Annotated in this window: 32 protein-coding genes, 1 other RNA gene and 1 pseudogene; 23 read left to right on the plus strand and 11 right to left on the minus strand. The window is 42.2% G+C overall.

Going from position 1 to position 41,325, the window contains the following annotated elements; genetic code table 11:
- Positions 1 to 183: 183 nt before the first annotated feature.
- The 6 genes from ABUE20_RS15730 to ABUE20_RS15755 all read left to right on the plus strand — a co-directional run bounded on the left by ABUE20_RS15730 (position 184) and on the right by ABUE20_RS15755 (position 13,458).
- Positions 184 to 1,134 carry an ABC transporter substrate-binding protein gene (locus tag ABUE20_RS15730; RefSeq protein WP_408620935.1) on the plus strand — a complete coding sequence of 317 codons (951 nt, stop codon included), beginning with the start codon at positions 184 to 186 and terminating at the stop codon, positions 1,132 to 1,134.
- Between the two features lie 505 nt (positions 1,135 to 1,639).
- Positions 1,640 to 3,256, plus strand: a complete 1,617-nt coding sequence (locus ABUE20_RS15735; RefSeq protein WP_408620905.1) for a class I SAM-dependent DNA methyltransferase — start codon at positions 1,640 to 1,642, stop codon at positions 3,254 to 3,256.
- Complete coding sequence (locus ABUE20_RS15740) at positions 3,246 to 4,712, plus strand: restriction endonuclease subunit S (protein WP_408620906.1); 1,467 nt, start codon at positions 3,246 to 3,248, stop codon at positions 4,710 to 4,712. The genes ABUE20_RS15735 and ABUE20_RS15740 overlap by 11 nt, the downstream gene beginning before the upstream one ends.
- Positions 4,713 to 4,794: 82 nt before the next feature.
- The gene (locus tag ABUE20_RS15745) at positions 4,795 to 8,088 is read left to right on the plus strand and encodes a type I restriction endonuclease subunit R (protein ID WP_408620907.1); all 3,294 of its coding nucleotides are present in this window, start codon (positions 4,795 to 4,797) and stop codon (positions 8,086 to 8,088) included.
- On the plus strand, positions 8,085 to 11,405 hold the full coding sequence (locus ABUE20_RS15750) for a DEAD/DEAH box helicase (RefSeq protein ID WP_408620908.1): 3,321 nt from the start codon (positions 8,085 to 8,087) through the stop codon (positions 11,403 to 11,405). Before ABUE20_RS15745 ends, ABUE20_RS15750 begins: the two co-directional genes overlap by 4 nt.
- Before the next feature lie 487 nt (positions 11,406 to 11,892).
- The gene (locus tag ABUE20_RS15755) at positions 11,893 to 13,458 is read left to right on the plus strand and encodes a hypothetical protein (RefSeq protein WP_408620909.1); all 1,566 of its coding nucleotides are present in this window, start codon (positions 11,893 to 11,895) and stop codon (positions 13,456 to 13,458) included.
- 2 nt (positions 13,459 to 13,460) lie between these two features.
- On the opposite strand, the gene ABUE20_RS15760 is transcribed toward ABUE20_RS15755, so the two are convergent.
- Complete coding sequence (locus ABUE20_RS15760) at positions 13,461 to 13,964, minus strand: hypothetical protein (RefSeq protein ID WP_408620910.1); 504 nt, start codon at positions 13,962 to 13,964, stop codon at positions 13,461 to 13,463.
- Positions 13,965 to 14,109: 145 nt separating this feature from the next.
- Between ABUE20_RS15760 and ABUE20_RS15765 the strand changes: the two genes are divergently transcribed.
- Positions 14,110 to 15,159: a hypothetical protein gene (locus tag ABUE20_RS15765; RefSeq protein ID WP_408620911.1), complete on the plus strand. Its 1,050-nt coding sequence runs from the start codon at positions 14,110 to 14,112 to the stop codon at positions 15,157 to 15,159.
- A 229-nt stretch (positions 15,160 to 15,388) separates the two neighbouring features.
- Positions 15,389 to 16,021, plus strand: coding sequence for an inovirus Gp2 family protein (locus ABUE20_RS15770; RefSeq protein ID WP_408620912.1), 633 nt, complete (start codon positions 15,389 to 15,391; stop codon positions 16,019 to 16,021).
- 38 nt (positions 16,022 to 16,059) lie between these two features.
- Here ABUE20_RS15770 and ABUE20_RS15775 read toward each other — a convergent pair whose 3' ends face one another.
- The gene (locus tag ABUE20_RS15775) at positions 16,060 to 17,049 is read right to left on the minus strand and encodes a GTPase family protein (protein WP_408620913.1); all 990 of its coding nucleotides are present in this window, start codon (positions 17,047 to 17,049) and stop codon (positions 16,060 to 16,062) included.
- Between the two features lie 89 nt (positions 17,050 to 17,138).
- On the opposite strand from ABUE20_RS15775, the gene ABUE20_RS15780 reads away from it, so the two are divergent.
- The gene (locus ABUE20_RS15780) at positions 17,139 to 17,348 is read left to right on the plus strand and encodes a helix-turn-helix transcriptional regulator (RefSeq protein ID WP_408620914.1); all 210 of its coding nucleotides are present in this window, start codon (positions 17,139 to 17,141) and stop codon (positions 17,346 to 17,348) included.
- Here ABUE20_RS15780 and ABUE20_RS15785 read toward each other — a convergent pair.
- The 3 genes from ABUE20_RS15785 to radC are packed head-to-tail and all read right to left on the minus strand — an operon-like array spanning position 17,341 to position 18,688.
- Positions 17,341 to 17,763 carry a DUF2787 family protein gene (locus ABUE20_RS15785; RefSeq protein ID WP_408620915.1) on the minus strand — a complete coding sequence of 141 codons (423 nt, stop codon included), beginning with the start codon at positions 17,761 to 17,763 and terminating at the stop codon, positions 17,341 to 17,343. The genes ABUE20_RS15780 and ABUE20_RS15785 overlap by 8 nt on opposite strands.
- A gap of 11 nt (positions 17,764 to 17,774) precedes the next feature.
- On the minus strand, positions 17,775 to 18,221 hold the full coding sequence (locus ABUE20_RS15790) for a DUF2787 family protein (RefSeq protein ID WP_408620916.1): 447 nt from the start codon (positions 18,219 to 18,221) through the stop codon (positions 17,775 to 17,777).
- Complete coding sequence (gene radC / locus ABUE20_RS15795) at positions 18,218 to 18,688, minus strand: RadC family protein (protein ID WP_408620917.1); 471 nt, start codon at positions 18,686 to 18,688, stop codon at positions 18,218 to 18,220. The genes ABUE20_RS15790 and radC overlap by 4 nt, the downstream gene beginning before the upstream one ends.
- Positions 18,689 to 18,839: 151 nt before the next feature.
- Here radC and ABUE20_RS15800 point away from each other — a divergent pair, with 151 nt between their 5' ends.
- The 12 genes from ABUE20_RS15800 (at position 18,840) to ABUE20_RS15855 (ending at position 35,681) form a co-directional block, all read left to right on the plus strand.
- Positions 18,840 to 18,995, plus strand: coding sequence for a hypothetical protein (locus ABUE20_RS15800; RefSeq protein ID WP_408620918.1), 156 nt, complete (start codon positions 18,840 to 18,842; stop codon positions 18,993 to 18,995).
- Between the two features lie 238 nt (positions 18,996 to 19,233).
- Positions 19,234 to 21,348, plus strand: a complete 2,115-nt coding sequence (locus ABUE20_RS15805; RefSeq protein WP_408620919.1) for an ankyrin repeat domain-containing protein — start codon at positions 19,234 to 19,236, stop codon at positions 21,346 to 21,348.
- Positions 21,349 to 21,660: 312 nt separating this feature from the next.
- On the plus strand, positions 21,661 to 21,900 hold the full coding sequence (locus tag ABUE20_RS15810; RefSeq protein ID WP_498038927.1) for an HTH-like domain-containing protein: 240 nt from the start codon (positions 21,661 to 21,663) through the stop codon (positions 21,898 to 21,900).
- A 43-nt stretch (positions 21,901 to 21,943) separates the two neighbouring features.
- Positions 21,944 to 24,394 carry a type I restriction-modification system subunit M gene (locus tag ABUE20_RS15815; RefSeq protein ID WP_408620921.1) on the plus strand — a complete coding sequence of 817 codons (2,451 nt, stop codon included), beginning with the start codon at positions 21,944 to 21,946 and terminating at the stop codon, positions 24,392 to 24,394.
- A complete protein-coding gene (locus tag ABUE20_RS15820; RefSeq protein WP_408620922.1) occupies positions 24,391 to 25,749 on the plus strand; it encodes a restriction endonuclease subunit S in 1,359 nt (452 codons plus the stop codon). The genes ABUE20_RS15815 and ABUE20_RS15820 overlap by 4 nt, the downstream gene beginning before the upstream one ends.
- The gene (locus ABUE20_RS15825; protein ID WP_408620923.1) at positions 25,749 to 27,911 is read left to right on the plus strand and encodes an McrB family protein; all 2,163 of its coding nucleotides are present in this window, start codon (positions 25,749 to 25,751) and stop codon (positions 27,909 to 27,911) included. Before ABUE20_RS15820 ends, ABUE20_RS15825 begins: the two co-directional genes overlap by 1 nt.
- Positions 27,911 to 30,478 (plus strand): DUF2357 domain-containing protein, encoded by a 2,568-nt coding sequence (locus ABUE20_RS15830; RefSeq protein ID WP_408620924.1) that lies wholly within the window; start codon positions 27,911 to 27,913, stop codon positions 30,476 to 30,478. Before ABUE20_RS15825 ends, ABUE20_RS15830 begins: the two co-directional genes overlap by 1 nt.
- A 39-nt stretch (positions 30,479 to 30,517) precedes the next feature.
- The gene (locus tag ABUE20_RS15835) at positions 30,518 to 33,649 is read left to right on the plus strand and encodes a type I restriction endonuclease subunit R (RefSeq protein WP_408620925.1); all 3,132 of its coding nucleotides are present in this window, start codon (positions 30,518 to 30,520) and stop codon (positions 33,647 to 33,649) included.
- Positions 33,649 to 34,380, plus strand: coding sequence for a M48 family metallopeptidase (locus ABUE20_RS15840; RefSeq protein ID WP_408620926.1), 732 nt, complete (start codon positions 33,649 to 33,651; stop codon positions 34,378 to 34,380). The genes ABUE20_RS15835 and ABUE20_RS15840 overlap by 1 nt, the downstream gene beginning before the upstream one ends.
- 58 nt (positions 34,381 to 34,438) lie before the next feature.
- Complete coding sequence (locus tag ABUE20_RS15845; RefSeq protein ID WP_408620927.1) at positions 34,439 to 35,152, plus strand: zeta toxin family protein; 714 nt, start codon at positions 34,439 to 34,441, stop codon at positions 35,150 to 35,152.
- 13 nt (positions 35,153 to 35,165) lie between these two features.
- Entirely contained in the window at positions 35,166 to 35,330 is a 165-nt protein-coding gene (locus tag ABUE20_RS15850) for a hypothetical protein (protein ID WP_408620928.1), read from the plus strand.
- A gap of 117 nt (positions 35,331 to 35,447) precedes the next feature.
- A complete protein-coding gene (locus tag ABUE20_RS15855) occupies positions 35,448 to 35,681 on the plus strand; it encodes a helix-turn-helix transcriptional regulator (protein WP_408620929.1) in 234 nt (77 codons plus the stop codon).
- Here the strand turns inward: ABUE20_RS15855 and ABUE20_RS15860 are convergent.
- The 5 genes and pseudogenes from ABUE20_RS15860 to smpB all read right to left on the minus strand — a co-directional run bounded on the left by ABUE20_RS15860 (position 35,676) and on the right by smpB (position 39,755).
- Positions 35,676 to 36,653 (minus strand): annotated as a pseudogene (locus tag ABUE20_RS15860) (IS481 family transposase). The gene ABUE20_RS15855 and the pseudogene ABUE20_RS15860 sit on opposite strands and share 6 nt — an antisense overlap.
- Positions 36,654 to 36,754: 101 nt before the next feature.
- A complete protein-coding gene (locus ABUE20_RS15865) occupies positions 36,755 to 37,996 on the minus strand; it encodes an integrase domain-containing protein (protein ID WP_408620930.1) in 1,242 nt (413 codons plus the stop codon).
- A 189-nt stretch (positions 37,997 to 38,185) separates the two neighbouring features.
- Positions 38,186 to 38,552: a transfer-messenger RNA gene (gene ssrA, locus ABUE20_RS15870) on the minus strand.
- 65 nt (positions 38,553 to 38,617) lie between these two features.
- Positions 38,618 to 38,761, minus strand: a complete 144-nt coding sequence (locus ABUE20_RS15875; RefSeq protein ID WP_408620931.1) for a hypothetical protein — start codon at positions 38,759 to 38,761, stop codon at positions 38,618 to 38,620.
- A gap of 511 nt (positions 38,762 to 39,272) precedes the next feature.
- Positions 39,273 to 39,755, minus strand: a complete 483-nt coding sequence (gene smpB / locus ABUE20_RS15880) for an SsrA-binding protein SmpB (RefSeq protein ID WP_408620936.1) — start codon at positions 39,753 to 39,755, stop codon at positions 39,273 to 39,275.
- Positions 39,756 to 39,858: 103 nt separating this feature from the next.
- Here smpB and ABUE20_RS15885 point away from each other — a divergent pair, with 103 nt between their 5' ends.
- Together ABUE20_RS15885 and ABUE20_RS15890 are read left to right on the plus strand one after the other, a co-directional pair.
- Positions 39,859 to 40,287 carry an SRPBCC family protein gene (locus tag ABUE20_RS15885; RefSeq protein ID WP_408620932.1) on the plus strand — a complete coding sequence of 143 codons (429 nt, stop codon included), beginning with the start codon at positions 39,859 to 39,861 and terminating at the stop codon, positions 40,285 to 40,287.
- 2 nt (positions 40,288 to 40,289) lie between these two features.
- Positions 40,290 to 40,583 (plus strand): RnfH family protein, encoded by a 294-nt coding sequence (locus ABUE20_RS15890; protein WP_408620933.1) that lies wholly within the window; start codon positions 40,290 to 40,292, stop codon positions 40,581 to 40,583.
- Positions 40,584 to 40,617: 34 nt separating this feature from the next.
- Here ABUE20_RS15890 and ABUE20_RS15895 read toward each other — a convergent pair whose 3' ends face one another.
- A complete protein-coding gene (locus ABUE20_RS15895; RefSeq protein WP_408620937.1) occupies positions 40,618 to 41,004 on the minus strand; it encodes an outer membrane protein assembly factor BamE in 387 nt (128 codons plus the stop codon).
- Positions 41,005 to 41,325: the final 321 nt, after the last annotated feature.

Consider the following 41,325-nt stretch of genomic DNA (forward strand, 5'->3'; position numbering starts at 1 on the left):
TACCTTTTGTACACTATTACTAATTGCGCTGATTTACGCAAAGCTATATCAAATCATTATAGCTCAACTCAATAATCTAATATATTGTAGGAATTATCTTACAATATTTTTGAATTAATTGTCCTTTTATTCTTTCACGAGTACCGAGTGTTTATCGGCCTCAATTGTAAAATAAAAGGAGTTATTATGTTATTTCCTCGAACTGGTTTTGCAAAGCTAGCCGCCGTTTTATTACTGGGGGCTAATATTTCTGCGATTAATGTCGCTCATGCAGAAGATACCTACGCAATGGTTCAGATTAATCAACAAGCTCTATTTTTTAATCTGATGAACAAAGGGGCCGCGAGTGCTGCCAAAGAGACAGGACACAAATTGGTCATTTACAATGCCAACAACAAACCTGTTCAACAAAATAATGCCATTGAAAATTACATCGAGCAGGGCGTAAAAGGCATCCTGATCGATGCCATTGATGTAAATGGTGTGATGCCCGCCATTGAAGAAGCTCATAAAGCCCATATCCCGGTTGTTGCGATTGACGGAACCTTGCCTAAAGGCCCACAAATTACCCAAATTGGTGTGAATAATTATAAAGGTGGCACCATTATTGGCGACGCCTTTGTGGATTATGTGACGTCTCATATGGGTGGCAAATCTAAATTGGGTATCGTTGGGGCATTAAACTCAGCCGTACAGATTAAACGTCAAAAAGGTTTTGAAGATACGATTAAAGCTCAGCCTGGCATTAAAGTTGTTGGCGTAGTGGATGGCGCGAACGTTCAAGACAAAGCGATGACCGCCGCAGAAAACCTGTTAATGGCGAATCCTGATTTAACAACAATCTACGCAACGGGTGAACCAGCCTTATTAGGTGCGATTGCAGCAGTAGAAAGCCAAGGCCGAGAAAAACAGGTCAAAGTCTTTGGTTGGGATCTTTCGGCAGAGGCCGTTTCAGGAATTGACGCCGGTTATGTGATTGGTGTGCTTCAGCAAGATCCTGAACAGATGGGCCGAGAAGGGGTGAAAACACTCAATGCCTATTTGGCAGGGAAAAAAGTGCCAGCACATATCAATGTTCCTCCCACAGTCGTCACCCAAGCTAATGTTGACTCATTCCGGTCACTGTTTAATTAATCTGCGTAATAAACCTAATGTTTTTAACAACCGCCTGGATGGGCGGTTGTTTGATGGCTGATTCGGTGGCTATTTATATTGTAAATTTAAGACAGGGTATTGATGGACTAAACCATGATATTCAGCAATGAACATCGTTTGTGGAGAATTACTACCCGGCACAACGTTTGCTTTGTCTATATCAAGCTCAGATAGCTGCAAAAACAATCACAAAAGATCACTTTAGAGATGTAAATATACGCGCAGGGTTGTTTGAAATTGCCTGTAAATGGGATTCGCAAAACATCTTGCATGATTTGTTTACTGAATTAAGAAAACATGCGCTTTAAGGGCGTATTTGACCAAGGGCTCGCTCGTTTAGGGCCTTTTCGTTTTGACGGCTGTACTTTTGTGTTTCTTATCACTTCCTGGCGAAGCTTTTTCTTAACGTACGCATTTTCATATATAATCGACCGCAATATCGTACGGTAAAGCGTGCGCCTCATTGAAAAAAGAATTCAAATACATGGCAAAAGTACCTACAAAGAAAAAAAACACCAAAGGTTTTGAAGAAACCCTATGGGATACCGCCAACCAACTGCGCGGGAGCGTCGAATCCTCCGAATATAAACATGTTGTTCTGAGTTTAGTTTTTCTTAAATTTATCAGCGATAAATTTGAAACCAAGCGCGAGCAATTATTGAATACCACTGGGATGGAAGCCTTTGTCGATATGCCGGAGTTTTACCAGCAAGACAACATCTTCTTCCTGCCGGAAGTGGCGCGTTGGTCGTATGTGAAAGTGCGTGCCAAACAAGACGACATCGCCGTGGTGATTGATACCGCACTGGCGACCATCGAAAAGAGCAACGCGAGCCTGAAAGGTGCGCTGCCGGATAACTACTTCTCGCGTATGAACCTTGAAGTTAAACGCCTTGCCTCCTTGATTGATACCGTGGAAAACATCAACACACTGGCAGATGAGTGCGGCGAACACTTGAGTTCCGAAGATTTGATTGGTCGCGTATACGAATACTTCCTGGGTCGCTTTGCGGCGAACGAAGGCAAAGGCGGCGGCGAATTCTATACGCCAAAATCTGTGGTGACTTTGCTGGCAGACATGCTCGAACCGTATCAAGGCAAAGTGTACGACCCATGCTGTGGTTCTGGCGGTATGTTTGTGCAGAGTTTGAAATTTGTGCAAAGCCACCAAGGCAAAAGTAAAGACATCGCAATTTACGGCCAAGAGCTCACCAGCACCACTTACAAGCTGGCGAAAATGAACTTAGCCATTCGCGGCTTAACCGGCAACTTAGGCGAACGCCCGGCGGATACCTTCCACGATGATCAGCACCAAGATTTAAAAGCCGATTACATCATGGCAAACCCGCCGTTTAACCTGAAAAACTGGCGTAACGATGCCGAGCTCACCGATGATGCGCGCTTTGCGGGCTTTACCACGCCACCGACTGGCAACGCCAACTACGCGTGGATTTTGCACATGCTGTCGAAGCTCGGCGAAGCGGGCACCGCCGGTTTTGTATTGGCGAACGGTTCTATGAGTTCCAACACCAGTGGCGAAGGCGACATCCGCGCCAAGCTGGTTAATGACGATCGCATTGAATGTATGATTGCGCTGCCGGGGCAACTGTTCTTTACCACGCAAATTCCTGTGTGTTTGTGGTTTATGTCGAAGAGCAAAGCCGCCAACCCGAAATTTGGTTATCGCGACCGTACGGGCGAAACCCTGTTTATCGATGCCCGTGACATGGGCACTATGGTTAGCCGCGTCAATAAAGAGCTGACGGCGGAAGACATCGCGAAAATCGCCGATACCTTCCACGCATGGCGCAGTGATGACGCGGAAAGACAACGTCGCCTAGAAGCGAAAGCCATCAGCATCGCGCAATATGAAGACCAAGCAGGTTTCTGCAAAGTGGCAACCATTGCCGAGATTGCGGCGAACGATTTTGTCCTCACACCGGGGCGTTATGTGGGCGCAGCGGATTTAGAAGACGATGGCATTCCGTTTGAAACCAAAATGACCGAGCTAACCCAAACTTTATATCGCCAATTGGATGAAGCCGAAGCGCTGGATAAAGCGATTCGTGCCAATATGGAGGCATTGGGTTATGGGGAATGAAAAAAAAGTAATTGGTGATGTTGTAGAATTGGTTAGGGGCAATACATATAAGAGTGCGTTACTTGACCATCCAGGACCGTTTTTGTTGGGATTAGCATCTATTGAGCGTAATGGAGGATTTAGAAGCGATAAGTTACGAACTTACGGTGGTCCTTCTGCCGACAAACACTTGGTGTATCCAGGAGATATGTATGTTTCATTGAAGGATATTACTCAGCAAGCTTTTTTACTTGGTTCAATTGCCCGTGTCCCTGATGATATTGATGTGGGAAGAATGACACAGGATACAGTAAAACTTGTATTCAAAGATTCCGATTATCCTAAAGATTTATTTTATTGGAGCCTGAGAACCCCTCAATATAAGGATTATTGTAAAGGTAGAGCTCTTGGAACAACTAACTTATCTCTTAGTCGTGATGATTTTCTAGCGTTTGAGTTACCAGAAGATAATGAAACACGGAGAGAGATAGTTAGCTTTCTAGAAAATAATGAAAAAAAAATCACCCTGAACCGCCAAATCAACCAAACCCTAGAACAAATGGCGCAGACGCTATTTAAATCGTGGTTTGTGGATTTTGACCCGGTGATTGATAACGCACTGGATGCGGGCTTTTTTGATCAAGGAAAGGCCATTCCCGATGAACTGCAAGCGCGCGCCGAGCAGCGTCAAGCACTACGCCATACAGTAAATGAGGCAAATAAGGCAAACCAAACGCATAGCACTCGCACCAACCCAGCGGCTGGCGATGCGTTAGCGTCACCTTATCAACCGCTACCGGATGACATCCGCCAACTGTTCCCCAATGAATTTGAGGAAAGTGAGTTAGGTTGGGTGCCGAAGGGGTGGGCATTTAAGTCAGTCTCTGAAGCTATACAAGTAAATCCTAAGGTTAAGTTAACTAAAGGTGATGAAGCTAAATTTGTAGATATGAAAGCGTTACCTACTTCAGGGTATTCAATTGAAGACGTATCAACGAAGGCTTTTTCTGGTGGGGCTAAATTTGCTCTGAATGACGTATTACTCGCTCGAATTACCCCTTGTCTACAGAACGGAAAAACAGGCTTCGTAGATTTCCTAGAAAATGATGAGGTGGGTTTTGGTTCGACAGAATTTATCGTATTACGAGCAACAGATTCTATTTCTCATACATATATCGCTTGTTTAGCTCGTGATGAAAAGTTCAGGCAGCATGCTATGCAAAGTATGGTTGGATCTTCAGGCAGGCAGCGTGTTCAGAATAGTTGTTTTGATGATTATTATTTAGCAGTGCCTTCGTGTGATGTCCTTAATAAGTTTAATGAAATGACACAGCCTTCATTTGATAAGTTCAAGATTAATACAAATGAAAATGTAGCTCTTGAGAAACTCCGCGATGCCTTGCTACCCAAACTCATCTCCGGCGAATTACGCTTGGATGACGTGGAATCCACCATCGCAGAAACAACCACCGCATAACCCATCGGCAGCCTGAGCCTTCTCGGCTGCCTTTTTGTTTTGCACTGTGCTAAACCAAGAAGAACAATAAGAACAGGACGTTATGACTACCACGTTTAATGAAGCTCGATTAGAACAAGCCATCATCGCCATGCTAGGGCAACATCAACGAGTCTCTGGTACGACGGTGTATCCGCACGTTATTGGCAGCGAGATCCCGCGCGCGAGTAAAGAAGAGGTGTTAATCCTTGATGATGTGCGTGCTTATCTCGCCAAGCGCTATCACGCCGATGGCATTACCGATGCGGAAATCGACACCATTATTCGCCAACTGCAAACCCTGCCTGCCAGTGATTTGTATCAGAGCAATAAAACCTTCTGCCAGTGGTTAAGTAACGGCTTCCTGTTTAAGCGCGACGATCGCAACCAAAAAGATCTCTATATTGAACTGTTCGATACCCAAGGGTTAGCGCAGCAGCTTAATGACATGTTTGTGGCAGGCGATGCCACCATTGCCGATGATCGCAACCAGTACCGCTTGGTCAATCAGCTGGAGATTGTCGGTAACGAAAATCAAACCCGTATTCCCGATGTCATTTTGTACGTCAACGGCTTGCCGCTGGTGGTGTTTGAATTGAAATCAGCCGTGCGTGAAGAAGCGGCAACCACCCATGATGCGTGGGTGCAACTGACTAACCGTTATCGCCACGATATTCCCAAACTGTTTGTTTATAACGCTTTATGCGTGATTAGCGATGGCGTGAATAACAAAATGGGCAACCTGTTTGCCCCGTATGAGTTCTTCTATTCATGGCGCAAAATCACAGGTTCCGAATCCAACGAGAAGCAAGGCATCGATTCACTGGATGCCATGGTGCAGGGGCTGTTTCATCCCACCCGTTTATTGGATGTGATCAAAAACTTCATATTCTTCCCCGATACCAGTAAAAAAGAGCAAAAGGTTTGCTGCCGTTATCCGCAGTATTACGCCGCTCGTAAGCTCTATTACAACATCAAAAAAGAACGCAAAATATTGGATGCTGGCGGTAAGTTGCTCCCAGTTAAATATGGCGGCAGCGGTAAAGGCGGCACCTACTTTGGTGCAACGGGTTGTGGCAAAAGTTTTACCATGCAGTTTTTGGCGCGCTTGTTGATGAAAAGCGTCGATTTTGAAAGCCCTACGATTGTGCTGATCACCGACCGTACCGATCTCGATGATCAGCTGTCGAAACAGTTTTGCAATGCCACCACTTATATTGGCGACGAGCTGATTGAACCGGTCACCAGCCGTCAGGATTTGCGCGATAAACTCGCCGGGCGTGCCAGTGGCGGCGTGTTCCTCACCACCATTCATAAGTTCACCGAAGACATTCAGCTGTTAACCAACCGCAGTAACGTGGTGTGTATTTCCGATGAAGCGCACCGCAGCCAAATCAATCTGGATCTGAAAATCACCATTGACCAAGACAGCGGCAAAGTGAAAAAGACCTATGGTTTTGCTAAGTATCTGCATGACTCCCTACCGAACGCGACCTATGTGGGTTTTACCGGCACCCCTATTGATGCCACGCTGGATGTGTTTGGTGATCCGGTGGATAGCTACACCATGAAGGAATCAGTCAATGATGAAATCACGGTGAAGATTGTCTACGAAGGGCGCGCTGCCAAGGTGATGCTGGATAACAGCAAGCTGGAAGAAATTGAAAAATACTATCAAGAGTGTGAGCGCTTAGGTGCCAGCGAACATCAGATTGAAGAGAGCAAAAAAGCCACGGCAAATATGAATTCAATTTTGGGCGACCCGGACCGAATTGAACGACTGGCCGAAGATTTTGTCGCGCATTATGAAAAGCGGGTGGAAGAAGGCTCGACCATTAAAGGCAAGGCGATGTTTGTCTGTGCCAGCCGCGAGATTGCCTACGCTTTCTATCAAGATGTGCGCACTCTGCGCCCCCTTTGGTTTATAGAAAAAGGGTTTGAAGAAAAGCTCGCCATTGATGGTGTAGAACTCACCGATAAAGACAAAGATGAACTGCTGTCATTGCCGATGGTGAACATGGTGATGACCCGTGGCAAAGATGATCCGAAGGCCATGTATGACCTGCTTGGCACCAAAGAGTATCGCAAAGAGCTGGATAAGCAGTTCAAAAATCCGAAGTCGAATTTCAAAATCGCCATTGTGGTGGATATGTGGCTGACCGGCTTTGATGTGCCGGAGCTGGATACCATCTATATCGATAAGCCCTTGCAAAAGCACAACCTGATCCAAACCATCTCACGGGTGAACCGTAAGTTTGAAGGCAAAGACAAAGGCTTGGTGGTGGATTATATCGGCATTAAATCGCGCATGAATCAGGCGCTGGCGATGTATTCCAAAGCGGATGAATCGAATATTGAGGATATTCGCCAATCGCTGGTGGAAGTGCGGAACCATTTGCACCTGTTGGCGCAGATGTTCCACAACTTTGATAGTCGCGATTATTTTTCAGAGAACCCAGTTAATCAATTAGCTTGTTTGAATCGCGCTGCGGAATTTGTGCTGCAAACCAAAAAGCTCGAACTGCGCTTTATGGGCTTGGTGAAACGCCTAAAAGCCGCCTATGACGTGTGTGTGGGCAGTGAAGAGATTAAACAAACCGAACGTGAGCAGATCCATTTTTATATCGCTGTTCGTTCCATTGTGTACAAGTTGACCAAAGGCGATGCCCCAGATACAGCGCAAATGAACGCACGGGTGCGCGAAATGATTGCCGAAGCGATTCGTGCCGATGGCGTCGAGGAAATCTTTGCCCTTGGGGAAGACAAGGCGGACACCATCGACATCTTTGATGATGAGTACATGGACCGCATCAGCAAAATCAAACTGCCCAACACCAAAATGCAGTTGCTGCAAAAGATGCTGCAAAGAGCCATCAGTGAGTTTAAAAAGGTCAACCAACTCAAAGGGATCGACTTCTCGAAACGCTTCCAAGCGCTGGTGGAAATGTATAACGAGCGAAAAGAAAACGATGCGTTGAACGGCGAAGAGTTCGATACCTTCAGCCAAGAAATGACCGACATGATCTACAACATCCGCAAGGAGATGATGTCATTTGAAGAGATTGGTATTGATATGGAAGAGAAAGCCTTTCTCGATATTCTTGAGCACATGTGCGTGAAATATCAGTTTACCTACGATCACGACAAGATGTTGGAACTCGCGAAACAAATGAAAGTGGTGGTGGACGACACCGCCCAGTACCCAGACTGGAGCAACCGCGACGACATCAAAGCCAAACTCAAAGTGGATTTGATCCTGCTACTCCACAAATTCGGCTTCCCGCCGATCGCCAACGATGACGTGTATAAAAGCGTGTTAGAGCAGGCGGTGAACTATAAGAAGAATATGAACCAATGAATGTAGAAGAAAAACAGCAAGCCCTCAATATTCTGGAATATTGGCATAAAATAGAATTTTTTAACTCGGCGGATTTGGGCGATATTACGCACGTTGGCAATGGTGGAATTCATTATGATTTAGATGAGATCGTCGGGAATCCTGATTGTCTCCCTTGGATCAACCGTAACCATATTCGACGGGCTGGTAAAAAGTATACGCCAAATAAGTATTACACATATAAGGTTTATTTGGGGCTATTTCATCGTTCAGAAATTTTCGAAGCCGGTCATCGTTATTTTTCCAAATTCGATGAGTTGAACCCTGAATTTGCTGAACGGAAAAATGATTCTGGATTTACATGCTCAATGATCTTGTATGTGGATGTGACTGGACAGGTAGTGCTTGATGAAACTGAAATATCGACAGCTCCTTGGGCAATCGGTAAAGTTCAACAGGGATCTTTAGCTTCGATTAAACTGGATGATTTTGATAAAGATTGTGAAAAATTAAACAAGCGTTTTGGGGAAATCCATCACGTTGCTGCAAGCCTTAAAGAAGAGCATCAATATCCTCCGGTTCTGACGACTTACGAGTTAGTCGAATTTTTAAAAGCATTAGGTGAGTTGATTCAGTTTCAGCCATCCTCTGAACAAGATATCCCTTCAGTAATCATTGAACTCGGAGAAAAAAAATATACAAACGGACAAGTTAAGCCTCAGCTACCCGATTTTTCATCTGTTGCGTTGCCGGATTTTTCAACCATTGAACGGCGATTGAATGCTCCGATTAAGGAAGATAAACGTTCACAAGAACAAGAACAAAGTGAACAGAGTTCTCCTGCCCAATCGATGTCCATTTTAAATAGCTTTTATATTCGTGATCTTGAATTAGCGATTGCATATATCAAGAGCGATAGATTAAACCCAGAATCAGCTTTGGCTTATTATATTGGCCATGAAAAGGGCAGGCATGACGACTTGTTGAGTGTTGGTGGTCAGGCATTACTGAGAAAGCATTTAGTGCTTGAAATGACACCTGCAGGCCGTTGGCCCGGGGAAGATACCCATTACATGAGTTTGATGCAACAGTTTGCGATTAATACCTTATACCAAGAATTGGAAGAGCAGGGCATCTATTCCGTAAATGGTCCTCCGGGAACCGGAAAGACCACGATGTTGCGAGATATTATTGCCAACAACTTGGTTGATAGGGCCAGGATTCTTGCGAATTTTTTAGCCCTGGAACAGTCAGTAGCCGGAAGTGTGGGTGTTAAAATCGGTGATCAAGTCGTTATGCTACCTAAGCTGAATCCGGCGCTTTGCGGGTTCGAAATGGTGGTTGTTTCAAGTAACAATACGGCGGTTGAGAATATCACTAAGGAGTTACCACAGATAAAATCTTTGGGCAGTAAATATCAGGCCTCTGAGTATTTTAAATCTGCAGCGCAAAAGCTTGCCGCTGAACACAAATTTGATGTTCCGAAAAATAAACGTCCGATCCTGTATCCACTATCAAAGGATAACGATTGCTGGGGGCTTATGGCGGCAGCAATAGGTAATCAGACAAATAGAAATATAGTAAATGAAAAGCTGTTTTTCAAGGCCAGCAAGGATATGCAGGTTGAACCGGGTGCGGAAAATTATCAAAAGCTGTTGGATGCTATCAAACAGTTGAAAAGAGAATCGCCTAATCAATCGACAGATTTTAAAACTGCACAACAAGAGTTTAAACAAGCTGAAAGTGCGCTGACTTGTTGCATGAATGAACTCGAAAAATTGAGATCATTAGAAGCCAAGAAAAAGTTATTGGCTGATTATCAAAGTAAACAAGACTTGCTTGAGTTGCGCTGTTTGAGATTAAAGAGCTTTGTGACCAAGCTGAGAAGCAATTTATTGCCTATTTGGTTGTTTATGCTGCCATCTTTTTGGAAAGTGCGCGCACTATTAAAAAAAATGACTTTGCGTTTGGATAGCTATACAGATAAATATGCGTTGCATAAAAGGAAAGTAGAGCAATTTAGTTTTGATTTGAATAGCGAAATTAACGCTTGTTCGACTCTCATCGAACGCTATAAGGATGCCTGTTTTGATGACGGTAGCGCAGATCTAGAGCAGGACGACATTCAACGTAAAGCATTTGTACATTGTCAAGAGTTAAACACGAAAAGAGCAAACCTCACGATCAAGGCGTTGGAGCTTCATCAGGCTTGGCTGGTTTCTATAAATGAGCGATATAAATTAGGTAGTAATGTGCTGTATCACATGTCCAAGGCGTTAGGAAATTCTATTTCTGATCGTGATGGTGCGAAGGCATTTTGGCAGTGGTTATTTATGTTTATACCGGTCGTGTCATCTACATTTGCTTCTGTTGCCAGACAGTTTTCTTCGTTTAATAGCAGTGAGATTGGCTGGTTGTTTATTGACGAGGCAGGTCAGGCTTCGCCACAACAGGCTGTTGGTGCGTTGTTAAGAGCAAAACGAGCTGTTGTTGTGGGTGACCCATTACAGATTGAACCTGTTTTTACTATTCCCCCTGAATTTGTCGAGGGGTTTGCACAAGAGCTATTTGAGGGGAATGATTGGATGACTTGGGCACCGACGGTAACCTCTGTGCAAAGATTAGCGGATCGAGTAAATCCGTATGGAACATACGAAATAGCTGATAATGAATGGCTAGGAAGTCCGCTACGAGTACATCGCCGTTGTGATGATCCGATGTTTAGTATTGCAAATAACATTGCTTACAACGGAAAGATGTTTCATGGCAGCAAATCTCCTGAAGGGAAAGCGAATCCCGTGTGGGGCAAGAGCGCTTGGATTGATATCTCTGGAGAGGTTGACGGTAAACATTACGTACCTGAGCAAGGTCGATATGTTGCCGAAATGGTTTATCAGTACTTTATCGAAACAGATAGATTACCTGATGTTTATATTATTTCACCATTTAGAAAAGTGGCTTATCGAGTCAAAAATGAATTATTTGTTTATCTGGAAAGACAAGGAATTGCGTTTCTTGATGTAAAAAATTGGATAAAAGGCCGAGTTGGGACGGTTCATACGTTTCAGGGGAAAGAAGAAAAATCAGTGATATTTGTACTTGGTTTATCTGATAGTTCTAAGGGTGCGGCTCTTTGGGCTTCGAGTAAAGCGAATATTCTCAATGTCGCGGTGACCCGAGCCAAGAAGAATGTCTACATTGTTGGTTCGAAGAAAATTTGGGCGGGTTTAAGGTTTTTTAGCGAAGCGGATAGTTTACTTAGTGATAAAACAAAGAATGTTGTCAATGATAGTGAACCGGTTATTTCGGGTGAAGGGATACTGACGCAACAAATATGATCGAATAAGAAACATAGTGTCTGTTCTTGGAAATAAAAAAGGCCGATAACCTAAGTTATCGGCCTTTTCCAATCGATTGGTGGAGCTGGGGTCATCTGAAATTAGTTTATAATATATTGATTTATAATAAACTATGTTGATTTGAATTTTATTTGGAATGCATCTTGGCATACAAAAAAGAGTAGCTATCTATGGACGTTGGTGGACAATAAACCTAATTTAAAACTTGTTGCCAAAACGCAGGTAGAGCAGGTTTGTTTAAAAACTTAATCTTATTGTTGAAGTCATTGCATAGTGTAATGGCATTATAATAGTCTAAATAAGAGGTAGTTATGTCTAAAAGTAGTTCAAATCGTGGTCCATCAAGTCATCCTGGTCCTGGTGGAAATTGGCCTTCTACTACTGGTAATAAATCTGGCGGTGGTCGCGGTAATGGTCCTGTAAAAGGAAAATAGAGGATAAAGGGCCGATAGGCCCTTTTAGATTTATGGATAAAAACGCATATCGATTTCCAACACTTGGCGAGCTAATGAATGCATTCGTTAAGGCTTCAGGTTTAATGGCGAGAAAAAATTCAAAGTCAAAAGTTTTTGATGAAAGCCAAAAGAAAGCAATGCAAATGAAGCTGAAACGGTTAGCTGACGAAACGTCAAAATTAGATGACCAGTTAGAAGATGTAAAGACAATTTTAGCTGAACTCTTATATGAGGTAATACCTGAACCAAGATTTATTTATGCCATCATTGCATCAATTGATGATGTATTAGTTCAGTACAAAGATCTAATCCGTAATGAAGGAACATATTCACACTATCTCGATAGTATTCGATGGATGATTTATTCTCGAGGTATTGAAAGAATAATTACATCCATAGTAAAAAATGGCCTTTCTTATAATCTATTAAAAATTAATTTAATATTTCCAAGTGATATTGATTGGTGGTTACCTACATTCGAAGGAGAAAAAATAGATTGGCCTATAAAGAAAGCGTGGCAATGGATTTATGATTACGTTGGTCTTTCTCAACGGCAGTTTCATTTATCATCTAAACCTAATTTTAAAGAAGAGAGAAACCTTGAAAATGCTCAACGGTGGGTTACAGATAAGCAATTCCCATCTACAAATGCTATGATTGATTGTCTAGATGATGCTTTAATTGAAATTAATACTAAAAATAGTATTAGTAATTCAGAGATAATATCCTTTAAGATTATTATTTTTTTATCAAGAGTAAGTACCTATGCATTCAAATTGCTTAATGATACTTATGGTTATATTTTCTCTGAATGCATATCACGTTGTTTATTAGAGCAGTTTTCGACTTTAAAAGAAGAGATTGGATATATTTTCTTAGCTTGTGGCTCTATTAATTATAACTATAAAGATATAGTAAAAAGAGATGCGTTAATATTTGATTATGTTAGTTTTTATTGGTCTGAGAGAAGTCGTAAGTTATTAGAATCTATACGGTTATACGATGATAAAATAAAGGAAGTTTTTAAAGGAAAAAAAGAAGTAAAACATGCTTTTGATAGCAGTAATATATCTAAGCATATACCTCTATTTGAAATTAATGCATTAATTAGGAATCATGAGGATAGATTTAATTTTAAACCTTCAATGATATATGTGAAGTTATTATTGGAAGGTCTAAAGTTGAAGCGAAAACCTAAATCAATAGATGAAATAATCAAATACGAAAATAATGTTAATTTAAATGGATTTAAGAATGTCTTGGCATGGGTAGTTCAATGGAGTTATGCAAATTATTTTTATAATAAAAATGATTATAACAAATCTTATTTTTATTATAAAAAAGCATTTTATCTATCCAAGTATAGCGTGGGGCATGATCAGTATTTATTAGTTAATCAGTATATAGAAATATGTGCAAAAAATAAAAAATATAGAGAGTTTAAGAAAGGTTTAGCATGGGCTAAGTATCTGAATATTCCTATTAGATGGTTACGAAATATGGATAATCCAGAGTCAGAAGAAAATGTTAAATTTCTATATTCATGGTTTATGATTTGTAATTATTGTAAATTTTGATGTCATTTTTTATTTAATTTATCAATGCTTTTTAATGTTTCATTTAAATTTTTTACTGCATTTAGTTTTTCATTGCATTCATTTAAAATATTGAAGTTTTCTAGATAATTCGTACCTTTGTTTTTTAGCTGGTAGCAATGTTTAATTAATTGATAAAGAAAATCTTTTTGATAAAAATCACCTGATAAATCATTCAACATATCTCCAAAATCATTATTCATTACATATGAGAATGAACGCTTATAACTCATAAACTGGCTTTTTGATCTAGCTCTTTTTTTCCTCCATGCATTATTCATTCTAATTATTTTTAGTTTTCCTGAGTCTGATGAATTTAAATGTTTAAGATAGTCTTTAAAACCTGATTCTGTAATTACAAATTCATTTGTCTTATCATTTTTTTTAAAATGCTTAGAAATGATTTTATTATTAACGCTACTATTTTTATTTATATATTTTTGTATCCACTGTCTACATTCTTTATTTTTAAAATTAAAATCTTTCATAGTGTAAATATTATATGTCATATTTAATTTTATTAGTTTAACCATGTCCCGTGACGTAGTCTTGTGACTATGTCACATTTTTTTGTAAAATATGGTATATAATAGGGTTTAAAACGATAATTAATTAGCAAGGAATGATGTTTAGATGTTGATACCTAGTGTCTACTTTTGGAAAGATGGACTGACCGCAGAGGCTAAAATGCTATTTATCTACATGGTTTCTGAGGTGGATTCGGATAAAGTTTACAAAACTTCAGTATTAGATATGGCGAATAAATATGGAGCAACTGTTGCAATGATAGAGCGATCTATTAAGGTATTAATTGCTCTTGAATTAATAGAGAGAGTTGATTCTACTGGTAGGATAAAGTCTGGTAGACCAATATCAACATATCGAATCAATGAAGATATGGTGATGGAATATCTGAAGGTTAAGCCTGGTAAACCATACTTTAAACAATTTAAAAATTATATTGATAAAGAGATATTAAATAATCAACATATGTCCTTAGCTAATAAGCTTCTATCTTTAATCCTTTTCATGCATTCAGATTTAGGTGGTCGAGTTAAAGAACTTGATTCAAAAACAATAAAAAAATTAACTGGATTCTCTAGAGAAAGGCTAAGAACTCAAATTAAAAAACTACATCAATTGGATTTTATTCGTCATCAAATTAATGGGGTTTCTATTCCAGGTAGTGGTCTGTTTAATTCAATCTATTTTTTAAAATATGATTTTATCAAAAGTCGTGTGATTTCATCTTTTCCAGTTGATTTTAATTATATATATCGATTAATTAAAGAAAATATTGATAGTATATATCATTGTAGAAATGAATTTAAAAAATACATTTCTAACCGATATAAAGATCGAAATGATATATATGATTATATTCAATTTGTCTCACTATTATCTTTAGAAAGGATTATAAATAATCAAATTAAGAAAGATAAATTAAATTTTAGAAGTAATATTGGGAATGAATGTCGTAGGGAAGCTAAACATTTAGTAAGAAATTTGTTTTTCATTGGTAGCGATGATGAAAATTATGACCATTTTGTTGATTATTTTTACTTTTTACTTTTAGATAATGAGAGTTTTTTTAATGATGAAGATCACTATGTTTTATTTAAGTTTATTGGTCAAAAATTACACCGTATCTACTACGAGTTAGATAATGTTTTTTTAGAGTAAATGCATATGTAAATAATTGGCTCAATACTTTGTTTGGTAATATGTCATAACGATATTAAATTATAAATGCTTGTCGGTATAGTAATATAAATATACCCAATATTATAAATATACCCAATATTTAATTAATACTTATTATATGGAAATACCTAATACCTAATTATTCAACATTAATTTACATATTCACCTTACCTTATGAACCTAAACAAGTAATCATGAGGATAAGAAAATGAGAGTATCTAATAATAGCAATTTAACTGTATTCAATAATCAGTTATTTAATGGGCTAACTGTCTATCATAGACCTTTAGTTAAAGAGTATTTGGAGAGTATTCAGGATTTTCTTGAGATGAGTTTAAATGAATACTCTCGATTATATGTGCTGAGATTTGATTTGAGGTATCCAGAAAATTATTACTGTTTTGAAAATGGTATTGATATCACGACATTTATTGCTCGATTAAATTCAAGATTAGCAGCGGATTTGAAAAGGAAGGGGAAAGAGCATAAATGCCATATGCGATATGTATGGGTTAAAGAGAAAGAACATTCAGATAATTATCACTATCATGTTGCGATTAGTTTGAATAAAGATGTGTATTTTACAAAAGGGAAGTTTGAAAGCTCAGAAAAAAACTTATCTAAAATGATTCAAGAAGCATGGGAATCTGTTATCGATAACTGTATTCCTAGTCAGTCAGGATTAGTTCATTTTTGTAAAAATGGTGATTATTGGATAAATGACAAAGATAAGCAAGGTGATAAGTATAAAGAATGTTTTGAACGACTAAGTTATCTTGCCAAAATTGAGACTAAAGTCTTTGGGACAGGCCTTAAAAACTTCGGCTCAAGTAGAAAATAAAGCAAAAAATAAGGGATGGGGTATCCCTTATAATTCATTTAAAAGCCGAGTAGGAAGCCAATCCCACCAACAATACCGCCGATAGCGCCACCAATGGCAGCACCTAGTTTCTCTCCGGGACGACCAAAAAGTTCACCGATATTTGAGCCTATGTTTGCACCTGCTGTCGAACTATCGATTATCGCTTCCCAGAGGATCGCTGTGGTTTTTTTACCGTAGTCCGGTGCATCATTGTCAGTCCAGTTTGATTCTTGCTTAGAAATCGTCTGGTTGGCAATGAGCACTCTTTTATTTTTTGGCAATTTACTCACAATGAGATACAGTAATTTTGCGAGGTTATAAGGCCGTTGCTGGTGGCCTGGATAACTGTAACCTGCTGAGTAATAAATAGGTGAGATGTCTACTCCTGTTGCTTTCTTGATTCGTTGAGTGAGCGAAGTCACTTTGCGTTCCAAAAAGGCACTCGCTTGAGTTGTTGGCTGGTTTAGTTGATGGTCCCAGGCGTCAGGTCCTTTGAGAGCAACGTCGGCTTGGTTAATCGCAATGATAAGTCGCTCTTCCGGATGAGGTCCTAAATTTGGGATTAAAACCTCATTAATTAACGTGATCGTGGTGCCTAAATCGCGTGTTCCTCCATCTACAATAACGAGCACCAAGTCAATCATCGCCTGGCCTGAGCTATCCGCGACGGCCAACTTTTCGATTATTCTTTGGCTATGGTTTTTATCTTCTTCAATACCATCTCCCAGCCCTGGAGTATCCCAAAGGACCAAGTTATTGAGTGTATAACAATGGATGTCTTGCGTGAGTGGGTCGGTGTCATAACCGACTTCAGCAATTGACATATCGAATAGCGCATTAATGGTAGAACTCTTACCAGCGCCAGTGGCACCGGTAATGAGGATATTCAGTTGTGATGATTTAAGACGTTGTAGGTTTTGCATCAGGGTCGATTTCGCTCCTGCTGAAAAAGCAGAGTGCTTTACTAGCTGCTCTAACTCCGTAAATAGGTTTTGTTTATTGAACATAAATGTCTCTTTGTGTTGGTGCTCTTTCTTAACGCCCAAAATTTACATTTTTCTCTCTCCATATGACCTAAACCATTGGAGATAAGAAAATGACTAAATTAATGCGTTTGAAAGAAGTAATGGAAATGACTGGCCTAAGCCGTTCTTATGTTTACCAACTGATGGCAGAAGGGGATTTCCCTCAATCCGTCTCGCTGGGGGCTCGTGCGGTAGCATGGGTGGAAAGTGAAGTTCAGGATTGGATTCTTGAACGGATTGCACAAAGGGATGGCGGGGTTGAAACCCAAGCGGCTAATTAGCTCTTACTTGAATCTCATCTAAACTCCCACTCTCAACATAGCTCAGAAAATTTCCTTCCCAGAGCTGATACAACTCTCTAATTTCTCGATGTCTGATATCTTGCCAACCACTCATTTGGGTATAGGCCATTTGATTGCTAATATCGAAATCAATACATCGCTCTAATTCAGGGTAGACGCCAGAGTAGTACGCATACTCCGTGATATAGAGAAGCTCCCAGTGATTTTGGTTGACTCGGTTTAATCCAATTTCTACAGGATGAAAGCCGCCTTGTTCAGCACTATAGGAACTGTCTTTAAAATGAAGTGAGCAAAAGGGCCCTTCAATAGTCTTCTGCTCTAACGTCTTTTGGAGCAGCGCAATGAAAGCTGGAGTAATCGAAATGCCCGGCTGTTTTAAGGTAAATGTCGTCATGGTGTTGATTCCTAGAGTTGATAAAAACGGGCCATTAAAGGCGATAAAGCTTTGGTGACATCAATAGAAATATCACCATAGAGTGCATCGTTTAATTGGCGCATCAGTGTCTTTTGCCAAGTTATATAGAGCTCTTGTACTTTTGGGTGTGAGAGCTCGACAACACCCATATCGGGTTGCCGAAATTGATTGTGGAGAAAATTAAAATTTAAATTAGGTTGGGTGACTCCTTGGCTATTCACTTCTTCAGATAAAACCTGAATGGATTCGATGAACCAGCCTTTGTCGATGGTTCTTACTAGGCGAATATCGACCGGGTGAGGGTGAACAGACATATCCGGATTGCTCTGGTGTCGAAGCTTGATAGTAACCTGATAAGCATTCGCCTCTAACTGAGAAAGCCAGGGGTGAAGGTAAGTCACTAAAGGCATATTGACGGGGACGAGGTTAGTCATCATAGATACCCCCGTTCAGCGAACGACACGCAAGTATCACCAACAACGATATGGTCCAACACGCGAACATCAATAAGCCCTAACGCATCCTTTAAGCGCGTTGTGATGTTCTTATCGGCCTGAGAGGGCTCAGGTTCACCAGATGGATGGTTATGAGTAAAGATCACCGCCGCGGCGTTGACGGCAAGCACCGCTTTAACGACTTCGCGGGGATAGACGCTTGCAGCATCGATAGTACCTAGGAACAGTTCTTTAAATTCAATCAGCCGATGTTGGTTATCCAGCAACAGCACGGCGAATACTTCACGTTCGTACCCATGCAGCTTACAGGCGACGAATGCCTTAGTTGCTTTGGTATTACATAGGGCATCGCTCTGAGTTGTTGAGCGTTCAGCTAGAATTTCCGCGGCTGCTTCTAATACGCGGTCAGCGGTTGCCAAACCAGAAAAATAGTAAGTTTTTTCGTGCATAAATCCTCCAAAAAGGAATCGTTGAGTGAATGCACGGAGGTGATATATATGTGAAATTTTTTTGATTAAAAAAACTCTCCAGTCACCAAGGTGATGATGTTTGGGCATTACGTTAACGTAAATCTCGTTCACAACGAATAAGGAGATGAACATGGAAAACGTAAAATCAGAACCTACATCAACACCAATGACAGCTGAAGCTGCTGCTCGTATTCAGTCCGCAGAGGCTAAAGCCAATGGGGGTAAAACTGCTAAAGGGAGTTTTTCTGCCCGTGCTCAAGCCATTGCTGCCAAAAATGGTAAATAGAAATCTGAATATCGGAGGATAGGGGCTACTCGCCCCTATTATTACAGATGAAGAGATATAGTAATGACAAAGATATTCAGAAGTTAATCAGCCAATTGCTCAAACATGAATGGCATTATCATCGTAGGAAAAAACATGGGCTATTGTCTTCACCCCATGGCAATTTGGTGATGGTTCCCGGGACTCCCAGTGATACCCGAGCGTATATGAACTTTTTAAAAGAGGTTGGGCGCACAGTATGACCACTCAGAAAACATTGAGACCGTTCTATTCGATTCAGCACCTACTTAGAGAATTAGCGAGAGGTCTAGGGACCAAATCGTTAGCGGGTAAAAAGATCGATGACGCATGTAAAAACTTAGAGATAAATCCCTTTCAGCTTGACGAGTTAAAAAAAACATTGATCCATGAGCCATTGGCGAAATATGTGAATATTGCGTTTGCTGACCATGTGATGGATAAGTTTAATAAGGTGATCGAGAGCTATCTCAGTTTAATGCAACGAGTCTATTTGGATGGTGTGGATGCTAAAACTGCGAACCAATACTTAGACCAATTCTTTCTGACATTTTTGGTGGCCGCTATTTGTGAGGATACGCTGTCGACGATGGGGCTAACGCCTAAAGAGGTCGCTTTAAGCGGACATCCGTTACTCTATATTCTTTTGCATCATCAGGAGAGCTTGCCTCAAAATATAGAGCGTATTCGAATTTGGTCCAAAGGTGATGAATTACCTGATTTAACCAGTATTGCAGCACTTGAAACAACACCGTCACCAAAGAGTAACGGAGAAATTCTTAAAAATCGTTTAGTGATGGGACGGTTATGGGATTATTTCTTTTATCGTAGTAATAGAGCTGATCTTTCACTCTTAAAGAGCCATTCATTGATGGAATGTTTAACGCTTTTAGAGACGAATCTCCAAGCACAACAAAAAAAAGCGATGCTCAGTTATCAGCCGGTAGCGATTTTATCGGAAGAGTTATGTCAATTGCTCGAATTAGGGAAAAGAAAGCAACCTTCTGATCACGCAAAATGTTTTCAGCTTTTGGGCGATTTAAAACAGCAAACTGGGCGCATCGATCCTGATGGAGAGACTGAATATGTATTTCATTGGTTTAATGCTCGATATCTTTTACATAGCGGTAAGTTAGAAGAGGCTATCACTGAATATCAGTTCGCGTTTGAACGAGTCATTTATAAACAAGCCCAGAATACGAAAAAAATTGTGAACGAAGCGATGATTGCCGCATGTCGCAGTCAGAAACCGAATAAAACCTTTATAAACCGATTAAGACGGATGGCTGTCATTTTAGGGTTTGATTTTATGCCACCACAGCATAACGCTGATGAATTTAAAGCAAAGCCTCAAGAGATTGAAACATGGGAAATTTCAGCATTTAGTCATCAATTTTCCACCTATTTCCCAAAAGGGACATTTTTCCCGGGGGCGATTTATCCTGAAAATCCACATCAAGATTATGGCCCATGGTTTATGGACCGAGTCATTTCAACTCCGGATTTAAAAAGGCCTAATAAAATTTTAAACGTTGGTGCGGATGGCGGGATGGTTAAATCCATGCCTCAGCTGGTGTATTTTTCTAAAGTAGGCAATATCGATGCGGTACAAAAGCTATTGGATGCGGGCGCTGATGTGAATAAGTTATCTTCAGTACATGAGTCGGCCCTCTTGTTTGCTATTCAATGCCTACAAGTGACATTAGAACCATTAGGCTCAATGGATGATGCGCTTTTTAAATTGCTAAGTCAGCGCGAGCACCGCAAGAGTGTTCTGGATACATTGACTGATAAACGGAAACTATCACCGTTGGGTTGTGCCGTTGAAACCGGCAATATTGAAATTGTCTCGAAAGTCTTAGATTTAGGCGCCTCTGTTGATAGACGACAGGATATTGATGGAGTAACACCATTGTATTCGGCGATAGATATGATCGGCAATTTTACCCGGCGACCAACACCTGCGAAGGTTTTGGAGATGATGGGGAGCGAAAGTGGAATCAATGTAATGAGGGCAAATTCTGCGGGATTGCTTCCACATTCTAAAGATGACTTATGCCATGTGTTTGAATGGATGATGAGCAATCCAAGATATAAACAGATATTTGATAATCTGTTGCATAGTCAATTTAAAACGATTCAACAATACACCACGGCAGATGATTTCAGACAGATCGCTAAATTGCTGATCCAAAGAGGCGCCGATCCCAATGCAAAACACAATACAGCCTTAGAAGACTACACGCCATTGATGCTTGCTGTTGAGTTGGATGAGCTGGAATTAGTAAAAGCGATGATGCAATCTGAACATCATCCCGCAGATTTAGAGACGTAAATTTACGTGCAGGATTGTTTGAGATCGCCTGTAAATGGGATTTGCAAAACATCTTGCATGATTTATATCCCACGTTTCTTCACAAGTTGAACAATTAAAAAAGAGTGGGTCTTTCATTAGAGCGGCATAGCGCTGGCTCTAACGAGGGGCTCAGTCGCTACCATGAACGAAACCATTGGGTAATCTCTAGGCAAAATTGCTGTAAATGAGCCAATTTACAGCAAAGGGACTTGCGAGTTTCTGGTGCATTAGCTAATTTAGCTAAATTAGCTAATAAATGCGTACGGATACAACTCAATGAGTCAGACCCACCTGTCAGAACAAAGTATTTTTGACAACATCAAACAAGCGCTATCCCAAGCTCCTCGCAACCAATACACCGCAGAATTGCACCTACAAATGATCAAATATGCCGATGAACTAAAAACCATTACGGCAAAAGAATTTTGTGAAGGCGTGGGTTTACGCAATAGCTTTGGTACGGAATTTAGCAAGATGCGCAACTTAACGGCCCGTCTTAAAGCCGCCGGTTTGAATACCGAACAACTATAACGTGTCACTTCATTTCAGATGTAAATCTAAGGTTTAAAAAAGAATGGCCATTAAGAAAAACGAACTTTATTCCTCCCTTTGGGCAAGCTGTGATGAATTGCGCGGCGGTATGGATGCCAGCCAGTACAAAGATTATGTGCTGACGATGCTTTTCATGAAATACGTATCGGATAAATACAAAGGCGATAAGTTCGCCATGATTGAAGTGCCTATCGGTACCAGTTTTGAAGATATGGTGGAGCTTAAAGGCCAAAAGAACATTGGCGAAGAGATCAATAAAATCATTGCTGAGTTAGCAGAAAAGAATGAATTAAAAGGCGTGATTGACGTTGCCGACTTTAACGATGAAGACAAACTCGGTAAAGGCAAGGAGATGGTGGATCGTCTGACCAAGCTGGTGGGCATCTTTGAAGGGCTTGATCTAACCGGCAACCGTGCGGATGGGGATGATTTGCTGGGGGATGCGTATGAATATCTGATGCGTCACTTTGCGACTGAATCTGGTAAATCCAAAGGTCAATTCTATACACCATCGGAAGTGTCGCGCATTTTGGCGAGCGTGGTGGGGATCACTAAAGAAACTCCGCAGGACGCAACCGTGTATGACCCGACCTGTGGTTCCGGTTCACTGCTGCTGAAAGTGAACGATCAGTCGCAGCGCGGTCTATCGCTTTATGGGCAGGAAATGGATAACGCCACCGCTGCGTTAGCGCGGATGAACGTGATTTTGCACAGCTGCGAAACCGCCAATATTTTTAAAGGCAACACTTTATCCGAACCCCATTGGAAAGATGCGCCTAACAAGCTAAAAACCTTTGATTTTGCCGTCGCCAACCCGCCGTTTTCCAACAAAAACTGGACCAGTGGCTTAAACCCGAACGACGATATGTATGGTCGTTTTACCTGGGGCATTCCACCAGAGAAAAATGGTGACTACACCTTCTTGCTGCATATTCTGACCAGCTTGAAAAGTACCGGTAAAGGAGCGGTGATCCTCCCGCACGGGGTGTTGTTCCGTGGTAACGCAGAAGCCAATATTCGTGAAAACCTGATCAAACAAGGTTACATCAAAGGCATTATTGGTCTGCCAGCCAACCTGTTTTATGGCACCGGCATTCCTGCCTGCATTATCGTGATTGATAAAGAGTATGCGAGAAAAGCTGCTACGACGGCTGATGGTCAAGTGGAAGGGCGTCCGATATTTATGATTGATGCCAGCAAAGGCTTTATGAAAGATGGCAATAAAAACCGTCTGCGCAGTCAGGATATCTACAAAGTGGTGGAAGTGTTTAATAACGGTCTGGAGATTGATCGTTACAGCCGCTTAGTGTCAATGAAGGAAATAGCTGACAACGACTACAACCTCAATATTCCTCGTTATATCGACTCTTCCGAACCCGAAGATCTGCATGATTTAACCGCGCATCTGCAAGGCGGCATTCCCAACCGTGATGTGGATGCCCTTGGTGAGTTCTGGCGCGTATTCCCATCGCTGCGCGAAACCTTGTTTGCACCGCTGCGTGATGGTTACAGCCAACCATTGGTGGCGGAAAGTCAGGTGAAAAACACCATTCTGGCACATCAGGAATTTAAAGATTTTGCCGTACGCAGCTTATTGCCGTTTAAGCAGTGGCTGAAACAGGCTGCATTGAAAGAAATCGCCAAAGGCGACAGCCCGAAAGAACTGATTTTCGAGCTTTCTGATGCTTTGTTAACCGCTTATGCCAACAGCGATTTGCTGAGCAAATACGATATTTTCCAAATTCTGATGGATTACTGGGCAGACGTGATGCAGGACGATGTGTACGTGCTGGCACAAGATGGCTGGGAAGCGGGCAATGTGCTGCGTGAGTTAACCGTGAAGAAAGGCGAGAAACTTAAAGAAACGCCGGATCTCATTATCAACAAACAAAAATACAAAGCCGAACTGATCCCGCCTGCACTGATTGTGGCGCGTTACTACGCAGATAAGCAGGATAAACTCAATGAGTTGCAAGCTAAGCAAGATGCCGCCGCCCAAGAGCTAGAAAACTATCTGGAAGAGCAAGGCAGTGATGATGGTTTGCTGGTGGATGCCATGAATGACAAAGACAAGATCACCAAAGCCAGTGTTGCCGCGCGCGCTAAAGTCGCGACAGATGCGGAAGAGTTGAAAGCCCTTAAACACGCCACCAAACTGTTTAATGCCGAAGCCAACGCCAAAAAAGCGGTCAAAGAAGCACAAGATGCGCTGGATCTGGCGGTCTTTAAGCATTACCCAACTTTAACTCTTGATGACATCAAAACTTTGATTGTCGATGATAAATGGCTCGCTACTCTGCAAATCAATATTCAGGCGGAAATTGAGCGCGTGACTCAGCAATTGGCGAATCGAGTGAAAGAGCTGGAACAGCGCTACAGCACGCCACTGCCAACCTTGACCAAATCTGTGGTAGAGCTCAGTGATAAAGTCGCCAATCATCTCAAAGCCATGGGACTGGAGTGGACGCTATGAATGAGGCTGCAGTAATGGCAACAGAAAAACAGGCTGTGCCAAAAGGTTATAAGCAAACTGAAGTTGGGGCGATTCCTGAGGATTGGGGGGTTGCAACAATAGAAGAACTCGCTTGTATAATTGACCCGCAACCAGATCATAGAACGCCACCAGAATCATCGAATGGTGAGCCATACATTGGCATCAGTGATTTCATTAACAGTAGAGAAGTTGACTGGACTGCTAGTAGAAAAATCATTTCTAAGGCAGTGGACAAGCAAGAAAAAAGCTTCCAACTTCAAAAAGGAGATATTGTTTTCGGGAAAATTGGAACTATTGGAGTTCCAAAGTTTGTACCTCAAGTGCCTTTTAGATTTGCGCTAAGCGCCAATGTTATTTTATTGCAGCCAAAGAACGTTGAACCAATCTATTTGATGGCGTTTTTCTACTCGGAGCTCTTCCAGAAAACACTCAAATCGGAATTACATTCTACCTCGCAAGCAGCTTTTGGAATGAACAAAATGAGGTTGATAAAACTACCTCTGCCTCCAATCAAAGAACAAACCGCCATTGCCAATGCCCTGTCCGATATGGATGCGCTGCTGACCGAACTGGAACAGTTGATTGCCAAAAAACAGGCGATCAAAACCGCCACCATGCAGCAGTTACTCACCGGCAAAACCCGCTTGCCGCAATTTGCTAACCATGAAGACGGCAGCGCTAAGGGCTACAAGCTCAGCGAACTGGGAGAGATCCCGGAGGATTGGAGAGTAAAACCGATTGAAAGCCTGATTCAGGACTTACGAGGGGGGGCACCGTTTAAACCGAGCGATTTCACTAATACAGGCGTTAAAGTGTTACCTAAAGGTGGAGTTGTTAGAGGTGGAGTCCTAAAAGTTACCGAAAAGGACCAGCAATTCTGTAGTAAAGATTGGTCGTTAAAATACTCTAAAAATTGTATTGATAACCGATATACGATTGTGGTTTTAAGGGATTTAGTGCCTAGCGGTCCAAGTATAGGCTTGATGGTGAATATTCCCATTGATGAAAAATACGTTCTAGCTCAAGGGGTATATGGCTTCATCGCAGAAGATAGTGAAACTTCCAATTACCTAATTCAATATTCGAATACCACTCAATATAGAAAAGCTGCTAATGAAATAATGGTAGGCAGCACTCAAGTACACATAACAAATGGTGCTTTCAAAGCCTTAAAAATCCCCTTACCGCCAAGAGAGGAAAGAGGTGCAATAGCGGTCGTCCTCTCGGATATGGATAACGAAATCCAAACGTTGGAAAAGCGCCTCAACAAAACCCGCCAGCTAAAACAGGGCATGATGCAAGAGTTGTTGACCGGGAAAACAAGGCTGGTGTGATGGCTGACGATCAGCGAACTTATTCCCCGGCGGTATTAAAGGATCACAGTGACGAGGCATTAATCGAGTTACTTAAAGAGCTCTGGGGGTATGAGGTATCTCAGCCTTTTATGATCCTAGGACAGTTATCAGAGCGTCAGGGGGCAAACAGCAATTCCTTTTATGTTTTGGAAAACTTACGCAGTGCAGTGGATGATCATCCGCTGCTTTATCCCATCTCGATGCCGAAGTATATGCATACGGTATTTATTGGTAGCTTGAAAGGCAAACTCTTTACGGACAGGGATAGTATTGATGGTCGCTGGGTGAATGTGTTGGCGGAATTATCACCCAGAGAGGAGCGGCAAAAACATAACAATCCTTTTGCCTTAAAAGCTATTAATGACTCGGTACAATGGTTGTCGATTCTGCCGGACAATATTAAGGAAACGACGTATACCATTGATGGAGCGCAGTACCTTGATAAAAGAGTGTTTGATGCGGTTATCAATAAAAATCATCAACTTATTACCAAAGATCATCAACGCTTGAGTTCAGCGCTTGAACAGCAACGATTGGCTGAAAGTGAACGGTTATCGACGTTACAGGAAAACATCGCCGTATTGAACCAGCAGGTGAATACGCAACAAGATAATCTTGAAACCGCAAAAGCCGATTTGTCGGCAACACTAGCGCATCAGCAACAGGCAATGGAACAATTCACCCAACAAAAAACAGTCATGGAGCGGCAATTGAATAAGCTAAATCAATTTCTTGAACAAAAAGCAAAAATGTTGGTGGATTTAAATATTATTGATCAGTCGGATATGGATATTTTATTAGGCCATTCAACGCAGCAGACTGAGGTGGTAGGGCATGATTTTGTTGATGTCTTTGAAGGGGATGTGACTCGTGCGGTGAGTTATATTCAGGCGTTTATGCAGCATCACCACAGTATTTATCGTCGCCAGGTGCTGGAGGACTTCTTTGCGCTCGTTACCACGCACGATTTAATTGTGTTGGCGGGAGACTCCGGTTCAGGTAAAACCAATTTAGTAAAATCTTTTGCCAAAGCCATTGGCGGTAAAGCGGTGGTGGTACCGGTTAAGCCAAACTGGACCAGTGCTGAGGATTTACTGGGGTATTACAATCCGCTAGAACGAAAATATCTGTCTACACCATTTCTTGATGCTTTGTTTGAGGCGCAGCAAAATCCAGACGTGCCGTATTTTATCTGCCTTGATGAAATGAATTTGGCCCGAATTGAATACTATTTTGCGGATTTTCTGAGTCTGCTGGAAGAGCGGGATGTTACTCCTGAAATTCCGTTGTATTCCGATGCTGAAGCGGAGCACTTACTCAATGAAGTGCGCAACTTTCTGGCATTGATTGATGTAGCTAAAGACAAATTGGATAAACCTGATTTACTGACCTTTCTGGATTTGCTTCGAGATGAAGCATTAAATGCCAAATTGCAGGAGCTGTGTGGTTTTGGCGAAGGTGAGTCGCTGTTAACCTATCATTCTCAGCTGCGCAAACTGGTGAGCAGTTATCTTAAAACACCATCAAGTTTAACGTTGCCTGCGAATGTGCGGATTATTGGTGCGATTAACGTGGATGAAACTACTCACTATCTGTCGCCTAAAATTCTCGACCGTGTGCACATTATGCGTTTTAGCAGTCCGTTGCTGTTTGACTGGGCTGATGTTGAAGCCGAAGTGGAAACATTTGATCTGGATTTAGCTTTGCCGCTGCACATCGATATTGAAGCGCTTGGTAAACGGACTCCGTATCCTGAATATGATCGAACCGATCCTCTGGTGATGATGTTAGTGCAGTTGGCTCGAGACTATCTAGTACCACTTGGTGTGGAATTTGGTTTGCGTACTGTGCGGCAGGCTCTGCTTTATCAAGATTCTATGCGGCGGTTTGGGTCGGATGATGTGCTGATCTTGAATAATATTGTATTGCACAAAGTGCTTCCTAAACTTCTGTTTGATGGGGAGAAACCGATTAATGATACGCTGACGCGTAAAGACGTTCTGACCAATATGAGGGACTTCCTGAGTACTCAGTTGGCGCAACTCGATGTGGATGGAACCGCGTCGGCGGTGGAAGAACTGGATCGGGTGATTGCCAATGCACAAGCCAATGACTGGGTTGTAAACTACTGGGCGCGCTAATGTTTCCCCTTGAACTTAGATATCTGGATATTGTCTGGCGTGACCCTGATACGGTCATTAAACTGGAACTGAGTCAGCAGGCATCGACCTGGGAGCAGACCGAAAATGGCTGGCAGACAGCAACCACCACTTTCCCAAATACTTACCATTATATTGGTGTGCATCTACTCGAAGAGGATGTAATTCATGCGCCATATTTTCGGTTGTCAGATGGTCAGCAACAGCCGTTAATGAGGCTAAAAGCTCCCGGTTCTGAGCAAGTTTGGTGGATACAGCAGGGGCTTTGGAGTAAGGAAAAAAATCGTTACGATACGGAAATTTTCCGTACAGCTGGCAGAATCGAGCTAGTGGTACAAAATCAGTCATATTGGATTGAGAACAATACGGCGAATTTTACCGTTGCAGAGCTGGAGCGCTATCTCGCGGATTTTAAGAGTAATCTGTGGATGCTGATCCTTGATGGTAACAGTATTGCAAGAGGTTCGGTGCTGAAACCGTCATCGGGATTATTCGATGCAGAGATTGTGGCGCAGTTTGAACAATTTACCAGTTTTGTTGAAGCCATCATGCGGGCACCTGGGATGGTTCTGTCAGAAACTCAAGCTAAGCTGCCCCGACGATCCGTAAAACCCATTCCACGAACATTTCGAGAACTAGCTATTCGAGCTAATCAGCGCGAGTTAACCAGTCGAACCTATTACGAAAGTTACGACACGCCGGAAAATCGCTTTATTTATTATGCCGTGCAGCGCGTACTTCATTTATTGAAAAGTATGCAGAATATTGCCACAACCCAATATGATGCCAGCAATGCCTTTATTGAGCATGAAAAACAGTGGTTAGCTACCGTAGAAGGAACGACGACTAAACGCGTTGATTCGACCGTTTATGATAATGAAATTGCGAAACTTTCTAGTGACTGGAATAACCTAAATCAGAACTTACCTAGTTATCTGACAAATTTGTCTGGTAAGCCGGTTATCGAACAAGCGAAAATCGCACATGGTTCATATACGGTTTTAATCGGTGGCCAATATGGTAAGGCAAAACGTAGTTTCTTTGTTAAGGAGTTAAACGGCGACAGATTTAGAGAAAAATTTGGCACTTACTTAGTGGTAACTTTCCCTGCTGAGGTTCAAGATGCGAATATTTTTAGTGCGTTACCGAATAGCCAGTTAACGATCACTGGTTTTTATCGAAAAACAAAAGAACATAACAGCAGTGGGGCTCCTTATTTCGAATTAGCGTTTTTAAACATTAATTCAGTGTCTCTATCCACTCATTCGATGAAATCGGAGATTGAAAGGCTACGTAACAATAGGGTTGAGTTAGAAAGGAATAACTGGATTGCCCCTCTTACCCGAGATGAGCAGAACGACCTTCGTATAGAAATGGAGGTATCCCGCAAAAAAATTGCATTTTATACGGATTTGCAAAGCAATTTATCCCATTTTCAGACACCGGTACCTAAGTTACAAAGCCGGTTGAAGGTCATCTCAGCCTTTTTTAAACAAAACCACGTGAAGGTTCACAATCATTGTCCTCAATCGATGGTCTTTATCCAAAATCCGGCTTATGCCGGGGCAAAAAGTCAGTTTAAAAAAATCACCGCATTTCATGGCTTGGATGACGATATGCTTGACGCTTTGATGCTGGTTGATGACATCGGTCTGGTCAATATTTCTAATCTGTATGAAAAATGGTGCCTGTTACAAATTATTCATGTGTTAAGTCGGGTGTATGGTTTTCAGATCGAAGACGGATGGCAGAATAACCTGATTGGCGCAGTGCTTAACAGCCAATACAATATTAATATTTCCTTTACGGCACCAGCTCGACAGCAGTCTTTGATATTAACCTATGAGAAAACCCTAGAATCAGGTAAACGACCGGATTTTATGCTGGATTTTTGTGTACAAAATTATACCTACAATCAGGAAAATTCTGTTTGGGAGATTACCGACGAGCGGCATGAGAAGTTAGTGTTGGATGCAAAATTCAGAGGGAATGTCAGCGAAGCTCATATCCATGAGCTGGTACACGAGTTGTATACAGAGAAAGACTATAGTGAAGATCATACGAATCCGGTCTTTATTATTCATTCCAGCCCTAATGTAATTGAAAACCGGACATCACCATTAATCTGGGGTAATCAATGTGATTATGGGCAAAGTGATGGAGCTCAACATCGTTATGGTAGTGTATTTATGTGTCCAACACCTAAATATGGCCACTCCATTGATAATTTGCAGCGCCTTATCGGTCTGTTTTTACAGAAGAACAGTGTCATTCTGCAGAACGAAGGTGGGGTGAACTGGCACAATATGGTCTGTATGGGATGTGGCTGTAACGATCCGCAGCAGTTGAATATTCAGTATAAAAAGACTAAAGCAGGAAATGATCGCTGGGTGATTACTTGTCTGGCGTGCGGGTTAAGAACCATCAAAACCGTCTGTTTATCATGCCATGCTGAATTATATAAAAATGGTTCGAAATGGACGTATCACAGAACTCGGGCTGAACAGACATCTAATGTGGTTTGTCCGTACTGTGAGAAATTTTTATAGTTGATTATTAGTAGAATAAATAAACGTTAAGGACGATGTATGAGTTCCATCGGACAAAGAGAACGCGTCACACAAAACCGAGTGGTGCAATTTTTTCAAGGTGAGCTTGGTTACCGCTATCTTGGAAACTGGGAATATCGTGAAACCAATAAAAATATAGAAACAGAACTTTTAACCCAGTGGTTGGAAAAACAAGGTGTGTCCAACGCCTTAATTACCCGTACGCTGCGTCAGTTAGACAAAGCGGCTGCGTTAGGCGAAGGCAAAAAGCTCTTTGATGCCAATAAAGAAGTGTATCGTTTGCTGCGTTATGGCGTGAAAGAAAAAGAGGGGGCGGGCGAGCAAAACCAAACGGTATGGCTAATCGATTGGAAAAATCCTAAGAACAATGACTTTGCCATTGCAGAAGAAGTGACAGTTACTGGTGAGAATAAAAAACGCCCGGATATTGTGCTTTATGTGAACGGCATTGCATTAGGCGTGATCGAGCTGAAACGTTCCTCTGTTTCGGTTTCTGAGGGAATTCGGCAGAACCTCGATAATCAGAACAAATCCTTTATTCGAAATTTCTTCACGACAATGCAACTAGTGATGGCAGGCAATGATACTCAGGGGCTGCGCTACGGGACTATTGAAACATCAGAAAAATATTACCTTGAGTGGAAGGAAGCAGAGGCTGATGGTGCATTACCTCAAGCAAATGTTCACTGTGAAACGATACTGGATACCCATCTTGCACAACTGTGTGATAAGTGCCGATTGCTACAGTTGATGCATGATTTCATTGTCTTTGATGCGGGCGTGAAAAAGACTTGTCGTCATAATCAGTTTTTCGGTATTCAGGCTGCGAAACAATACGTACAACGCCATCAAGGTGGAATTATTTGGCATACTCAAGGCTCTGGTAAAAGCTTAACGATGGTTTGGCTCGCAAAATGGATCCGTGAGCATGAGACCAATTCCCGAGTCTTGATTATCACCGATCGTACCGAGCTGGATGAGCAGATTGAAAAAGTTTTCCTCGGGGTGGATGAATCAATTTATCGTACTCAAAGTGGGGCCGATCTATTAGCTACCTTAGGCCAGCCCAATCCTTGGCTAGTCTGTTCCCTTGTTCATAAGTTTGGGCGCAATGGTGAGGCTTTGAGTGAAGAGGAAGATGAAGAGGCGACTAAGACCTATATTGAAGAAATTCGTGACGCAGCTAGAGGATTTGAGCCTAAGGGTAACTTGTTTGTCTTTGTCGATGAATGTCATCGAACTCAATCAGGTAAGTTGCATGCAGCAATGAAGGAGCTACTCCCTGACGCGATGTTCATCGGTTTTACCGGTACGCCACTGATGAAAAAGGATAAGAAAAAATCTTTGGAGGTTTTTGGCCCTTATATTCATACCTATAAATTTAATGAAGCGGTTGATGATGGTGTCGTGTTGGACTTGCGTTATGAAGCAAGAGATATCGATCAACATTTAACATCGCAGAAGAAAGTCGATCAGTGGTTTGAGGCCAAAACCAAGGGCGTATCGAATCTTGCCCGGATGCAGCTGAAACAAAAATGGGGCACGATGCAGAAAGTGCTTTCTAGTCGTTCTCGGTTAGAGCAAATAGTCAGTGACATTTTGATGGATATGGAGACTAAGGCCCGATTGATGGATGGCCGTGGTAATGCCATGTTGGTGTGTGCCAGTGTCCATCAGGCTTGCGTTGTTTATGATCTTTTTAGTCGCACTGATTTCAATGGTAAATGTGCCATTGTTACCAGCTATAAACCAGCGGCAAGCAGTATTAAAGGTGAAGAAACGGGTGAAGGACTCACCGAAAAACTTTTTAAATACGATACCTATCGAAAAATGCTGGCGAATTACTTCGAGCAGAGTGAAGACGAAGCAATGAAGCGAGTGGATGATTTCGAGAAGGAAGTGAAAAAGCGCTTTATCGAAGAACCCGGGCAGATGCGATTGTTGATTGTGGTCGATAAGCTCCTAACTGGGTTTGATGCCCCTTCAGCGACTTATCTTTATATCGATAAGAGTATGGCTGATCACAACTTATTCCAAGCAATCTGCCGCGTGAACCGACTAGACGGTGAAGATAAAGAGTATGGTTATATTGTCGATTACAAAGATTTGTTCCGGTCTTTAGATAAGGCGATTAAAGATTACACCAATGAAGTTTTTGATGGATATGATCATGAAGATGTAGTCGGTTTGCTCAAAGACCGATTAGATGAAGCTAAATCAGATTTGGATGTTGCGTTAGAAACAGTGCGAACGTTATGCGAGCCAGTAAAAGCCCCACGGTTAACGAAAGATTTTCTTCATTATTTTTGCGGTGAATCAGGCGTTGAGCCTGTTGATGTTGACGAACGAAGTGAGAAGGAAGCTCTGCGTCTGACTTTGTATCAATCGGTCGCCAAATTACTACGAGCTTACGCCAATATTGCGAACGAAATGACTCAGGCTGGTTATAGTGAACAGCAAGCGGAAGAGATCCGCAAAGAAGTTGTGTTTTATGAAAAAGTTCGCGATGAAGTTAAAGTGGGTAGTGGAGATAATTTAGACGGAAAACGTTTTGAACCGGCAATGCGAGCATTGTTGGATATGTATATCCGTGCCGATGATAGCGAACAACTCATTGATTTTGATGAGCTAGGGCTGATTGATTTAGTGATTAGCCGTGACCCAACGGGCACAGTCCCTGAGGGGCTTCAAAAAGATGAAGAAGCCATGGCCGAAGCCATTGAAAATAACGTACGTAAAACGATTGTTGATGAGAATCCGGTGAACCCCAAATATTACGATCAAATGTCGGTATTACTAGATGACATTATTCGTCAGCGCCGAGAAAAAGCACTCGATTATCAATCATATTTAGAAGAGATTCGCCAGTTAGCCCAGAAGGTGAAAAATCCTGCGGGAACTCGTGCTAGCAATTATCCTTCATCGATCGATACGATGGCAAAGCAATCACTATACGATAACTTGGGACGTGATGAAGTCTTGACGACTAAGATCGATTCTGCCGTTCGATATACAAAAAAAGCAGAGTGGTTAGGTGACCGTGTCAAAGAGCGCGAAATCGCTCGTGCGATTAATGAAGAAACAGCAGGTTATGATGTGGATATTGAGCAAGTTATGGAATTGGTTAAAGCTCAGAAGGAATACCATTGATGTCGGTTGACTCGAGCGCAAAAGTGACTATTGGAGACCTTGAGATCGAAATTAAGCGTAAGCAGATTAAAAATATTCACCTGAGTGTGTTACCTCCAAATGGCCATGTTCGATTATCGGTACCGGAGAATACGAGCGATCACGCGATTCGGTTAGCTATTGTCAATAAGCTGCGTTGGATTAAACAGCAACAAGCTGATTTTGCCGCTCAGCCACGCCAAGCTTGTCGGCAAATGGTGAGTGGGGAAAGCCATTACGTATGGGGGCGATGCTATCGATTAGATGTGCAAATCGGAGCAGGGAAGCATTCGGTTAAAGTGAAAAATACGAATAGGCTTGAGCTTAAAGTTACCCCCAATACTTCAACTGAAAACCGCGTTAAGCTACTCAATCGTTTCTATCGGGGTGAAGTACATCAAGCACTGGATAAATTGCTTCCTTTTTGGGAAAAGCGGACCGGTGTTAAAGCGGCTCAGATCGGTGTGAAAAGAATGAAAACCAAATGGGGAAGTTGCAACGTTAATGCACAGCGGTTATGGATTAATTCAGAGTTAGCTAAGAAGCCTCCTGAATGCTTAGAGTACATCTTGGTCCATGAGATGGTTCACTTACTTGAACGTCATCACAATGAGCGATTCAAGAGCCATATGGACCAATTTATGCCGAATTGGCGAGAGCGGCGTAGTTTACTTAATAGTTTACCGTTGGCTTATGAGGATTGGAGCTATTAATTCTGTACGGTCTATTTATGAAGGGCACTAGCCAGCAATTTGTCATGGAATACACGCAATGAATGACCAAGAGATTATCGCTAAGGCAATTGCTGAAGCAAAAAAAATGAAAAAGACTCTGGCTAAAACGATGGTCGACCATCTACCTCAAGAAGAGACCGCTGTTTCCGTCTTTATGGCTGGCTCCCCTGGCGCTGGTAAAACTGAAACTGCACGTAACATTTTGAATATGTTTAAAGATCAAAATGGCGTTTCGTCGTTAGTGCATATTGAGAATGATGAACTTCGAAAAGAGTTTGAGGATTATCATGGAGAGAATTCTCCGCTCTTCCAAAGAGCTGCTACTCTTTTGGTTGAGGCTATCCATGATCGAGCTTTACAGAAGGATGTCAGCTTTATCTTGGATTCTACCTTGTCCAGCTTTGATAAAGCTAAAAATAACATTGAGCGTTCGTTAAAACGTGGTCGCTACGTTCAGATAATCTTTGTATATCAGGAACCAGAACAGGCATGGCGTTTAGTTAAAGCTCGTGAAACTGTCGAAGGAAGAAGGGTTCCAGCAGAGGTGTTCGTAACTCAATTTATGCAATCACAACATGTGGTTAGCGAGTTAAAAAAGATATTTGGTCCTGATATTAATATTATGTTTATTGAAAAAAATATTGACGGTAAGAGTGAAAAGCCTCATTTTGATGTAACAGATATTGACGCTTTATTAAGCAAAAAGTACAATCGCGAGTCTTTAGAGACCATCGTCGGATTGAGAAACTAATAAGGAGGGAAAGATGATCGGAACTAAACGTGAAAAGGTTAAATCTACTCCTTTCTCTGATTTTGTTCGGCATGCTTCGGCAAGCGAAAAACGTAAATTCTTCGATAAAGTAGTAAAAGAAACTATTAGAGAACAGCAAGAATTGATTGCTAAAGCAGAACAGCATGTTTGTCGTTAGAATGAATGTTAATTGCTCAAAGCCGCTATAAACAGCGGCTTTGTCGTTTTTACGATATCAAAATATTTCACATATATATCATCACATTGAATAAAACCTTCAGCTAAAGGTGATGATATGCAAGAACAACCAACGCGTTTAATTCGAATAAAAAAAGTAATGAACATGACAGCAATGAGCCGTTCAAACGTTTACAAATTAATGAGTGAAAAGAAGTTTCCGAGCACTGTGCCTTTAGGTGGTCGTGCTGTGGCGTGGATAGAAAGTGAGGTTGAGGAGTGGATGATGGATAGAATTGCTGAGAGGGATGGAGGGAAACAAACTCAGGTAGCTAATTTGTGTGATTCATAGAGATGGTTTCAACTTTCTTAGCCGAAGATCGAGCTTGTAATTCTGCTCTTGAAACCTCTCTTTCCAGAGCTGATAGTGCTGTGATACGTCTTCAGACAAAGGAGTTTGGTCAGATAACTCTGTAATCCTGTCTATCGGTGTTAGCCCCTTTAACGAGCTATGGGGCCGCTCCCAGTTATAGTAGTGCTGCTATTCAGCTAGCAGCAGATCCAGCTCTTTCAGCCCCACACCAACATCTATAGTCGGATAAAACTCACTTTTATCTGTTTTCTGGGAGCGTTCAACTTTGCCTTTCAAGTGAGGCGAACCAGGCTTGTTTGGACGAAACTTGATTCCATATATCATAAGTTGCTTCTGGACTTTCTCTGCAAAGAATTCGCGCCCTCTGTCCGTCTGAATGCGCTGGATAGGAAATGGCATTTCCTCCACGACACATTCGATAAAGTCGACTGTATTTTCCGCTGTGCGCCGAGAGTAGCACCTCAGAACCCGATAGCGGGAGCAGTCATCGATAGCTGTGTACTGATAAATTCCAGGTGCTATTTTACAGGTATCCATCTGGACTCTATCACCAGGGATCGGGCGCTCGTATCTTTGGAAATCTTTTTTACGTCGATAAGTTACAATCGGTTTAACAGAAGCTTCTGATAAAACTTTATGGATAGTCGCTGTGCTTAGGTGTATTTGGTGAAGTCGGATTAGTTCTGTTTGTAAGCGCCGCGCACCTAAGTTGCGTTTTTCGCGCATCTCAAGGATCAACGCCTTTAATTCATCAGTGATCTTGGCGTCTGGAGAAGAATGAGGGCGTTTGCTTTGGCTTTCGAGACCAGCGATTCCATTCAACCTATATCGCTTCGTCCACTTACGTAATGTTGGTCTGGAAATACCACAGCGTCGACATACGAGGCCTGCATCACCACATTCCTCATACATCTTTACCCACTGTAGTCTTTGCTGAATTTCCCTGTCCATAGACATCAGTATAGTTGAAAGGATGTCTATGAATCACACACATAAAAGAGGGAGGACTATATGTCCACCCTCATGCTTTTATTTTTTTGTTTGTTAACATGTTAACCAATGGCTCTCAAGTTGCGAGTGGTTGTGATCGATAAACTCCCTTGAGAGGCTTTTTCAATATGCTCGCTCCACCAGCACATCATTGGAATACGGCGCTCTAAGTAGTCAGTTCGGTTATAGGCGCCACGTACCTGGTTTTTCTCAACGTGTGCTAGGGCAGCTTCAACCAAGTCGCTTTCGAATCCTTGTTCATTAAGAGTCGTACTGGCAATAGATCGAAGGCCGTGACTGACTAATCGACCTGCAAATCCCATACGTTTTATTGCTGCGTTAGCTGTTTGATTACCAAATGGTTTTTTAGGATCACGGTCAGATGGGAAAACATATTCGCGATGTCCGCTAATCGGTTTCATGACTTCCAGCAAAGCGAGCATCTGTTCTGTTAGTGGGATTCGATGCTCTCTTCTTTTTTTCATTCGTTCTGGTTGAATCGTCCATATTTTTTTATCTAGATCTATTTCGTCCCATCGAGTTCCTGCTGCTTCGCTTGGTCGTGTTATGGTATGAAGTTGCCATTCGATTACACAGCGCGTGGTGCGCTTTATATTTGCATTCACAAGAGCTTGCATGAATTCTGGCAATTCAGCTGGTGTGAGTGCTGCCATATTTTCTTTTTTTGGCTTTTTAAATACGGCTTTGATCCCTGAAAGGGGGTTAGCTTGAATGAGTCCACTGTTAACTGCGTGGTTCATGATTTCATTTAGCCTTTGGGTTAAACGCTTAACGGTCTCTAAGCTCCCTTTAGCTTCTATAGGCTTAAGAATTTTAATCACGTTCTGCGCGTTGATATCTGCAATAGGAACATTAGCGATAGATGGGAAAATATGGAGTTCAAGAGAACTCCAGTAATCTTTTGCGTAATCTTTGGTTACATTGTCTCGTTTGATTTCCATCCACCGCTTAGCGACGTTATAGAAGGTATTCTCGTGGATTGCTTGATTAGATAGTTGTTCTTTTTCTCGCGCATCTTTGGGATCAATACCTTGGACCACTAGCTCACGATATTTTTGTGCCAGTTCTCTAGCAAGCTTTAGACTCACTTTATCTAGTGTTCCTAGTCCAATGTTAACGCGCTTCTTCGAGTGCGGGTGCGTGTATTGGTAATTCCATTGCTTAGTACCGTTACTTCGAATCCGGAGTTGAAGACCAAGACCATCGGAAAGGTTGTAATCTTTTTCTTTAGGTTTGGCGTTTTTGATTTGAGTTTGGGTAAGAGGAGTAACGGCTTTCGGCATGGTAGTCACAGTATCCTTGCGATTCGTTGTATTCCAAATTTTACTTCAAAAGTTTTGGAATACAACCTGGAATACATCAAACTCTGGCTAGTCAAAGACGTTATTGGACGTCTGTGGATGATAACTCATTGATTTTACTATGTTACAGGCAAGAAAAAAGACGTCCTAGGACGTCTTTAAACTTAGAATTGGTGGAGCTGGGGGGATTTGAACCCCCGTCCAAAACCATCTCACTCAGAGGCGCTACATGCTTAGTCGGCCTTTACATTCGCCATAGTGCTGCGGGTCGACACGCCACACTAGAACTAGCTTGAATTAGGTTTAACGGTTCAGCTCTCAAGCGGGAGCATCCGCGCGATCCTGATTTGGTTTGATCCCCTGTTAATCCCCGTCTTTCAGGCGGAAGCTAGGGCAGGAGAGCATTAGCAGGTTATTAAGCTGCTAAAGCGTAGTTTTCGTCGTTTGCGACTATTTTTTTGCGGCTTTTAACGAGGCCAACCGCCCCTCGGCATGCTCCGCTGAACTCATTGATCCTGTCGAATCCTAAATCAGCCCCGGAACTGGGCGCTAGTCTAACACAGAGTAGATCGGTGTGACTAGCGTAAGTTTTTTGATTGGACTTTATTTGTTCAATCCGAAATCGACAAATGTTTTGTTTACAAAACATAACATTGGGGGGATGGCGATAAATTCAAGAGGGAAACCAAAATACCATCGATGCAATGTAGCCGGATGGATCTGGCGTAATCCGGGGCTGAGCTTCATGATATCCCCGGATTTCACGGTGTTGCATCCGGGCTACGAGCGGATTGATTCAGGTGTGGCATGCTGATGTCGCTTGGATGGGGGCTGGTGTAATCTGGGTCAGGGCTTAATATATCCCGGATTTCACGGTGTTTCATCCGGGCTACGAGCCGATTGATTCAGGTGTGGCATGCTTATGTCGCTTGGCTGGGGCTGGCGTCATCCGGGGCAGAGCTTCATGATATTCCCGGATTTCACGGTGTTGCATCCGGGCTACGAGCGGATTGATTCAGGTGTGGCGTGCTGATGTCGCTTGGATAGGGGCTGGTGTGATTTGGGGCAGAGCTTAAGATATTCCCGATTTCACGGTGTTGCATCCGGGCTACGAGTTGATTGATTCAGGTGTGACATCCGGATACATGCGATCAATGGAATTTACCATGTAGCCCGGCAATAGCGTAGCAGATGCCGGGAACATCACGGTGTTACACGGGGGACGAGAGGGTATCGCCGTGGCAAGCTTAAGGGATGTTTATTGCTGGGCGTGTTTCATGACACGTGCTTTAGAGCGCTGCCATTCCCGATCTTTAATATCGCTCCGTTTATCGTGTTCTTTTTTCCCTTTGGCTAAACCGATTTCCAATTTTACCCATGACCGTTTCCAATACATGGCTAGAGGGACAATGGTATATCCCTGACGTTCGGTAGAGCCGATGAGCCGTTCTAGTTCTCGTTTATTGAGCAACAATTTACGGTTGCGGGTTGGGTCGGCAATAACGTGGGTCGATGCTACTTTTAACGGTTGAATCGTTGCGCCGTACAGGTAAGCCTCACCACGATGGATGATCACATAACTTTCACTGATGTTTATTTTACCGGCTCGCAGTGATTTGACTTCCCAGCCCTGCAACTCCAGCCCTGCCTCGAATTTGTGTTCGATATGATATTCGTGGCGAGCTTTGCGGTTTTGGGCGATGGTACTTCCGCCGGGATTTTTTGCATTTTTCTTAGCCATAGGCGGGCTATTATACCCATCTATTTTCACAAGGAAACTGATATTCTGTGAGTTTTTCCGGGATGATGGTAAGATCACGCCGATTTTGACATAAGGAGTGTTCATGCCTCAGATCCAGCGTAGTGCCCTGGTTCATTTTAGTGCCGAGCAGATGTACCATTTAGTCAATGATGTTCTGTCGTATCCTGAATTTCTACCCGGTTGCGTGGGAAGTCATATCCTTGAACAGACGGAGCATGAGATGACGGCATCGGTTCAGGTGGCTAAAGCGGGGATCCGGAATGAGTTTACAACCCGTAACGTGTTACATCCGTTTGATAAAATAGAGCTACAGTTGGTCAATGGGCCATTTAAACAGCTTTCGGGAAGCTGGAATTTTCAGCCGTTGGCTGCCGATGCTTGTAAAGTGGTGTTGGAGCTGGAATTTGAATTTTCGAATCGGTTGATTGCAATGGCTTTTGGTCGGATCTTTAAAGAGTTAGCTGGCGCGATGGTACAGGCTTTTTCGAATCGGGCAAAACAGGTGTATTAGTGATGAGTCAGTTGAACGTGGAAGTGATCTACGCATTACCTGATAAACAGACGTTGTTATCGGTGAGCGTTCCGGAAGAGACGACTGTTGGGCAGACGATTGAGTTGTCTGGAATGTATCAGCATTATCCGGAGTTAAGAGAGAGGTCACTGAAAGTGGGCATTTTTAGTCGACCTGTGAAATTAACGGATCCAGTTCAGAATGGGGATCGGGTTGAAATTTACCGGCCATTGCTCGCTGATCCTAAAGAGTTACGAAAAATTCGCGCCGAGCGAGCCAAAGCTAAAGCAAAGTGAATAAGTGGCTCAATCCACTTTGCTAAAGATGGAGTTAGCTGGCTGCTTGCGGAGCCTCAGAATTTGGAGCATTGATAGGCGTATTAAAATCAGGGCTAGGCTGATAGTCGCCAGTCATTGTTTGTAGCAGTCCATTTTTAAAGGTGAGGACTAGTTTTTTCTGGGTGGTAGGTCCGTTGCCTTTATTAAAGTGATAGATGTAATACCATTTGTTTGGAGTGAATGCATCGACTAGCATCGGAGTCCCCATCACAAATTGAACTTGCTCCTGAGTCATATGGACTCGTAGTTGCTCAACTTGTTTTTCCTCTACAAAGTTTCCCTGAGGAATGTCGATCTGATAAACCAGTGAATTAAATACTGAACATCCCGAAAGTAAAACGGTGCTTAAAAGAGCTGGTAAAATCAATCGTGAGCGCATCATCTTCTTTTATATATTCCATAACAAGGATGCTAATCATATCAAGGACTGACCAAAAAAGAAGTATAGATTCACGTGGTTGCTATTTTTTCTATGGTTGTTGTGCCAATTTGTGATGCTTGGTCACTCTGGATTGAGGGCGCAGTGCTTACCTTTTAATTTATCTTTGTTGATTACACCCCTGTACAAACGGGACATCCTTTACATTTTAAACCGGGGACATGGTTTACATGTCCCTTGTTATTTTAGACGAATTATTTTCATGGTGCGTTCATCTAATCGACCTATTTTCATCATCGAGAAATAGACGTCATAGTCATC

The sequence above is a fragment of the Celerinatantimonas marina genome (assembly GCF_046054165.1).
In the GTDB taxonomy this organism is placed as follows: Bacteria; Pseudomonadota; Gammaproteobacteria; order Enterobacterales; family Celerinatantimonadaceae; genus Celerinatantimonas.

What these genes read in the sequence shown, in the direction of transcription:
- ABUE20_RS15735 (WP_408620905.1), top strand. Translation starts at nt 1,640, where the DNA reads ATGGCAAAAGTACCTACAAAGAAAAAAAACACCAAAGGTTTTGAAGAA.
- ABUE20_RS15740 (WP_408620906.1), top strand. Translation starts at nt 3,246, where the DNA reads ATGGGGAATGAAAAAAAAGTAATTGGTGATGTTGTAGAATTGGTTAGG.
- ABUE20_RS15745 (WP_408620907.1), top strand. Translation starts at nt 4,795, where the DNA reads ATGACTACCACGTTTAATGAAGCTCGATTAGAACAAGCCATCATCGCC.
- ABUE20_RS15750 (WP_408620908.1), top strand. Translation starts at nt 8,085, where the DNA reads ATGAATGTAGAAGAAAAACAGCAAGCCCTCAATATTCTGGAATATTGG.
- ABUE20_RS15755 (WP_408620909.1), top strand. Translation starts at nt 11,893, where the DNA reads ATGGATAAAAACGCATATCGATTTCCAACACTTGGCGAGCTAATGAAT.
- ABUE20_RS15760 (WP_408620910.1), bottom strand. Translation starts at nt 13,964, where the DNA reads ATGAAAGATTTTAATTTTAAAAATAAAGAATGTAGACAGTGGATACAA.
- ABUE20_RS15765 (WP_408620911.1), top strand. Translation starts at nt 14,110, where the DNA reads ATGTTGATACCTAGTGTCTACTTTTGGAAAGATGGACTGACCGCAGAG.
- ABUE20_RS15770 (WP_408620912.1), top strand. Translation starts at nt 15,389, where the DNA reads ATGAGAGTATCTAATAATAGCAATTTAACTGTATTCAATAATCAGTTA.
- ABUE20_RS15775 (WP_408620913.1), bottom strand. Translation starts at nt 17,049, where the DNA reads ATGTTCAATAAACAAAACCTATTTACGGAGTTAGAGCAGCTAGTAAAG.
- ABUE20_RS15780 (WP_408620914.1), top strand. Translation starts at nt 17,139, where the DNA reads ATGACTAAATTAATGCGTTTGAAAGAAGTAATGGAAATGACTGGCCTA.
- ABUE20_RS15785 (WP_408620915.1), bottom strand. Translation starts at nt 17,763, where the DNA reads ATGACGACATTTACCTTAAAACAGCCGGGCATTTCGATTACTCCAGCT.
- ABUE20_RS15790 (WP_408620916.1), bottom strand. Translation starts at nt 18,221, where the DNA reads ATGATGACTAACCTCGTCCCCGTCAATATGCCTTTAGTGACTTACCTT.
- radC (WP_408620917.1), bottom strand. Translation starts at nt 18,688, where the DNA reads ATGCACGAAAAAACTTACTATTTTTCTGGTTTGGCAACCGCTGACCGC.
- ABUE20_RS15800 (WP_408620918.1), top strand. Translation starts at nt 18,840, where the DNA reads ATGGAAAACGTAAAATCAGAACCTACATCAACACCAATGACAGCTGAA.
- ABUE20_RS15805 (WP_408620919.1), top strand. Translation starts at nt 19,234, where the DNA reads ATGACCACTCAGAAAACATTGAGACCGTTCTATTCGATTCAGCACCTA.
- ABUE20_RS15815 (WP_408620921.1), top strand. Translation starts at nt 21,944, where the DNA reads ATGGCCATTAAGAAAAACGAACTTTATTCCTCCCTTTGGGCAAGCTGT.
- ABUE20_RS15820 (WP_408620922.1), top strand. Translation starts at nt 24,391, where the DNA reads ATGAATGAGGCTGCAGTAATGGCAACAGAAAAACAGGCTGTGCCAAAA.
- ABUE20_RS15825 (WP_408620923.1), top strand. Translation starts at nt 25,749, where the DNA reads ATGGCTGACGATCAGCGAACTTATTCCCCGGCGGTATTAAAGGATCAC.
- ABUE20_RS15830 (WP_408620924.1), top strand. Translation starts at nt 27,911, where the DNA reads ATGTTTCCCCTTGAACTTAGATATCTGGATATTGTCTGGCGTGACCCT.
- ABUE20_RS15835 (WP_408620925.1), top strand. Translation starts at nt 30,518, where the DNA reads ATGAGTTCCATCGGACAAAGAGAACGCGTCACACAAAACCGAGTGGTG.
- ABUE20_RS15840 (WP_408620926.1), top strand. Translation starts at nt 33,649, where the DNA reads ATGTCGGTTGACTCGAGCGCAAAAGTGACTATTGGAGACCTTGAGATC.
- ABUE20_RS15845 (WP_408620927.1), top strand. Translation starts at nt 34,439, where the DNA reads ATGAATGACCAAGAGATTATCGCTAAGGCAATTGCTGAAGCAAAAAAA.
- ABUE20_RS15850 (WP_408620928.1), top strand. Translation starts at nt 35,166, where the DNA reads ATGATCGGAACTAAACGTGAAAAGGTTAAATCTACTCCTTTCTCTGAT.
- ABUE20_RS15855 (WP_408620929.1), top strand. Translation starts at nt 35,448, where the DNA reads ATGCAAGAACAACCAACGCGTTTAATTCGAATAAAAAAAGTAATGAAC.
- ABUE20_RS15865 (WP_408620930.1), bottom strand. Translation starts at nt 37,996, where the DNA reads ATGCCGAAAGCCGTTACTCCTCTTACCCAAACTCAAATCAAAAACGCC.
- ABUE20_RS15875 (WP_408620931.1), bottom strand. Translation starts at nt 38,761, where the DNA reads ATGAAGCTCAGCCCCGGATTACGCCAGATCCATCCGGCTACATTGCAT.
- smpB (WP_408620936.1), bottom strand. Translation starts at nt 39,755, where the DNA reads ATGGCTAAGAAAAATGCAAAAAATCCCGGCGGAAGTACCATCGCCCAA.
- ABUE20_RS15885 (WP_408620932.1), top strand. Translation starts at nt 39,859, where the DNA reads ATGCCTCAGATCCAGCGTAGTGCCCTGGTTCATTTTAGTGCCGAGCAG.
- ABUE20_RS15890 (WP_408620933.1), top strand. Translation starts at nt 40,290, where the DNA reads ATGAGTCAGTTGAACGTGGAAGTGATCTACGCATTACCTGATAAACAG.
- ABUE20_RS15895 (WP_408620937.1), bottom strand. Translation starts at nt 41,004, where the DNA reads ATGCGCTCACGATTGATTTTACCAGCTCTTTTAAGCACCGTTTTACTT.